The following is a 55778-nucleotide window of genomic DNA, read 5'->3' as shown; positions in this document are numbered from 1 at the left end:
TCGAAGGTCGTGTCGCCCACCATCACGGTCGCCTCCGGCGCGCAACCGGCCTCGCTGATCGCCTGCCGCAGCATGGTCGGGTCCGGCTTGGACGGCGCGTCGTCGGCGCTCTGGGTCGTGGCGAACCACTCCGCCCAGCCGTGATGCGCGATAAGCCGGTCGACGCCGCGCCGCGACTTCCCCGTCGCGAGGCCGATCAGCACATCCCCACGGTCATGGAGCCGGGTCAGCAGGTCGGCCATCCCGGGGAACAGCGGTTCCTCATGGGCCGGATCGAGCCGCAGGCGGTTGTAGGCCTGCTTGTAGCTCTCCGAGAGTTCCGCAACGGGGCCGTCCTCGCCGACCAGACGCCGGAAGGCCTGCGGCAGTGACAGGCCCACCACGGACAACGCCTCGCGCCGCCCCGGGGCCGGCAGGCCATTCTCCGCGAAGGCCACCTCCTGGGCCGCCACGATCAGGTGCTGGCTGTCGACGAGGGTGCCGTCGACGTCGAAGACGACGAGCCTCATCGCCGACGACGCGCCAAAGGCGGCCCCGACGGCGCGGATGGGCGGATGTCGGACTCGGTCACGGCTTCCGGCCCGGCTGTGCCGGCGCGGCCGCGGCGGGCTGACCGCCGGGAACCCGGGTCCGCTCGTAGCCGAGCCGGCAGCGGATCAGGAAACGCCGGCGCTTGCCGCCGCGCAGGCCGCGCTGGTGCGAGGCGCGATTGCAGGCCGCATAGGAACGCCGGCGGCGCTCCGCGCGGGAGTTCGGGGCCGGGCGCTGCGCGGCCTGCGTGGGCGCCGCATTCGCGGCGGGAGCGGCGGGCGGATGCGGCGACGCCGCCTCGGCCGGATGGGCGCCGTTCGCGGTCGGCGCCGCCTTGGCTGCCTCGCCTGGTGCGGCGTGCGCGATCGGCCCGGTGAGGCACAGGGCGGCGAGGCAGGCCAGCATCGCGAGCTTCATATGTCAGGGTCTCGAACCGCCGGAAACTGGCCCCGCAGCGGATCGGCGGGACGCGGGCAGCATATGAGGCGGCACGGCCGATTGCCAAGGCATGCGCGGCACGGCCCGCCCCGATGACGGTCCACTTTCACCGGGGATACCGCAGCGCACATCTCCCGCGACAATGATTTGGGGATGGAAGGGGGATCCGGCGATCAGGCTCCTGCGGCTGCCCGCTTTGATGCGCGAAACCGACCTCTCACCGGAGACCGAGACGGCCTCACGCGCTTCTCTGAGCGGGGATCCCGCCATCCGGCGCGTCGCGTCGCCGCAGTGGCACCTGGGCGATCGTTTGAACCGAGCGCAGGCGCCCATCTTCGTTGCCCCTTGCGTGCCGGCACGGCGGCGCAGGCGCGACGGACCTCCGGAGCCATCACCCCTATCCACCAGCGAAGCTTGCAGGAGCCTCGACCGGACGGGCGATCGTCCCGCCGATGCATCCGGGCCGGGTCGAGGATACCGCCCTCGGGACGCGCATTCGGCCGAAGGGCGACGGGCACGGCGAAGCGGTTCTCCTGCCCGACCCGGGTCGTGGCCGCAGCCCAGGAGGTCCGGCGCGGACTCGACCAGACGCGGGACCGTCGCGACGGCATACCGGGCGCGGCCCCGACGGCGATCGGCGGGTCGCGCCGCAGGGCGGCGGCCGGAAGTCCCGGACGCCCTGACGGACCCGGCCGTGCCCTGGCTGCCCGCTCAGGCTTCCGGGGCCTCGACGATCGGGTCGTAGCGGGTGGCGTCGAAGCCCAGCAGGTTCCAGCTCTGCGCCATGTGGGGCGGTAGCGGCGCGCTCACGTCCACGGGCTTGCCGGTGCGCGGATGCGGGATGACGATCCGGCGGGCGAGCAGGTGCAGGCGGTTCTGGATGCCCCCCGGCAGCTCCCAATTCTCCACGGAGAAGTATTTCGGGTCGCCGACGATCGGGTGGCCGATATGGGCCGCGTGGGCGCGCAGCTGGTGCGTCCGTCCGGTCACCGGCTTGAACGACAGCCAGGACAGCTTCTGGGCGGCCTGATCGACCATCGCGTAGTAGGTCAGCGCGTGGCTCGCCCCCTCGTCGCCGTGCTTGGCGACGCGCATCCGCGCGTCGGCGTCGGTGGGCTCCTCCTTGGCGAGGTAGGTCGAGACACGCCCCTGCCGGACCCGCGGCACGCCCGCGGTCAGCGCCCAGTAGATCTTCCGCGCGGCCCGGGAGCGGAAGCTCTTGGCGAGCGTCGCGGCGGCGAGCCGGGTCTTGGCGACGATCAGGCAGCCGGCCGTATCCTTGTCGAGCCGGTGGACGAGGCGCGGCTTCTGGCCATCCGGGCCGGTGAGGGCGGCGAGCAGGCCGTCCACGTGCCGGACCGTCCCCGAACCACCCTGGACCGCGAGGCCGAAGGGCTTGTTGAGGATCATCATGTCGGCATCCTCGTAGAGGATGAGCGACCGGATGAATTCGGCATCGTCCTGCTCGCGGGCGGCGTTGCGCGGGCGCTCGGAGGGCTGGTCGAGGCGCAGCGGCGGCACGCGCACGCTCATGCCCGGCTCCAGCCGGTCGTTCGGCTTGGCGCGCTTGCCGTCGACGCGCAGTTCGCCCTTGCGGACGATGGTCTGCACGCGGGTGAAGGGCAGGAGCGGAAAACGCGCGGTGAGGAAGCGGTCGATCCGCATGCCGGCCTCGTCCGGCTCGACCATCAGGGTCTGCACCCCGGAGGCGAGGGTCGCGGAGGCGGCCGCGCGCTGCTCGCGGCGGGTCGGACCGGGTGTCGGCGCGGGGGAAGGGGCCGGGGCAGGCGCAGGGGCCTCCGAGCGCTTGGAAACGGGCCGGCTGCCGGGCTTCGCCGCCAGCGGACCGCGCGGCGCGGCGGCGTCGCGCCGCGGCTTCGCGGGCCGGGCCGGGGCTGCGGCTGCGGCGCCCTGCGCACCCCAGGGATCGCGCGCACCCGCATCGTCGCCGCGATTGCGGGCCGCGCGCTCTGCAGCGTCGCGGGCGCTGGTGCGCGGGCCCGTACGGGCACGGCCGTCGGCCTGGAACTTGCCGGGCTTGAACTTGCCCGCATCGAACTTGCCGGCCTGAGGCTTGCGCCCCTTCGGCCCGCCGCTTTTGGGAGGTCGTGTCGTCATGCTTCCGCCGGCACCCGTCTCCGCTTCGGACGGAGCGTCCGGGCGCATGGGCCGCGGCGTCGCGGACGTCCGGACCGATGGGATTGCACGGCTGTAGCATCGCCCGCGCGCAGCGGCAAAGGCGGCAGCGCGATCGCGCCCGTCAGGGCTCCGCGTCCCACGCCGCGCGGAGCAAGGCCTTCAGCCCGGCCGGGAAGAGTTCCGGCCCGCCCGGGACGTCGAGCCCGTCGAGATCGCACCACCGCGCCACGCAGGCGGTGCCGCAATCCTCGTGGAAGACGAAGCGCTCCTGTCCGTCGAACCGGCCGGGCGGCAGGGCGACCGGGAACAGGAACAGCACCTCGTGCCCGACCTGCCCCTCGTGCAGGAAGATGTTCTCCACGACGCGCGGGCCGCCGAGCACCGTGACGGTGACGCCGAGCTCCTCTTCGAACTCCCGGATCAGCGCGTCCTCGGCCCTCTCACCGAACGCAACGCTGCCACCGAGGGGCCGGACACCTGTCAGCCGTCCGTCATCCGCATGGATCTCCGCCACCAGCAGGCTATCGCCGCGCCGGGGGAGCCCCAAGGCCTTCACGCGGATCTCCGCAGGGGGACGCCAGACCGTCATGCCGAACCGGCTAAATCGTTCCCGACGGCGCCGCAACGAACCGGCGGGCCGCCGCGTCGATCCACGACAACTCCCGGACGTGCGGTTGACGCCCGGACGCACGACGGCCAAGCTGTTCCTCGACGGTTCCCCTCGGGGATCAAAAGGGAACGCGATGAGGGGTCCGCCCCGAAGCCGCGGCTGCCCCCGCAACTGTAAGCGGCGAGCCCTTCACCACCACGTCACTGGGTCACCCCGGGAAGACGGTGCGAGGGCGGCGACCCGCGAGCCAGGAGACCTGCCGTCAGCCGTGGTCACACGCGAAACGCGCCGGGCGGGGTGTCCTGGCGGGTGTCGAGGCGCCGTCAATCCCGAGGGGAGGCGGCCGCCGAGGCCTCGTTCGCGGTGACGTGCCACAGCAAGCGCGCCCGCGACGCCGTTCCCATGTCCGTCTCCACCGTTTCGCGACCTGCGATCCCTGTTCCGGGAGGCCTCCGCGCACCCGCTCAGGCTCAGGTTTCCAGGCGGTCAAAGCATTGTAATGTTATTACAATGCTTATAGGACGAAGGGGCCGGCGCGCGCCGTGCACGGACCGCTTCCCCCATGCTTCTCTCGATCCATCGCGCCCGCTCCGGCGGGCCGGCTCCCCTCTGCGGCGTTCTCCTCGCGCTCCTCGCCAGTCCGAGCGCCGCCCAGGAGGCCGTCACCCTGGATGAACTCTCCGTGGCCGGCGCGGGCGGAGACCCGAACCGCGCTGCGCCGACCGGCCTCAATCTGCGCACCCCCGACCGGACCGCGAGCCGCCTCGGTCTGACGCCGCTGGAGACGCCGGCGAGCCTCGACATCGTGTCGGGTGAGACCGCGCGGCTGCGCGGTCAGGACACGATCGCCGAGGCCGTGACCCAGGACGCCACCGGCATCACCACGATCGCGGCACCCGGCAACGGCAACGGCGCCTTCACGTCCCGGGGCTTCGCCGGCCCGAACTCGATCCAGCAGCTCTACGACGGCACGCGCTTCTACGTCGGCGCCAACACGGTGACCTTCCCGTTCGACACGTGGAACGTCGAGCGGATCGAGGTGCTCCGCGGCCCGTCTTCGGTGCTGTACGGCGACGGCGCCATCGGCGGCGTGATCAACGTGGTGCCGAAGAAGCCGGTCTTCGTGCCGATCAACGTCGCCCGCGCCGTTGTCGGCACGGATGGCGTTGCGCGCCTTGCGTTCGATTCGGGCGGTGGAATCGGTCAAGCGGAGTTCGGCGACACCTTCGCGTATCGCCTCAACGTCAGCGGCAATCGCGCCGACGGCTGGATCCGGCCGGAGGGCGATTTCCGCAACCTCGCGGTCTCGGCCGCCCTGCTGTTCCGACCGAGCGCCGATCTGGCGTTCACCCTGAGCCACGATCTCGGCTACCAGGAGCCCGCCCGCTACTGGGGCACGCCGCTCGTCGAGGGACGGATCCCGGACCTCATCCGGTTCAACAACTACAACGTCCGGGACGCGAAGATCACCTGGGCCGACAACTGGACCCAGCTCAAGACCGAATGGTCGCCCTCGGCCGACATCACGATCCGCAACACCGCCTACCGGCTCACAAGCCGGCGCCACTGGCTCGACGTCGAGCAATATTCCTACAACCGCGGCACCGGGCTGGTGGACCGGGGCGACTATCTGGAAATCTACCACAGCCAGGAGCAGGTCGGTGACCGGCTCGACGCGACGTTCCGGGGCAGCCTGTTCGGCTTGCCCAACCAGTTCGTGGCCGGGTTCGACGTGAACCACATCGACTTCCGGCACACCAATAACTTCTACTTCGACCAGACCACCAGCGTGCCGCTCGTCGGCTACGATCCGGGCCTCTTCCCGCAGAACGGGCGAGCCCGTCCGGCCTACGCCACGCAGACGAGCCAAGCCTCGGTCTTCGCGGAGGACCGTCTGATCCTGTCGGACAAGCTCTCGTTCCTCACCGGCGTGCGCCTCGACGTGCCAACGCTGAATCGGGAGGACCTGCAGACGGGATCGCGGTTCGAGAAGACCTACCGGGCGCTGGGCTACCGGTTCGGCCTCGTCTACAACCCGACGCCGGACAGCGCGCTCTACGCCCAGTACAGCTTCGCCACCGACCCGGTGAACAGCCTGATCACGCTGAACCAGTCGCTGGCGGGCTTCAAGCTCGCCACAGGCGATCAAGTCGAGATCGGCGCCAAGGGTCTTGCCTTCGACGGTGCCGTGGAATGGACCATCGCGGGCTACCGGATCGTCAAGGACAACCTGATCTCGGCAATCCCCGGCCAGCCGACGCTGTCCACGCAGGTGGGGAGCCAGTCCTCGCAGGGATTCGAGCTGGCCTTGGGCTGGCGCTTTGCTCCGGGCTGGCGGCTGGACGGCAACCTCGCGCTGCTGCACGCGCAGTACGACCGGTTCGACCAGACGGTGAACGGCGCCACCGTGTCGTATGCCGGCAACCAGCCCATCGACGTGCCGGAGCGGGTGGCCAACCTCTGGCTGACCTGGGACGTCTACCGCGACTGGACCGCGCGGGTCGGGCTTCAGAACGTGGGGCAGGTCTACAGCGACTTCGGCAATACGGCGCGGCGCCCGGCCTACAACCTCGTCAACGTGGTCCTCGACCATCAGGTCACGGCGGAGTCGCGCCTGTCCGTGCGGGTCTACAACCTGTTCGACAAGGTCTACGCGATCAGCGGCAATGCCGTGAACGGGGTCGGGACCAACTGGCTGCTCGGGCGGCCGCGCTCGGTCGAGGTCGCCTACACGGTGACGTGGTGAGCCTGCCGCGGCGGCTCGGCAAGGCGGGACGGCGCTGGCTGCTGCTGTTCCACCGCTGGGCCGGGATCGCCGCGGGGCTGTTCTTCGCCCTGTGGATCGGCTCCGGACTGGTGATGCTCTACGTGCCGTTCCCGGCGCTCACCGGGGCCGAGCGCCTGGACCGACTCGCACCGATCGCCTGGGAGCGCGTCGCGGTGGCGCCCGACGACGCGCTGCGGGCCGGCGGTCTTGCCGGCGTGCCGGCGGCCTTCGCCCTGGAGATGCGCGGTGCGGAACCGGTCTACCGGATCGCCGACCGCGAGGGGCGCCGGGCCACGGTCTCGGCGCGGACCGGGGAGCGGCTCGGCCCGCTGAGGCCCGAGGATGCGTTGCGTCTCGCGGCCGAGGGGATTCCGGGCGCACATGTCGATCCGGTCGAGCGGGACCAGTGGACCGTCACGGCCCGGTACGACCCGCTCCGGCCATTCCTGAAGGTCGTCCTCGACGATGCGGCCGGGACCGAGCTCTACGTGTCTCAGGTCACCGGCGAGGTCGCCCTCGACACGACCCGCTTCGAGCGCGGCTGGAACTGGGCCGGCGCCGTGGCGCACTGGATCTACCTGACGCCGCTGCGCGCCCGGGCCGATCTGTGGCGGACGGTCCTGCTTTGGCTGTCCGGCTTCGCCGCCCTCGGGGCGCTGAGCGGCCTCGCGATCGGGATCTGGCGCCTGCGCCTCCGCCGCCGCTACGCGGGCGGGGCCGTCACGCCCTATCGCGGTCTCGCACGCTGGCACCACCTGTTCGGCCTCGCGGGCGGAATCGGACTCAGCACCTTCATCCTCAGCGGCTGGATTTCGATGAACCCGAACCGCTGGTTCTCGTCGAACGCTGCGCCCGCCAAGATCCGCGCCGCCTATGCCGGACAGCCCGCCCCCCTCGGCCTCGACGCCGGAGCCCTGCGGGGCTTCGCAGAGGCCGGAACCCGCGCGCTGCGCTTCGCCGCCATCGGCGGGTCCTGGTGGATCGTCGCCGACACACCGGCGGGAGCCCGGAGCCGCAGGGCGGATGACGGCACGCTCCTCGATGCCGCCGCGCTCGCGCGGGCCGCCGGTCCGGCCCTGCCCGGCGGATTACGGACGGCAGAGACCCTGACCGCCTACGACCTGTACTGGTATCCGCACGGGATCGACCCACGGCCGCTTCCGGTGCTGCGCCTGCGCTTCGCTGATCCGGACGCCACGTGGCTCCACGTCGATCCCCGGGACGGGACCATCCTCCAGCGCCTGGATCGCTCCGGCCGCATCAACCGCTGGCTGTTCGACGCCGCGCACCGCCTCGATCTGCCGGGGCTCAGCGGCAACCGCTCGCTCCACGATGCCGCCCAATGGGTCCTGAACCTCCTGGCGGCGGGGATCGCGGTCACCGGTCTGGTCGCGGGCTGGCGCCGCCTGCGCCGCGTTCTGTCGGCCTAAGAGGCCGGCCGAGGCTCCCGGTGCCCGACGCGGCCGATCACGCCCGCTTGGTCGTCACGCCGAAAGCGCAGTGACCCGGTGCCCGCCGACAACGCGACGTCCGGCGCAGCCCTGGATGGCTTCGCCGCTCGCGCAAGGACGGCGCCGTGGCGGCCGCAGCGTTCAGAACCGCGCCGTCAGGAACAGCCGCACGTTCCGCCCCGGCAGCAGGATCTCGTCCTTCTTGAACGAGGTCGAGTTGCGGATGTCGTCGTTCAGGAGGTTGCGGCCCTGGACGCCGAGGGTGATCGCGCTCGCCCCGTAGACCGCGGGATCGACCGCCTTGGTGTAGCTCAGCTCGGCCCGCAGGTCGTCGTAGCCGGGCGTGGGCGTCTCGTAGACCGCCGTGGCGTCGTGGCTGAAGGCGTGGATGAGGTTCACCCGCGCGAACCATCCGTCGGCCCGCAGGTAGACGCCGCCGCCGAGCCGGTAGGGTGGGATGCGCGGCACGTTGGTGCCGTTGTCGAACTGAGCGCGGACGAAATCGAACTGCCCCTCGATGCCGGCGAAGCCGTTGCCCACCGGCAGGAGGTCGTACTGGCCGATGATCTCGGCGCCGTAGAAGGTCGCGTTCTGCTGCTGATAGACGATCTGCCGGTTGTCGGTGCCGACACCGCAGGAGGCGAAGTCGTCGTCGCAGGTCAGCCCCGTGTAGTTGCGGTAGATGAAGCCGGTATAGCGCGTGAAGTAGCCGGTGGCGTCGAGGCGGAAGGGTCCCTCGGCCCGCCGGATGCTGGCCTCGACGGTCCGGGCGCGCTCCTTCTTGAGGTTCGGGTTGCCGATCTCGAAGGTCGCGGTGGCGTCGTGGGGCCCCTGCGAGAACAGCTCGTAGCCGGTGGGTCCGCGCTCGACATAGGAGCCGGTGAGGCTCGCCACGAAGCCGTAGGGCAGATCCTGCAGGGCGCCGATACTGGCGCTCTTCGGCGCGAAGCGGCGGGTCCGGGCGTACTGGAACGGCTCCTGCCCGTCGACGGGCACGTAATCGCTGGGGAACTGCGCGGCCGTACTCGACAGCCGATCGACCTCGTAGCGCCCGGCCGCCTGCAGACGCGTGCCCGGACGCAGCTCCAGCTCCTCGAACAGGTAGACCGCGTTGGCACGGGACTCGGTCTTGGGCAGGAACGATTCGAGCTGCGTGTTGATCACACGCCGGTCCGACTGGAAGCCGAGCGCGCCGGTGAGCTTGCCGAGATCCGTGAAGACCGGGACGTGCTGGAGTTCCAGGCGCCCTTCGGCCTCCCGGTTCTTGAAGATCGCCTGGACGCCCTCGATCCCGTCCTCGCCGATGCCGACCTCGTTGTGGCGGTAGACCGAGTAGCCCGCCCAGTAGCGGATCACCTCGAACGGACCGTCGAGGGGCCGGTACTCGCCCCGCGACAGGACGCGGTCCTGGTTCGGGGTCAGCCGGGTCCGGTCCTGCTCCGCCACGCCGCCGGGGATCGCATAGATGGCGTCGTAGTGGCTGAAGGAGATGCCGACGAAGCCGCGGTCGCCGATCGCCGAGATGCCGACCGCGCCGCCCTGCGACTCGTTGTAGGAATTGCGCTGGATCCCGCCGGGGATCGCGTAGCTGTCGTTGGCCGTCTTGAAGCCGTCGGCGTGGACCGCGATGCCATCGCCGCCGGCATCCACCGTGGCGGCCCCGAGACGGCCGTTGTCCACGCTGGAGAAGCCGGTGGTCACCTGCCCCTGCACCCCGTTCGCCGGAATGAAAGTCGGCACCCGGTTGTTGTCCGCCGAGACTACGCCGCCGATGGCGCCGGAGCCGTAGCGCAAGGTCGCGGGGCCGCGGATCACCTCGATCCGGTCGGCCACCAGCGGATTCACCGGCACGGCGTGGTCCTCGCCGAGGTCGGACACGCCGCCGTTGACGATGCCGTTCTCCTGGATGCGCACCCGGGCATTGTCGAGACCGCGGATGATCGGCCGTGAGGCCGCGCCCGGGGCGTAGGACGTGCCGGAGATGCCCGGCCTGTCGAACAGGGCGTCGCCCAGGGTCCGGGGCTGATCGCGCGCGATCTGCTCCTGGGTGACCACGGTGACGGGGGAGAAGGTGTTGGTCGCCACCGGCAGAACGCCGATCGGGACCGCCGCGTCGGCGATCGGCGCGGTGCGCGGGGCCTGGATCGGGCTCGGACTGGTGACGCTGATCTCGTCGAGGGTGACGGCCTGCTGGGCCCGGGCAACCGACGGAGCCAGCATGCCGGTGCAGACGGTCGAGGACAGCATTGTGCCGGCAAGGAAGCGGAGGCGACGCAGGCGGGACATGGAGACTCACATAGTGTTATACTGTTTCAGTGTCGCGGACCTCGGGTCCGGTGCAAGGTGTAATCCCGCGCCATCCCGACACGCTTGAGAAACGTTACATCGTTGCAACAGCTTCGCCGGGTCCCGCCGCTGCGGAGCGTTTCACCGCCTTGACTTTGAAATGTTATAACATTTTGATTGCGGCATGACACAGCCCGATCGCCGCCTGCCCGTCACCGTCCTGTCCGGCTTTCTCGGAGCCGGCAAAACGACGCTGCTCAATCATGTTCTGAACAACCGCGACGGCCGCCGGGTGGCGGTGATCGTGAACGACATGAGCGAGGTCAACATCGATGCCGACCTCGTCCGCGCGGGCGGAGCCGACCTGTCCCGGACGGACGAGACCCTCGTCGAGATGACCAACGGCTGCATCTGCTGCACCCTGCGCGACGATCTGCTCGCCGAGGTCCGCCGCCTGTCGGAGACCGGGCGGTTCGATTACCTGCTGATCGAGGGCACCGGCATCGCCGAACCGCTCCCGATCGCGTCGACCTTCTCGTTCCGGGACGAGGCGGGCCGCTCCCTGTCGGATCTGGCCCGGCTCGACACGATGGTGACCGTGGTCGACGCGGTGAACCTGTTGAAGGATTACGGCTCGGCCGCGTTCCTGCGTGAGCGCGGCGAGACCGCGGGCGCCGAGGATACGCGCACGCTCGTGGACCTGCTCGTGGAGCAGATCGAGTTCGCCGATGTGGTGGTGATCAACAAGGCGCACGACGTCTCACCCGAGCATCTCGCGCTGGTCCGCTCGGTGGTGCGCGGCCTGAACGCCGACGCCCGCATCCTCGAGACCGAACACGGACGTGCGCCGCTCGCGGAAATCCTCGACACCGGCCTGTTCGACGAGGAGAAGGCGCAGCAGCACCCGCTCTGGTTCAAGGAACTCTACGGCGCCCACGCGCACGTACCGGAGACCGAGGAATACGGCATCGCCTCCTTCGTCTACCGGGCCCGGCGCCCCTTCGACCCCGAGCGCTTCAACGCCTTCGTCAACGCCACCTGGCCGGGCCTGATCCGGGCGAAGGGCCATTTCTGGCTGGCGACGCGGCCGGATTGGGTCGGCGAGTTCTCCCTGGCGGGGGCCGTGGCCAGGGTCTCCGCGATGGGGTTCTGGTGGTCGGCGGTGCCGCGGCGGCGCTGGCCGGAGGCGCCCGAGTTCCGGGAGCGCCTGCATACGGTCTGGAGCGAGGTCTGGGGCGACCGGCGCCAGGAAATGGTCTTCATCGGATCCGGGATGGACCGCGCCGCGCTCATCGCCGCGCTCGATGCCTGCCTCGTGGACACCGGCCCGGATCGCGCACCTTTCGATCCCGCGCCCTACCGCGAACTGCCGGATCCGTTCCCGGCTTGGCGCCGGGCTGCGGCCTGAGCCCCGCCGGTCAGGCCGGCAGGCCCTCCGTCTCGTCCTCGGCCTCGATCTCGGCATCGGCCTCCGTCACCTGACCGGAGGCACCGGCTGCCTCGGCGAGGCCGCGGGCGGCCTTGCGCAGGAGCTTGCGCAGGCGCCGGCGGTCGGTCTTGTCGAGGTGGTCGAGCAACTCGGCCTCGACCTCTTCCTGGATCCGCTCGATCGCCTCGGCCTTGGCCATGCCGGCTTCCGTGAGCTGAACCCGGACCACGCGGCCATCGCCCGACTCGGCCCGGCGCTCGACGATGCCGAGGGCCGCGAGCCGCGTCACGGTCTTGGACGCGGTGGGCGGCCGCACTCGCAGCAGCGCCGCGAGATCACCCATGGTCATGGTGCCGGCCGCGGCCAGCGCCTGCACCACCTGCTCCTGGCCGGCGAAAAGCCCCAGCTTGGCCAGCCGGTCGCCGGTGCGGGCGCGGTGCAGGCGCGCCGCCTGCACCAGCGCCCAACCGACGCTGCGGACGCCGGGCGGCCGCATCTTCTTGGACGTGTGGCCGAGCACGGCCGCAGCTTCGTCCTGATGATCGCGCTTCTGCTTGTCGCCCACCGGAGCGTCCGAATTAATGCCGGCGGCCGCCGGACGATCCTGAAACTGCACCGTCCACCCCCGTCACGCGGCCGCTCCGGTCCGTGTGGCGCTGGCCGGTGACGGTGCGATGACGGGGCCGACGTGAAGGTCGGATCAGCAGTGCATGAGGCGCTGAAGACGGTCCAGGATATCCTCGCCGGTGCAGGGCCGGGCGATGAACTCGGCATGCTCGGGCATGCGGGCCGGATCCGGGGCCGCGCGCCCGGAGACGATCAGGATCGGCAGTTGCGGCCGCGCCTCGGCCACGGAACTCGCCAGATCGAACCCGTCGGTCTTTCCCGACAGCTGCACGTCCGTGACCAGGCCGCAGATGTCCGGGCGCGCCTGCAGGATGCTCAGCGCGCGCTCGGCCGAGGCGCACTGAACGGTGTCGTAGCCGCCTTCCTCCAGCACGTCCCCGAGGTCCATGATCGTCAGCGCCTCGTCCTCGACGAGGAGGATTACCGGCCGATCGCCGCTCGAACCCGTCTGCTCGCTCGCCACTGTGTACTCCCTTTGGCAGCGTCCGGCCGCGCGGGCCGCCGCACGCATCTCCAGCCGTAGGCCCAACGGCAGAAACGGTCACGGGTTGCAGGCGCCCGCGGAGACGGCTCACGGGAATGTGGAACGCCCGGTCGTCATGCCGATCCGGGCGCCAGCTCGGTCACCACCGCGGCGACCGCCTCGATCAGCCGGTCGAGATCCGCTGCATCGATCGTGAGGGCGGGGGTGAGATAGACGATGTCGCCGAACGGCCGGACCCAGACGCCGCGGGCGAGCAATCGCGCCTTGAGGACGGCCAAGTCGGGCGCACGGGCGAACTGCACCGCTCCGATGGCACCGAGTACCCGGACATCCGCCACGCCGCGCACCCGCCGCAGGGGTTCCAGCCCCTCGGCGAGACGGGCCGCGATGGCGCGGGCCTGGATCAGCCGTGGCTCCGCCTCGAACAGATCGAGGCTGGCATTGGCCGCTGCGCAGGCCAGGGGATTGGCCATGAAGGTCGGGCCGTGCATCAGCGCGGCCGCGGGGTCTTCGGACCAGAACGCCGCGAACACCTCCGTGCGGGCGACCGTGGCGGCGAGCGCCATCGTGCCGCCCGTAAGGGCCTTCGACAGGCAGACGATGTCGGGCACGATTCCCACCTGCTCGCAGGCGAACAGGCTGCCGGTGCGCCCGAAGCCGGTGAAGATCTCGTCGGCGATGAGCGGCAATCCGTGCCGGCGCGCCAGCCCGGCGATCGTCGCGACCACCTCAGGCGGGTGCATCCGCATCCCGCCCGCACCCTGGACCAGCGGCTCGACGATCACCGCCGCAAGGGTATCGCGATGAGACGCGAGGGCCGCGTCGAGCGCCGCGGTCTCGGCCGCGCTTCGCGGCAGGTCGCAGAAGATCTGGCTCGGCAGGTAGGCACCGAAGCGGCGATGCATGCCCTCCTCGGGGTCGCAGACCGACATCGCCCCCATCGTGTCGCCGTGATAGCCGCCCCGGAACGCCAGGACCTTCGTCCGGCCGCCCACCCCGCGGTTGATCCACATCTGTGCCGCCATCTTGAGCGCGACCTCCACGGCGACCGAGCCCGAATCGCTGAGGAAGACGTGGTCGAGATCGCCCGGCAGCAAGGCGGCGAGCCGGCGCGCCAGCGTCTCCGCCGGCGCATGGGTGAGGCCGCCGAACATCACGTGGGGCATGCGCGCGAGCTGGTCGGCGACAGCGCCCGCTATGTGCGGGTGATTGTAGCCATGCACCGCGGTCCACCAGGAGGCGATGCCGTCCACGAGTTCGCGGCCGTCGGCGAGGCGGATGCGGGTGCCATGCGTCGCGACCGCCTCCAGCGGCGGCGGGGCGAGGCGCATCTGCGTGTAGGGCCGCCAGAGATGGCCTGCGGGCGTTTCGAGGGTCATGCGTCCGGCATGGAAGCCCCTCGGACGGGGGTCAAGAGTCCGGCACCCGCCGCTTGACTTTGCCGCCGCGGCATCGCCCATCCCCATCCCCATGGACAGCCTCGACGCCTTCGCCACCGGGAAACTCGAAGCCCTCGAGGCCGGTCGCCTGCGCCGCACGCTGGTTCCGACGGAGCGCGGCTCCGGCGCCGCGGCGGCACGACGGGGCCGGACGCTCGTCTCCTTTTCCTGCAACGATTACCTCGGCCTCTCGCATCACCCGCGGGTGATCGCGGCGGCTCAGGCGGCCGTCGCGAGCCACGGTGCGGGGTCGGGCGGGTCGCGGCTCGTGACCGGCGACCATCCGTATCTCGGCGCGCTGGAGGACGGCCTCGCGCGCCACAAGGGCACGGAGGCCGCCCTGGTCTTCGGCAGCGGCTATCTCGCCAATCTCGGCATTACCCCGGCGCTGGCCGGGCGGGGCGACCTCGTCCTGCTGGACGCGCTGTCCCATGCCTGCATGTGGGCCGGCGCGCGGCTGACGGGCGCGCGGGTCCTGACGTTCCGCCACAACGATCCCGGCGACCTCGCGGCCCAGCTCGCGGAGCACCGCCCCCATTACGGGCGCGCCCTGGTGCTCACCGAGCGGGTCTTCAGCATGGATGGCGACCGGGCGCCGCTCGGCGACATCCTGGGCATCGCGGAGACCTTCGACGCCTGGACGCTGGTGGACGACGCCCACGGCATCGGCGTGGTCGAGGACGGGCCGCGGGCGCCGCTGGAAATGGGCACCCTGTCGAAGGCGCTCGGCTCGTATGGCGGCTATCTCTGCGCCTCGCGCCCGGTCATCGACCTGATGACGAGCCGCGCCCGCAGCTTCGTCTACACCACCGGCCTGCCTCCGGCCTCGGCCGCCGCCGCCCTGGAGGCGCTGACGATCCTGGAGGCGGAGCCCGACCGGCGTGCCCGACCGCTGACCCTCGCCCGGCGCTTCACCGCCCGTCTGGGCCTGCCGGAGGCCGAGAGCGCCGTCGTGCCGGTCCTGGTCGGCGAGGCGCAGGCGGCGCTCGACATCTCGGCCGCGCTGGAGGCCTCGGGATTCCTGGTGGTGGCGATCCGCCCTCCGACCGTGCCGGCCGGGACCGCGCGGCTGCGGGTGGCCTTCTCGGCCGCCCACGACGAGGCCCAGGTCGACGCCCTCGCGGAAGCAGTGGCCGTCCTCACCGGGCGCGCCTGAGAACCGCTTCCCGTCCGCGTGGCGCGCACCTATACCGGGCGCCTGACGGAGCCGGAACGCTCCGGCCGGCCCGCCGCCGAGAAGCGGGTCAGATCCGGAATTGAGAGGACGACGCCATGGACGCCACCACGCTGCGAGCCCTCCAGGCTCCGATCAAGGACAAGTACCGCACCGCACCGGACGCGGCGGTCATCACACTGAAGGCCAGGGGCACGCTGGACGACACCAAGATCGCCTGCAAGGTCGAGACGGGCCGCGCCATCGCGGAGGCCGGGCTCCATCCGGCGACGGGCGGTTCGGGGGCGGAGCTGTGCTCGGGCGACATGCTGCTGGAGGCGCTGGTCGCCTGCGCGGGGGTGACGCTCAAGGCCGTGGCCACAGCCCTGGAGATCCCGCTGCGCGCCGGCACGGTCAGCGCCGAGGGCGACCTCGATTTCCGCGGCACCCTCGGGGTCGACAAGGAGGCGCCGGTGGGCTTCCGCAGCATCCGCCTGTTCTTCGAACTCGATACCGACGCGCCGGAGGACAAGCTGGCGCAGCTCCTGAAGCTGACCGAGCGCTACTGCGTGGTGTTCCAGACCCTGAACCACAAGCCCGAGCTGTCCGTGGCCACGACCACGGTCTGACGGAGGGAGCATGGCGGGCGGCATCACCCAGACCGAATACTGGAACGGCGAGGTCGGCACGCGCTGGGCGCGCAATCAGGCCGTCCTCGACGCGATGTTCCTCCCGCTGACGGAGGCGCTGTTCGCCCGCACGCCCCTCGCTCCCGGCGACACGGTGCTCGATATCGGCTGCGGTGCGGGGGCCACGACCCTGGAGGCCGCCCGCAGGGTCGGGCCCGGCGGCGGCGTCACGGGGGCCGACATCTCGGCGCCGCTGCTCGCCGTGGCGCGGGACCGCGCCGCCGCGGAGGTTGCACGCACCGCCCCGATCCGGTTCGTGGAGGCGGATGTCGGGACGGCCGATCTCGGTCCTTTCGACGGGATCCTGTCGCGCTTCGGCGTGATGTTCTTCCCGGATTCCGCCGGCGCTTTCGCCAACATTCGCCGGATGCTCAAGCCGGGCGGCCGGCTGACCTTCCTGTGCTGGCGGACCTTGCCCGAGAATCACTGGGTGAGCGTGCCGCGCGACGCGGTGCTTCCGCTCCTGCCGGAGCCCCCGCCTCCGCCGCAGCCCGACACGCCGGGGCCCTTCCGCTTCTCCGACCCCGACCCGCTGGTCGCGCTCCTGCGCGCCGCCGGGTTCGCCGGCGTGACCTGCGACGCGCTCGACCGGGACATCGTCGTCGGTCAGGGCGAGACCGACACGGCGGCGACCGCGGCGGCCACCCACGTCTCCCTGAACCTCGGCCCCAGCTCCCACCTCGTCCGCGAGGCCGCACCGGATCTCCGGGCGCGGGCCGAGGCGGCCGTGGCGGCGGCCCTCGCGCGGCACGCGGCGGGTGGCGCCGTGCGCCTGCGCGCCGCCTGCTGGCTCGTTCAGGCGGGCTGAGCCGGCATCCCGCGCCGCCGGGCGGGCGGCGCGTTCTCTCAGAGTCCCAGGGCGCCGCCGTCCGAGCGCGGGTCGTGGGTCGCCTCGATCCGACCGTTCCGGGGATGGCGGACCAGCATGCCCGCGTGCCCGAGCGAGTCGATGTAGGGTCCGCCCAGTTCCTCGATCTCGTGGCCGAGTCGGCCGAGGGCCGCGATGCAGGCCGAATCGAACCGGTCCTCCACCTTCACGCTGAGCGAGGGCGCCCCCCAGGTGCGCCCGTAGAGCAGGCGCGGCGCGTCGACGGCATCGGCCACCGACATCCCGTAATCGGCGTAGCGGGTGAAGATCTGGGCCTGGAATTGCGGCTGCCCGTCGCCGCCCATGCTGCCGTAGCTCATCACACGGCCGTCGTCGAAGGCGGCGAGCGCCGGGATCAGCGTGTGGAAGGGGCGGCGACCGGGCTCCAGGGGATTCACGGCCTTCGGGTCGAGGGAGAACGACATGCCCCGGTTCTGCCAGCAGATGCCGGTGGCGGGCAGCACCGTGCCGGAGCCGTACTCCCAGTAGACCGACTGGATGTAGGAGACGGCAAGCCCGTCCTTGTCGATCGCGCCCATCCAGACCGTGTCGCCGTGACCCGGATCGGGCAGGGGCACCCGGGCTGCGCGACCCATGTCGATCAGCGCGGCCTCGCGGGCCAGCCGTTCCGGGGTCAGGAAGGCGGCGGGGTCGTGCCGCAGGCGGGCGAAATCGGTGACCACCCGGTCGCGGATCGCGAAGGCCCGCTTCGTCGCCTCGATCAGCCCGTGATAATGGGCCGTGCGTTCGGGCTCGGAGACATTCAGCCGGTCGAAGATCCCGAGGATCAGCAGGGCGGCGAGCCCCTGGGTCGGCGGCGGGAAGTTGTAGAGCGTCGCGTCGCGGCGCCGGATCGACAGGGGCGCCCGCTCCACCGCCGCGAAGGCCTCCAGATCCGCCCGGGTGACCGGCGCACCGAGGCGCTCCAGGTCGGCGGCGATCTCCCGGCCGATATCGCCGCGATAGAAGTCGCCGAGCCCCGCATGAGCGAGCTGCTCCAGGGTATCGGCGAGGCGGGGCAGCGCGCGGGTCTCTCCGGCGGGATAGGGCTTGCCGTCCTTCAAGAAGGTTGCCGCAAAGTTTGGCGCGTCGTGGAGCGTGTCGAGTTCCTGTGGCACGTAGCGTGCCTCCGAGGGCGAGACCGCGACGCCGGCTCGGGCCTGACCGATCGCGTCGGCGAAGAGCGTCTCCAGGGGCAGGCGGCCGCCGAGCGCCCGCGCCAGCTCCAGGGCGAGGCGCCAGCCGCCCACCGCGCCCGCCACCGTGACCATGGCGTCGGGTCCCCGCGCGGGGATCGCGTCGTAGCCCTTCTCGCGGTAGCGGGGGATCGTGGCGAGACGCCCGGCCGGGCCGCAGGCCTCGATGCCCCGCACCCGGCCGCCCCGCTCGCGCACCAGCCAGAACCCGTCGCCGCCGATGCCGTTCATGTGCGGATAGACCACCGCGATGGAGGCGGCCATCGCCACCATCGCCTCGATGGCGTTGCCCCCCTGGGCGAGGACGGTCTGGCCGGCCTGGGCGGCGAGGCTGTGGGGTGCGGCGACGGCGGCGGACGTGAAGACGGGGGTCTCGGGCATCGACGGTCCTGTGGTGTACCGGCCGCAGGGTTAGGCGAGGCGACGCCTCCTGCAAAGACCAAGCGCATACGGGCGGCGGGCCATGCTATGCTGCGCGTGTGCTGTCGCCCAGAAGCGGCCGATGTCCTGCAAACTCATGTCCTGGCTGGCCCTCGGCCTGTCGACCCTTCCCGCTGCGGCCCAGACGCGGACCGTGTACGAGGGCGCGGGCGCCGATCCGCGCATCTCGGTCTCGCAGCCGGAGACCACCAGCCAGGCCTCGGGCGGCTATGTCCGCTCGGTGGAGCCCTCTCTCGGCCCGCTCGGCGACCCGCTCGGGATCCGCCCGGTCCTGAAGGAACGGGGCATCGCGTACAGCCTGACCTACATCGCCGACGTGCTCGGCAATCCGGTTGGCGGCCTTAGACAGGGTGCGATCGTCGAGGATCGCCTCAACCTGCGCCTCAACCTCGACCTCGACCGGCTGGCGGGCTGGCAAGGCGCCACGATCCATGCCAACGCCTACTTCATCCACGGCACCGGCCTGTCGCGCTACTATGTCGGCAACCTGCTGACCACGAGCGTCATCGAGGCGCTGCCGTCCACGCGGCTCTACGTGCTCTGGTTCGACCAGAGCCTGATGGACGGCCAGCTCGGGATCCGGATCGGGCAGCAGGCTGCCGACACCGAGTTCTTCGTCAGCCAGACCGCGACGCTGTTCGTGAACTCGACCTTCGGCTGGCCGGTCATCACCGGGCTCGACCTGCCGAGCGGCGGGCCGGCCTACCCGCTCGCAGCCCCGGCGATCCGGGCCAAATACGTGCCGGGCAACGGCTTTTCCCTGCAGGTCGGGCTCTACGACGGTGATCCGGCCGGTGCGAACCGTCCGGGTGACGATCCGGAGGCGCAGCGCCTCGACCGGACGGGCACCAATTTCCGCCTGCGCGATCCGGCCCTGATCATCGCCGAGGCCACCTACGCGTACAACATCGCGCCCGGTTCCCGGGGCCTGCCCGGCGACATCACCCTGGGCGGCTGGCAGCATTTCGGCCGGTTCGACAGCCTGCGCTTCGACATCACCGGCGTGCCGCTCGCCGACCCGAACGCCACCGGGATCGGCCGGCCGGTGCGCGGCAATGCCGGCCTCTACGCGATCTACGACCAGACCCTCTACCGGGAATCCGGCAAGGACGACGAGGGCCTCGGCTTCTTCGTGCGTGCCGCGTGGTCGCCCACCCGCTCCAGCCTGATCGATGCCTACGTGGATACCGGGCTGGCCTACAAGGGCCTGTTCGACGGGCGCGACGACGACACGATCGGCCTCAGCGTCGCCTACGCGCGCATCAGCAACGAGGCCCAGCGGGCCGACCGGGACACGATCCTCTACTCGGGCATGCCGATGCCCCGCCGCCGCGCCGAGGCGGTGATCGAGGCGACCTATCAGGCCGTGGTCGTGCCGGGCTTCACGGTTCAGCCCGACGCGCAATACGTCATCCGGCCGGGCGCCGGCATCGCCGGTCCGGACGGCCGCCGGCTGCGCAACGCGGCGGTGCTTGGGGTACGCGCCACCGTGCAGTACTGAGCCGGCCTGCGACCGTGGGCCCCGGAACGGTCCCGGGGCTCCGCCTCTTTCAGCAGCATGTTAGTCTTCGAGTGGGTCGTCGGCGTCCTGTTCGGCGCCGTCCTCCTGGCCGGTGTCGCACGTCGGCTCGGGGCGCCATATCCGGCCTTCCTGGCGCTGGGCGGTGTCGGCCTCGCCTTCGTCCCCGGCGTCCCGAACCTGCGGCTCGATCCCGAACTGGCGCTCGCGCTGTTCCTGGCTCCGGTCCTGCTCGATGCCGGCTTCGACGCCTCCGTGCGGGATCTGAAGGAGAACTGGCGCGCGGTGGCCGGGCTCGCGGTCGGGGCGGTGGCGGTGACCACGCTCGCCGTCGCGGTCGTGGCGCGGCTCGTCGTCCCGGACATGCCGCTCTCCGCCTGCATCGTGCTCGGTGCCGTGGTCGCGCCGCCCGACGCCGTGGCGGCACTGGCGGTGCTCAAGCACGCGCCGATGCCGCACCGGCTCGCCACGATCCTGCGTGGCGAGAGCCTGCTCAACGACGCGGCCTCGCTGCTGATCTACCGGCTCGGCGTGACGGCCGCGATGGCCGGCACCTTCCACCCGGCGGAGGTGGCGCCGGCGTTCCTCCTGGGCGTCGTCGCGAGCCTCGTCGTCGGCCCCTGCCTCGGCCTGCTGTTCGTGGCCGTGACCCGGCGCGTGACCGACCCGGCGAGCGCGATCGTGATGCAATTCGTCGCCGCCTTCGGGATCTGGCTCGCCGCGGAGCGGCTCGAGCTGTCGGGGGTCCTGACCATCGTGACCTTCGCGGTGACGGTCGCCCGCCGGGCCCCCGGCGTCACCGCGCCCCGGGCCCGGGTGATCTCCTACGCCGTCTGGGATACGGCGGTGTTCGTGCTCAACGTCCTGGCCTTCGTGCTGATCGGCATCCAGATCGACCCGATCCAGGAGCGGCTGAGCGGCGCGGATGCGTGGCAGGCCCTGATCCTCGCGGGCGCGACCTTCGCCACCGTGGTGGTGACCCGCCTCGCCTGGGTCCTGCCGACCACTGGGATCCGCGAATTCGGCCTCCGCCAAGCCGGAGTTCCGGCGCGGCTGGGGCCGGGCATCGCCCTGTCCTGGGCGGGCATGCGCGGGATCGTCACCGTGGCGGCCGCCCTGGCGCTGCCTGCCCAGTTCCCGCACCGGGATCTCGTGGTCGTCGCCGCCTTCGTCACGGTGCTCGGAACCCTGATCGTTCAGGGCCTGACCCTGCGGCCGCTGCTCGCCCATCTGCGGCTCGAGGACGACGACCCCGTGGGGCGTGAGACGGGCCGGGCCCGGGCGGCGGCCTACAAGGCCGCCCTCGACAGCCTCGCGGATGCGGAGGACGCGCCGGCGACCGACGCGCTGCGCGCCGAGTTCCGCGCAGCCCTCGCGGAGGCGGAGGCGCACGACGAGGGCCTGGCGCCGGAGAGCCTGCCGGCGGACGCCGCCCGGCGCCAAGCCGTCGAGGCCGCCCGCGACGCGGTGCTCGCCCTGCGCCGCCAGGGCCGGATCGGCGACGACGCCTATTTCCTGCTGGAGGAGGAGTTCGACTGGGCCGAACTCAGCGCGACGCCGCGCGCGGAGACCTGAGACCGCGCGCCGTCACACGCCCTTGCGTGCCGCGATCCGGGCCTCGATCGCATCCCAGACGGCGACGGACAGGTCGGGGCCCCCGAGCCGCTGTATCGCCCGGATGCCGGTGGGCGAGGTGACGTTGATCTCGGTGAGGTGCCCGTCGATCACGTCGATCCCCACCAGGATCAGGCCCCGCCGCGCCAGCTCGGGCCCGATCGTGGCGCAGATCTCGCGCTCGCGGTCGGTCAGCTCGGAGGCGGAGGCGGCCCCGCCGCGGACCATGTTGGAGCGGATGTCGTTGGCCGCCGGGACGCGGTTGACCGCGCCCATGGGGACGCCGTCGACCAGGATGATGCGCTTGTCGCCCTCCGTGACCCGGTCGAGGTAACGCTGCACCACCCAGGCCTCCCGGAAGGTCGTGGCGAACAGGTCGAACATCGAGCCGAAATTCGGATCCTTCTCGGTGACCTTGAACACGGCCGCGCCGCCATGCCCGTGCAGCGGCTTCATCGCCACCGTCCCGTGCTCCAGCCGGAAGGCCTCGATCTCCGCCTTGTCGCGGCTGATCAGGGTCGGCGGCATCAACTCGGGAAAATCGAGGACGAACAGCTTCTCGGGCGCGTTGCGCACCTCGAAGGGATCGTTGACCACGAGGGTCTCCGGATGGATCCGCTCGAGCATGTGGGTGGCCGTGATGTAGGCCATGTCGAAGGGCGGATCCTGGCGCATCAGCACCACGTCCGCCTCGGCCAGGTCGAGCCGCTCCGGTGGCGCCAGAGTGTAATGCGCGCCTTCGACGTCCTGTACGGTCAGACGTTCGACCCGCGCGGTGACGCGCCGGCCCTGCATCGAGAGCCGGTCCGGCGTGTAGTAGACGAGCGTATGCCCCCGCCGCTGGGCCTCCAGCAGCAGGGCAAAGGTCGTGTCACCCGCGATCCGGATATTCTGGATCGGGTCCATCTGAACCGCGACGGTCAGGCTCATACCAAACGCCCCTCGCCAACGGCGGACATCACAACCGGATGCGGCAATCTCAATCGTCGGACAGAGACTTGCTGCCCGTGCGCTTGTCGTAGTCGCCGATCGCCGACCGGCATTCGGGAGACAGGCGCTTGCGGTTGCGCATCATGCAGCGATCCGCGTCCTGGCTGTTCGGGTCGACGCCCGCGCAGAGGCGGAAATAGTCGTTCGCGCAGCCAAGCTGCAGGCCTTGGTCCTCGCGCTGGGCATAGGCGGGGCCAGCCGTCAGCGCGAACAGCGCCAGCGCCGCAGTAGCCAACCCGCGGCGGCGGGCGGCGCGCAGGGATCGTTCCGGAACCAGTCGCATTCAGCGGTGTCCTCAATCTCGCTCGGGCGGAGAACCGACGCGGCGGTCCCGCAATCGCCCGCGTCCGGCATATCGGTCGGGCCGGGCGGTAGGCAAGCGTTGGAGGTCCCGAGGGGTTCCGCGCAGGAACGTCGCGACCACGCTTCGCCGCGGTGTGGCTCGCGGGTCGCACGGCGGCGGCGTCCGACAAGACACGACGGTCCACATAAGAAGGCCCCGTCCGGGATCGGACGGGGCCTCAAGTCGAAGGGAGGAAACGCCCGCCATGGGCACGGAAGGCCACGCAAGTCGCGCGCCAACTCCCATCAGAGCGCTCTTCGGGCGCCGATGCCTGGAAAGACTCCGTTAACCACGTCGTGCTGGATTGTTTCGGTAGCCCTTGCCGACGCCCTCCGAAGGGCCCGGGCCAGATGCTCGGACCGCCGACAGGAGCCGGAGACCATGACCCTTTTCAAGCCGCAGGAGACCGGCGAAATCCGCTCGTCGAAGTCGGCCGCCGATCTGTCCCGCAGAGTTGCGCCGGCCGCGTCCGCGGACCTGATTCCCTTTCCGGGCGCAGAGGCGCGTCGGAGTTCCCGCATTCCGCGCTCCGGCGAGCGGCGCGGCGAGATCCTCCTGTTCCTCGGCGTGCGCTACGAGCGCCTCGCGTCCTGAGGACGTCGCGGTCCATGTCACATCGGCCGCACGCCGCCACAGACGGTTCTCCCATGTCAGCCCCGGATCGCCGGCCGTTCGGCCGCGCCCGCCGAGCGATGCGCCTCGGCCCCGTCGGCGCTGCACTGGCCGTGCTCGCAGCCTGCACCCAGAGCGGCGATTTCGGCCGACCGCGTACGGGGGTCTGGAACGGGCTCATCGATACGACAGGCAGCTTCAGCACCCGAGACCGCGGGCGCCTGCTGCTCGAATCCGGCCTCACCGACGACGAGCAGGCCCTGCGCGACCGCGCATGGCGATTCGTCCAGCCCGCCAGCAGCTTCACCGCCTTTCAGGACGCGGTGCTCGGCCTCGCCAGCGCCCACGTGCTCCCGCCGACCTGGCGCTACGAGGAAGTCGGTTCCTATTACGAGGCCCTCACGGCGGAGCCGTCCCGCTCCCCGGTCTCCCGCTACCGGAAGCTCGGCGACGACGCCACGGCCGATGCCCGGCTGATCCCGATCTTCGTGGCGCTGGCCGCCCGCGTCATCGACGCCGATGCCGCGCGTCTGCGCAGCCTGCCCTTCGCCAAGACCCTCGACAACGCCGACGTGCTGGAGGCCGCCCAGCGGGTCGCCGAGAATCGCTGCCTGATCGCCTGGGTGCGCTTCGAGGCCGGCCTACGGCTCGCGCGCTACCGCTTCGCCCTGGAACACCTGTTCGCCGCGGCGCCGGCACCGGAATCGGTCTCGGCCGAGCGGTCCATCATGATGCTGGCCGCCCGCCGCAACTTGCTCGACCCGCTCCTCCCGCCGGATGCCGCGGCCCGCTGCGGCCTCGGACCGGCTCCGCTGCCGCCCCCGGTGCCGGTCGCGCAGGCGGAGCCGCTGGTGGTCAAGTATTGAACGACCGAGACTGCGGTCGCGCCCCATCCTGACGACGACAGCGCCCGTGCCGCCGCGACATCGGCCGCGTGGCCGACGTGCAGGCCCGCGCGTGTCCGGATCGTGGGTCAGGGAGAGGGGCAGGTCCATCCGGCCGATCGCCTAGTGCTGGAGACGCGGACGATCCGCGGATCTTCGAACGGACGAAGGTGGCTGAGGGCCGCCGCACGTCGATCGACGCAGCCAGCCCGTTCGACGGTCCCGCTAGCGTCCCGTCCCCTTGCCGGGCCCATCCTTGCCGGGCGCGTCCTTGCCGGGCGCGTCCTTGCCCGTCGGCGCATCGTCCGTCGACGTGTCGGTGGTGCAGGAGACGGCCTGGACCGCGGCATTCGCGGCGGGACGCTGGCTCGGGAGACCGGCGATCACCCGCACCACCACGAAGCCGCGCGTGTCGGGCGCCACGATGCGCACGTCGCGGCTCGGATCGTTCTCGTCGTCGTCCGCAAGCGCCTCGTCGTACTGAGCGCGGGTCAGGATGACGAGGTCGAGGGCGCCACGGACCGCGGCCTGGTCGGTCACCGCGTAGAAGGCCCCGCGGCGGGCATGCGCGGCGAGCGACAGGGACAGGGGACCGGTGCGGGCGGAGACGCGCATGGGCCCGTCCGCGAGGTTGTAGGCGCAGACGCCCACCGCCACCGCCGGATCCGGGATCGGCAGCCATGCCTCGGGCGGGGAGGGGTCGTCACCGGTGGCAACTGTGTAGATCGACTGCGGATGGTCCAGGTTCTCGCTGGTGCGGGCGCGCGAGACGGCGTCGGCTTCCGAGAGGGCAGGGATCGCCAGGACCGCCGCGATGTGGACGATCCCGGCGAGCACGAGGCCGATCAGCGTGGCGTAGACGAAGCGCAGGCTCACGAGGCGCATCCGAGGCGAGTGACGGCCGGCACGGAACTCCGGTCGAGGGACCCGACGCTGGCGGCCACCGGCGTATCGTAGAGGCGCAGCGCCAGCCGGACCGGACCGGTCGCCCGCGGGCTCGGGAGCCAGTTCCCGGGCTGCACATCCGGCGCGAGCACGATCGAGAACCACCCGTCGGGCGCGCGCAGCACTTCGGTGGAGGTGAAGCCCTCGCGCAGGGGCGCACGGCCGGGATCGCGCGGGCCGCGGCCGGCCACCGTGATCGTCCAGGCGCGGGCGGGCGGCGTCGCGCCGCCGATCCGGTAGGTGCAGGTGGCGTCGAGCGCCTGTCCGGCATCGTCGACCGCCGCCGTCAGGAGCAGGCCCTCACCGACCGCCAGAGGGATCTCTCCCCGGCGGGCATTGACGGCGCGGGTGTAAGGATCCGCATTCGCCGCGCCGGCCCGCGGCCAAGCGGTCCAGGCACCGACCTGAACGCCCCCGAACGGATAGCCGCCGCTCGTCGCCCAGTCGGCGCTGGCGAGGCCCAGGAGGGCGCCCAGCGCCAGGGCGTAGACGGCAAGGCCGGCGATCGAAGTCTTGCGCCACAGCCGTCGGACGAACCGGACCGCGCGGCTGCGCGGGGCGCCGGCGGACATGGAGACGCGGCCGAACGCGTCGGGAATCGTGAGCTTCATGCGCTCACCGAACCTCGGTGAAGCCGCCGACCGGGCGGCTGCCCTCGGCAAGTTCGCGCAGCTGGCCGGACGGCGGCACCGCGGCCCGGTCGCCGGGCTTCCTGCCGGTCTTCCGCGCGTCTCCGGTTCCGGAGGGTGCGTCCGGAGCCGGTTCTGCGGGGGCGCGCTCGACCGTGCGGAACAGGCCGTTCAGGCCGCTGATCACCTCGAAGGAGCGGCGCGAGAGCTTGCCGTAGGCGCTGGCATTGGGGTCGATCGGGGCGGTCGGGCCCCCGGAAGCCTGCTGCTGGGCGGCGCGCGGGCTGTCCTTCAGGCCGGGCAGACCCTTGATCTCGATGCCCTGATGGGCCGGCTCCATGATGTCGTGCCAGGTCTGCGCCGGGAGCGAGCCGCCGGTCAGCTTGTTGGTGGAGGTGTGATCGTCGTTCCCGAACCAGACGGCGCCGACGTAATTGCCCGTGTAGCCGACGAACCACGCGTCCCGGTAGGCGTTCGTGGTGCCCGACTTGCCGGCCACCTTCACGCCCTCGAGCTGCGCCCGCTTGCCTGTGCCCTCCTCGACCACCTTGTTCAGCATGAAGTTCATATCGGCCACGACCTGCGGCGAGAGCACCCGCTCGGGCGCCTCGTCGGCGTGGCGGTAGATCACCTCGCCGGACGAGTTCTTCACCTCGATGGCCGCGTAGGGCTTGGCGCGGAAACCGCCGTTGGCGAAGACCGCATAGCCCGCCGCTTGGTCGATCACCGTCACCTCGTCCGAGCCGATCGGCATCGACACCGTGTCGATCAGGTTCGAGGTGATGCCCATCTTGTGGGCAAGTTCGGTGATCTTTGCGCGGCCCGCCTTGGCGGCCCGGGCCTCGTGACTGATGCCCATGGCCTTGCCGAGGGAAATCGAGATCTTGATCGGGATCGTGTTGATCGACTTCGCCACCGCGAGCCACATCGGCACCCGGCCGGCATAGGAGCGGCCGTAATTCTGCGGGCACCAGTTGCCGATGCAGACGGGACTGTCGACCACCGTCGTGTCGGGCTTGAACAGGCCGGAGGCGAGCGCGGCCGAATAGACGTAGGGCTTGAACGACGAGCCGGGCTGGCGCAGGGCGTCGGTGGCGCGGTTGAACTGGCTCTCGCCGTAATCGGCGCCCCCCACCATGGCGCGCAGCGCCCCGTCCGGGTCGAGGATCACCATCGCGGCCTCGTCGACGTCGTAGGCGTCGCCGGACTTGCGCAGGATGTCGGCCACGACCTCGTCGGCCCGCTTCTGGATGGCAAGGTCGAGGGGCGTCTTCACGGTCAGCACACGATCGCTGCGCAGCTTGCCCGCGTCGGCCATGGCCTTGATCTCGCCGAAGGCCCAATCGAGGTAATAGTCGGCGGTGATGTCGCGGGTGCGGGTCACCGGGGTCGCCGGGTTGCGGAGCGCCGTCTGGATCTGGCCCTCGGTGACGAAGCCCGCCTCCACCATATTGTGCAGCACGTCCGCCGCCCGGGCGCGCGCCGCCGGCAGGTTGACGTGCGGGGCGTACTTGGTGGGCGCCTTGAACAGGCCCGCCAGCATGGCGGCCTCGGCGAGGCTGATGTCCTTGAGCGGCTTGCCGAAATAATAGTCCGCCGCCGCCACGGCGCCGAAGGTGCCGCCGCCCATATAGGCGCGATCGAGGTAGAGCTTCAGGATCTCGTTCTTGGTGAGGTGGCTCTCCAGCCACAGGGCCAGGAACGCCTCGTTGATCTTGCGCTCCAGGGAGCGCTCGTTCGTCAGGAACAGGTTCTTGGCGAGCTGCTGGGTGATCGAGGAGCCGCCCTGCGTGCCGCCGCCGCCGCGCGAGTTGTTGACCAGCGCCCGGAGGGTGCCGATCGGGTCGATGCCCCAATGCTCGTAGAAGCGCCGGTCCTCCGTGGAGACCAGCGCCTTGATCATGATGTCGGGAAAGTCATCGAGCTTGAGCGAATCGTCATGCTTGATGCCGCGGCGGCCGACCTCGGTGCCGTAGCGGTCGAGGAAGGTGACGGCGAGGTCCTGCTGCTTGAGCCAGTTCTCGCTCGTCAGCTGGAAGGCGGGCTGAGCCAGGGCGAGCATCAGGACAGCGCCCCCGGTCCCGATGGTGACGCCCTCGCTCGTCAGGTCGAGGGCGACGCGCTTCCAGCCGCGCACGGCGAACCGGCTCATGACGCGCTGGAAGCGCTCGTAGGCTTCGCCCGTGGACTGGCCGCCATCGTACAGGCTGGCATTGACCCAGGCATCGAAGGCGAGCGCGGCGCGTTCCAGGCGGACCTTGATCTCGGTGAGCGTCGGCAGGCGCACGATGTCGAACCCGGCTTGTCGAGCGCCTCTGCGGCGGATCCTGGCGGCGGATGGTCGAGGGCCCGCGCCGCGGACACGAACCCTGCGCCTGCGCCACCGCACGGCATCCGAGGTCCATAGCAGGATCCGGAACCGTCGGCGAGGCTCTGCGCAGTCTCGCGAATCGCCGCGGACGAGCTTGGGCGTAACGCACGACGGTGCGATCCGGTCGCATGGAGGTCGTCGGCGGCCACGCTTGCAGCGGTGCCCGGGCTCGGGCAGAGAGGCGGCTTCCCATCCGAGAGACTTTCCCGATGCCCAAGCCCGAGGCGCCGCGCCGCGGGGCGGTCGAGCCGTTCTGGCGGACCAAGACGCTCGAAGCCATGACCCCGTCCGAGTGGGAGAGCCTGTGCGACGGCTGCGGCCGGTGCTGCCTGATGAAGCTCGAGGACGAGGATACCGGCGAGGTCCATCACACCGATATCGGCTGCACGTTGCTCGACGGCCTCACCTGCCGGTGCCGCGACTACGCGCGGCGCCAGAAGCGGGTGCCCGACTGCGTGCGCCTGACGCCGGAAGCGGTGCGGTCGATCGCCTGGCTGCCGCCGACCTGCGCGTACCGGCTCGTGCGCGACGGGCAGCCGCTCTACCCGTGGCATCCCCTGATCTCCGGCCGGGCCGCGAGCGTGCACGAGGCGGGCATCTCGGTCCGCGGCCGGCTCGCCGGCAACGAGGAGGAATTCTCCGAGGACGAGTTGCCGGACCGGATCGTGGACTGGCCGGGCCTCGATCCCAGCGCCGCCTGAGGCCAGCGCGCCGGACGCCGGCGCCCGCAGACCGGCTCACGCCGCATGGTCGCGGCCCGGCGCCTCGACCGGTACGCCCTAGCCGGCCCCGGAGTGCCGGCCGAGCAGCCGGCCGCCCGCCAGGCCGTTCGCCGCGATGACGATGGTCACCGCCGCCGCGTGGAACAGGAGATCCGTGGCGGTGGCGTCGTGCGGATGGACGGGCATGAGCAGCGCCGCCGCCGCCGCCGCCACCGCCAGCCCCCCGAGGGCGGCGGTGAGGTTCGGCCGCAGCGGGCAGGCGCGCCGCAGCATCACGACGATCAGCACCGACAAGGGCACCGAGACGCAGATCAGGAAGCTGAAGCAGCCCGTGATCGTGTGCTCGCCGGGCACGTCGGCCCCCGGCGCGATCCAGTCGCGCAGGCAGCCCAGCCCGCTCGCGCCGACCCAGAGGGCGAGGGGCGGAAGCGGCAAAAGCGCCCAGCGGCTGGACCGTCCCGGCACGCTCGTGGCGAAGGCCGCGAAGGCGGCCGTGATCGCCGTCAGCACGGCGCCGACCGCCGCGAGGGCCAGATCCGGCACATGCATGCGCAGCATGAAGCCGCCGGTTCCGATCCAGGCCGCGAGGACGACGCCGACCACCAGCGTCACGCCGAGCCAGAGCGCCGCGCGGGCCTCCGGGGTCGGCAGCGGTCGCACGGGTTCGAGGCCGCCTGCGAGTTCCTCGACGAGTCGGTCGTAACGGGACAGGTCCCCGCCGGCCCGATTGCTCCCCTCTCCGGGCATCACTCCCGCTCCTGCGTCAGACTGGCCCGGAGCGCCTTCAGCGCCCGGTGCAGGTTCACCTTGAGGGCTCCCTTGCTGCGACCGGTGAGGGCCGCGGTCTCGTCGAGCGACAGCTCGCGCAGGCCCAGGTGCTCCACGGCCTGCCGCTGGCCGTCGGGCAGGGCGGCCACCGCCCTGGCCAGGGCGGCCGCCCGATCCCGCGCCTCCAGCCCATGGCCGGGGATCGGGCCCGGATCGACCTCGGCCTCGTAGGCCAGGGGGTCGTTGACCTCCCGCGGGCGCCGCCCGGCGCGGCGCAGCCGGTCGATCGCCCGCCGCTGGGTGATGGCGCGCAGCCAGGGCAGGAAGGGACGGGCCGGATCGTAGCTCGCCCGGGCCCGGTGGACGGTCATCAGCGCGTCCTGCACGACATCGTCCACCGCCTCGCCGCGCACGCCCTGTGCCCGGGCGATCGCCGAGACCACGGGCAGACACGCCTTCAACAGCGAGCGGTAGGCGGCCGCGTCGCCGCCCTGCGCCGCCGCCATCAGGGTCGCCAGTTCCTCTTCGAGCGCCATCCGGGCTCCGCCGTCGTTCCGCCCCCCGGCCCGCGTCGTGTCTACCCCGCGGTGGGATCCCGACGCCAGCGCCCAACCGCGCGCGGGCATCCCGCCCGAAACGGCGAGCATCATCGTACGGCCTCCCGTCCCGTCCCGGCGGGGGCCGCGGCGAGTCGCGCCGCGCCGAGGATGCGCCCGTCATCGGTCTGAAGCAGCAGGGCCGCCGTCTCGCCCTCCGGGCGGGTCGCCGTGAAGGTCGCGGCGGTACCGGACCAGCGCCCGAGATCCTGCAGCGAGCGGACGACGTTGGCCTGCTCGAGGGTCCGCCCGGCATTCTCGCCGCGCAGCACCCGCGTGGTGTGGCTCGGATCGTATCCGATCAGCAGGACGCGGCCGGAGGCCCCTCCGGCGTCGGGCGCGGGCCCGATCTGCGCGACGACGCGCCCGCCGTCGCGGGCCAGGGTCGCCGGGATGCCGGGGCCGGCCTCCCGGGCGCGGGCGATGGCAGCGCGCAGCCCGACCTCGTCGGAGCCGACGAGCCCGGTCTGTCCGTCGATCACGGCCTGCGGCGTGTAGGCGGGTCCGCCGAGGCGGGCCGCGTAGGATTCCTGGCGTGCGGTGGCGGCCGGCAGGGCGTAGGGGTCGCGCCAGTTCAGGTGGTTCCAATAGGTGACGTGGAACGCGAGCGGCAGGACGTCGCCCTGCGCACCCGCCGGCTCATGGGCGAGGCGGCCGATCAGCGCCTCCGCGGGCGGGCAGGAGGAGCAGCTCTGCGAGGTGAACAATTCGACGACGACGGGGCGCGCCGCCGCCTCGGCCGAAGGGAGGACGGCACACGACAGGACGGCGGCGATCAAGAGGGCAGGGCGCATGGCCGGAACTCCCGCACGCCGGCGGTTCGGACCCGGCGTACCGGCTCCTTCGGCGCTGCCGCGGCGGCGGTTACACGTCCGGGTCGAGTTCGAAAGCGTCGACGTCGCGCAGGAGGGCGAGGAAGGCCCGGGCGCCGTAGTCCAGCGCCGCACGACCCGCCTCGGCGGTTCCAAGACGCGCATCGCCCATGGCGCCCGAAGGATGGAGGTCGCCGGCCTTCCACGCGAAGGCGGCGGGGCGGCCGGCACGCAGGTGAGTGAAGTCGCGGACCATCGCCCGCGTCCGCGGCGGGAAGTCGGCGATCCGGTCGGCCCGGACGAGGTCAGGCCGCAGGGCCAGCATCAGCGCCGTCTCGATCCCACCGGCATGGATGCCGTGGGCGATCTCGTCGGCGGGGAACAGGCCCTCGGGATAGCCGAGTCGCGCCCAGGACGTCGTGACCGCCACCATGCGGAACCGGGCGCGCAACTCGCCCGCCACGAGATCGATGAGCCCGCTGTTGCCGCCGTGACTCGTGACAAACACCAGCTTTCGGCAGCCGGCGCGGTGGACGGCCGCGCCGATTCCCGTCCAGGCGGCGAGCGCCGTCCCGGTGTCCAGGGAGAGCGTACCCGGGAAGGAATCGTGCTCGTCCGACTTCCCCACCGGCTGGACTGGCAGCAGCAGCACGTCGAGATCGGGCGGCGCGTGGTCGCGCACCCGGGCGAGGTAGCCCTCGGCGATGAGGGTGTCGGTGGCGAGCGGCAGGTGCGGGCCGTGTTGCTCGATGGCGGCCACCGGCAGCACCGCGATCGCCCGCCCCATATCGCGACGCGCCAAGTCTTCGGTGGTCAATTCGGACCAGAACCGCGCCGTCATTCCTGCCGAGGCCTCTTTCCGGCGCCGCCGGGCGGCGGCGGGTTCGGGAGGCGATCTAACCGGCAGGCCGCCGCCGAGTCGACTATCGGGCCGGCGGTCGACGCCTCGCCGGCAAGGTTCGCCTCAGGCGAACAGCGCGTCGATGTCGTCCTGGGAGGGCGTGGCGTCCACAGCCTGCGGACCGTTCAGCAAGAGATCCTCCGCCCGGGCCCGCCGGGCGCGCTCGGCGGGATCCATGGAGGACGCGTCGCGGGCCTTCACGGCCCCCACGAACCGCGCCAGGCGCTGCTCGAACAGGCGCAGCGATTCGACCACCTTGGCGATCCGCTGGCCGGTGATGTCCTGGAACGCGCACGCTTCGAAGATCGTGTTGATGCGCTCCTCGACGGCCTCGCGGTAACCCGGTCCGTCGGGCAGGCCGAGCATCGCCTCGGCGGCCTCCATGATCGTGTTGGTGGCGCCTGCCGTCGCCGCGACAACGCTGCCGAGTTCCTCGTGCGCCATGGGGATGCGGTCACGGCTCATCTCGTTCGCGCGCAGCGCCCCGATCTCCTCACGGAGATGGGCGATGTAATCCGCGATCTCGATCAGCTCGGCGATCACGGTCTGCGGTTCACGAAACCGCAGATCGGCCTGCCGTGAGGCGGCTGACGACATGCTCTTCTCCTCGGATCTGTGGCCGTCCTGACCGGCCACGCCACGTCTCGGCGCCCGGCGGCGCAGGAGCGAACCGCCCGGACGGCGAGGGGACGAAGAAGGGGAGCCGGTCAGCTTCCGCAGACCGCCTCGATCTTCGACTTCAGCGTGGCCGCGTTGAAGGGCTTGACGATGTAATTGTTCACGCCGGCCTTCTTGGCCGCGATCACGTTCTCGGTCTTCGATTCGGCCGTCACCATGATGAACGGCGTCGTCCGAAGATTTTCGTCGGCGCGCACGTGCCGCAGCAGCTCGTAGCCCGTCATCGGCTCCATGTTCCAGTCGGAGATGACGAGCCCGTACTTGCGGCCCTTCAGTCGCGCCAGCGCCTCGGTCCCATCGGACGCGTCATCAACCTCTTCGAAGCCGAGCTGCTTCAGTAGATTGCGAATAATGCGGACCATCGTCTGGTAATCGTCGACAACGAGGATCGGCATGCTCAGGTCGAGAGCCATCGAACAACTGCTCCGTATTGCCCGGCGGGAAGCCGCGGCGGCTCCCGGATAGATTAACGCTTCGCTAACGCTGCGTTTTAGCTGCGCTGCACAGCATTGAAAATAGGGCACGCGCATTGCGAAGCGGTTAATCGGGACGGCCGGGGCGAGGCCGCGCGCCCCGAGGGCAGCCCGGCGCCCTCGGAATGCCTCGCTTGACCCTCCGGGCGCCTTTGGGCAGGGTCCGGCCGCGTCGGGCCCCTCGCGGACATGTCAGGCGATCCCATCCGACCCTTCCGAGCATTCGACCCCGAACCGATGGCCCCAGGCGACGACACGGCCGCGCGGCCCTTCACGATCTGCCGCGCCGATGCGCCCGTCCCACCCGCCCTGGCCGGGGCCGTGGCGGCGATCGGCAATTTCGATGGCGTCCATCTCGGTCATCGGGTGCTCGTCGAGGGCGTGCGCGCCGAGGCCCGTGCGGCCGGCCGACCGGCCGTGATCCTGACCTTCGAGCCGCATCCGCGGGCCTATTTCACGCCCGATGCGCCGATGTTCCGGCTGACCGGCCTCGCCGCCAAGGAGATCGTGTTCGCGCATCTGGGCCTCGACGGCCTGATCGTGCGCCGCTTCGACGGGGCTCTGGCTGCCACGGGCGCCCGTGCCTTCGTGCTCGACTTCCTGAAGGGGGCGCTCGGCCTGTCCGGCGTTGTCGTCGGGCACGATTTCCATTTCGGCCGCGGCCGCGAGGGTACCCCCGCGATCCTCGCCGAACTCTGCCGTGAGGCCGGGATGCGCTGCCGGATCGTGGCGCCGGTCGCCCTCGGCGGCGAGACCGAGCCGGTCTCGTCGAGCGCGATCCGCGCCGCCCTCGCGGCCGGCGACATCGTCCGCGCCAACGCGCTTCTCGGCTATCGCTGGTTCGTCCTCGGCGCGGTGCGCCACGGCGACAAGCGCGGGCGGCAGCTCGGCTTTCCCACCGCCAACATGATGCTGCCCGATTGCGGGCTGGCACACGGCATCTACGCGGTGCGGGTCCGCCTGGCGTCGGGGGACTTCCGCGACGGCGTGGCGAGCTACGGGCGCCGTCCGACCTTCGATGACGGCGCGCCGCTGCTGGAGACTTATCTCTTCAATTTCTCCGACGATCTCTACGGGCAGGACATCGCCGTGGAGTTCGTCGGACACATTCGCGGCGAGGAGCGGTTCGCCAGCGCCGACGCGCTGGTCGAACGCATGCATGTCGATGCGGCGATGGCGCGGGCCCTGCTGGCGCGCGATGAAACCCCGTCGATGCTGACCTGAACCTCGCGGGCATCGCGGGGCGTGCAGATCGTGTAGAAGGCGCCATCGAGCAGGAGGCGGACGTGCTGGGTCGTTACGAGCGCGCGAACAACGGCGAAGCGGTCGTCGAATACGGCGACGGCACCATGCGGGTGGTCAAGCCCGGCAGCTTCGTGCGCTGCGCGGTGACCGGCGAGCCGATCCCGCTCGACGGGCTGCGCTACTGGAGCGCCGCCCGCCAGGAGGCCTATGCCTCCCCCGAGGCGATTCTGCAGCGGCTCAAGGAAACCGGCCGTCCCTGAGGGTCACGGCGCGCGGAGCGCGTCGCGGATCTGCCGGCGCAGGGCGTCCGCGTCGTCGAGCACGAGGCGGACGCGCAGGACGCGCACGTCTGCCGAGAAGGCCGGCGGCAGGCGCACGGCGTCCTTCTCGGTGGTAACGAGGTCTGCGCCGAGGCGCCGGGCCGACTCGGCCAGGGCAGCCAGTTCTCCCGGCCGGTAGGGATGATGATCCGGGAACGGACGCGTCCCGGCGATCACCGCGCCCGCCGTCGCCAGGGTCGCGAAGAACTTTTCGGGGCGGCCGATGCCCGCGAAGGCGAGGCAGCGCCGGCCCGCCAGATCATCCGCCTCCCGCACGAGTCGCGCCCGGTGGACGGGCAGGCCGCGCCGCTCGGCCGCCCGGGCGACCGCGTCGCCCCCGGCACCGTCACCGATCACGATCAGCCCGCCGACATGCGGCCATTGCCGGGCGAGGGGCGCGCGCAGCGGCCCCGCCGGGAACGGCAATCCGTTGCCGAGGCCGGCGGGGCCGTCGACCACCGCGAAGCTGAGATCCTTGACGAGGCTCGGATTCTGCAGGCCGTCATCCATGACGATGACGTCGGCGCCAAGCTGCCGGCAGAGGGCGGCGCCCGCCGGCCGGTCCCGGGAGACGATCGCGGGCGCCCTGCGGGCGAGGAGCAGCGGCTCGTCGCCGACCTCCGCGGCGGCGTGGCGGTCGGGATCGACCCGTACCGGGCCCGCGTTCCGGCCCCCGTAGCCGCGGGACAGGAAGGCCGGCCTGCGGCCGAGCTCGGCGAGGAGGGCCGCGACCGCCAGGGCGGCCGGCGTCTTGCCGGCACCGCCGAGGGTGAAATTGCCCAGGCACAGGACCGGGCAGCCGGCCGGCGCGCCGGGACGATCCATACGCCGGGCCACCAATGCCCCGTAGAGCGCCGCGAACGGGGCGAGGCCGCGCGCGGCCGGGTGATCCGGCCCCGCCGTCCAGAAGGCCGGGGGCCGCATCAGGCCCGCACGAGCGGTCGCGCGCGGCTACCCCGGTCGAGGCGCTGGAGCTTCATCTGCGCCACGAAGGGATCGAGCACGGCGAGCGTGCGCGCCACCGCCCCCTCGAAGGGCTCCAGGGCACGCTGCCCCTCACGGGCCATGTCGGCGAGCCGGCTCCGATCGCCGAGGAGCTCCGCGGCGATCGCCGCCAGTTCGACGCCGTCGCGCACGGGCAGGGCGCCCCCGGCCCGGTCGAGGGCCTGATAGACCACGCTGAAATTCTCGATGTGGGGCCCGTGCAGCACCGCAGAGCCGAGGCGCAGCGGCTCGATCGGGTTCTGTCCGCCCCGCGGCACCAGGGAACCGCCGAGAAACACCAGGGGACTCAGGCGGTAGAACAGGCCCAGCTCACCGATCGTATCCGCGACGTAGACCTCGATGGACGGGTGAGGCCGCCCGCCGGTGGAGCGCCGGGCGCTGCGCAGGCCGACGGCGTCGGCGCACGCCACCACCTCGCCCCCCCGGGCCGGATGGCGCGGGGCGATGATGGTCAGGAGCTGGGGGAACTGCACCTTCAGCATCGCGTGCGCATAGGCGACCATGGTCTCCTCGCCGGCATGCGTGCTCGCGGCGACCCAAACCGGCCGGCCGGCCATCATGGCCCCGAGATAGGCAAGCTGCTGCGCGTCGGCCGGGGGCACCGACGCGTCGAACTTCAGATTCCCCGCGATGCTCACCCGCGGCGCCCCGAGCTTGGCGAAGCGCTCGCCGTCCTCCTGGGTCTGCGCGAGGCAGATCGCGATCCGCGTCAGCAGAGCCTTGGCGGTGCGCGGGCAGCGCCCCCAGCCTCGGAACGAGCGCTCCGACATGCGGCCGTTGACCAGGATCAGCGGGATCTCGCGCTCATCCAGCGCCAGGATCGTGTTCGGCCAGATCTCCGATTCGGCGATGACCGCGAGGTCCGGCTGCCAATGCTCCAGGAACCGTCCGATCCAGCGGGGCGCGTCGAGCGGCATGTACTGATGCACCGCGCCGGGCGGCAGCCGGACGCCGACGAGTTCGGCCGCCGCGCGTGTGCCCGTGGTCACGAGCACCGAGAAGCCGCGGGCGATCATGCCCTCGACGAGCCCGATCAGCGACAGGGCTTCGCCGACGCTCGCGCCGTGCATCCAGGCCAGCGGCCCGACCGGCCGGGCCCGCCCCGGCAGACCGCGCCGCTCCGGAAGCCGACGCGGATCCTCCTTGCCGCGCTGCGCACGCCACGCGAGCAGGCCGGTCAGCGCCGGCTCGCCGATGCGCAGGCCGGCCCGGTAGGCCTGCAGCGGCAGGGTGACGGAGGGACGCCTCACGCGAGGTCTCCCACCGGCGCGTCTCGGAGCTCGGGAAGCGGGTCGCGGTAGAGCGCCGCCCGGTCGGCGCGCCCGACGAGCGCGTAGGCGCGGGCATGCACCCGATTCATCTCGGCCTCGACGAAGCGGCGCAGCGTCTCGAACGCCTCGCCGTCGCTGTCCCGCGGAACATAGATCGGGTCGCCCAGCACGATCGCGCCGCGGCCGAAGGGCAGGCCCAGGCAGGCCCGGTCCCACGAGTTGAAGCGCAGATGCCGGCTCGTCACCACGGCCGCCGGGACGATCGGCCGCCCGGAGAAGCGCGCCAGGGTCAGGATCCCGGCATCGCACCGGCGCGAGACCTTGGGAACGTCGGCGCTGAAGGCTACCGATTCGCCGCCCTTCAGGGCCCGCAGCATGGCCCGCAATCCTTCGGCTCCGCCCTTGGCGCGCAGATCGGTGGCGCGGCTGCGGCCGCGGGCGCCGGAGGCCCGCATCACACGGACGCCGAAGCGTTCCAGCGCGATGGTGTTGATGTTCCCATCCGGATTCCGCGAGATGATCGTGGCCACGCGGTCGCCCGGGCGACGCATGAGCGGCATCATGATGTGCTGGCCGTGCCACATGCCGATGATCAGCGGCTTGCGCGCGTCGATCCAGCCGTCCGCGGCCCCCGGGGACCCATCGCCCGCATGGATCTCGAAGCGGTTGGTGAGTCGCACGAGCCGCAGATAGCCGGCCGCGAAACGGCCGAGGAGGCCCTGCACGGACGGATGGCGGATGAAACGCTTGCCGAGGTTCATGTCACGCGTGGGGCGGCTGGACGGCCGCCCGATCAGTTCCGGATCGAATTCGACCGGGCATGGTCTAGCCCCCGCCCCCGAGACGAGACAATCGGCCCCGCCCACAACCACACGTTTGAGCCACCGGTGTCGACCGGCCTGCCGGCGTCGCGGATGCTCCCGCGGAGCGGCGAAAACACGGCAAGCACCCTTGTTTGGATTAATTCCAGACTGTAGATTGGAATTGATCCAAACAAGGAGATTCGCATGGCCGCCGCCCTCGAAAGTGCCGTCGCATTGGACGCGGAAGCGCGCCGCGCCTTCGTTTTGCGCTACGTGCAGCCCGGCCTTGCGGGCCTGATCGACGGCTCGGTCTCGACCCTCGCGCCGATCTTCGCGGCGGCTTTCGCCACGGGGCATAACGGCGCGACCTTCCTGGTGGGGCTCGCGGCGTCGGTCGGGGCCGGCATCAGCATGGGCTTCACCGAGGCGCTCTCGGACGACGGCCAGGTCACGGGCCGCGGCGACCCCTGGCTGCGCGGCTTGGTCTGCGGCGCCATGACCACGCTGGGCGGCCTCGGCCACACGCTGCCCTACGCGATTCCCGACACGCTCCCGCCCGGCTGGCCGAACCCGTTCGTGCTCGCCACGAGCCTCGCCGTCCTGGTCGTGGTGGTGGAACTCGCGGTCATCGCGGCGATCCGCACGCGCTTCATGGCGACGCCCTTCTGGCGCGCGGCCCTGCAGGTCATGCTCGGCGGGGCGCTGGTGCTGGTGGTCGGGATGCTGATCGGAAGCGCTTGACGCGAGGCGCCGCGCCCGCGATGCGGGGCGCCTTCCGTCCCCGTGTCGAGGGTGACCACCGGCGTTGACCTTCCGCCTCGCCCATCTCAGCGATCCGCATGTCGGCCCCCTCGGCCGGGTGCGTCTCCACCAGCTCATCGGCAAGCGCGCCACCGGCTACGCCAATTGGCGACGCGGGCGCTCGCGCAGCCACGACATGACCGTGCTGGAGGCGCTGGTCACCGATCTGAAGGCGCAGGGCGCCGGACACATCGCCTGTACGGGCGACCTGTGCAACATCGGCCTGCCGAGCGAATGGGAGACGGCCCGCACCTTCCTGGAGGCACTGGGCTCGCCCGAAGCGGTCAGCTTCGTGCCGGGCAACCACGATGCCTATGTCCGCGGCTCCCTCGAAGGCCTGCTCGCCGCCTGCGGCCGTTACACGGGCGACGATTCCGGCTCGTGGGGCCGCTTTCCCTACCTGCGGCGGCGTGGGCCCCTGGCGCTGGTCGGCCTGTCCAGCGCGATTCCGACCAAACCCTTCGTGGCGACGGGCCGCCTCGGTGCGCCGCAGCTGGCCGCGGCCGAAGCCCTGCTCCGCGCCCTGGCCACGGAGCCGGGGCGCCCGTTCCGCGTGGTGATGATCCACCATCCGCCGCAGCCCGGGGGCGCCTCGCCCGGCCGCGAGCTGAAGGATGCCGCAGCGTTCACCGCGATGATCGCACGGGCCGGGGCGGACCTGATCCTGCACGGTCACAATCACGTCACCAGCGCCGCCCGGATCCCGGGGCCGGACGGCCGGGCCGTCCCGGTGGTGGGTGCCCCCTCCGCATCGGCGCGCCCGCACGGACACGGGGCGATGGCGTCGCGCCGGGCCTCCTACCTGCTGTTCGAGATCGACCGGTCGGACCAGAGAGTCTCGGTCACGGCCCGGCGACGGGGCCTCGATGCGTCAGGCGCCATCAGCGATCTCGGCGCCCTGGACCTCGACGGGTCGGACCTCGACGCGTCAAACCTCGCCTGACGAGCCGGGCCGGCCGGCCCGTGAGGGGGGCGCCGGCCCGGGATCGGGATGCGGGTCAGATGCCGACGACTGCCAAGTCGGTGCGCTGCTGTCGGCTGAGGCTCGCTTCGTAGCGCTCGGCCTGGAGGCGGGTAAGACCGCAGATCAACGCGAGTGTCCCGCGATACACAGTGTAGGTGCCGTCGTGTGTCGGCCTGACGCGAATCACCTCTGCCATGGAAGCCTGCCTTCTGCTGGAGGTTGCCTGCCCTCGTCTAAGAAAGTCGTTCCTTCTCGCTGAATTGGCCGGTCGAACGCGCGAACGGGGGGGAGGTTATCAGTCGTTCCAAAGGTAGCAAGAGCCGCCTACGTCGGAATGCTTAGGTCTTTTCTGCTGCATTGCGGCAAAGCCTTGCCGGCGTTGGCGATCCACGGAAGCGGAAAAAAGCGGCCGTCGGCTTGCATATTGAATATGCTGCGCGGGCCGGCCGGGAGCCGCTCGGGCGGTGCGAATCGTAGGATGGACCCCGCCCGTCCGGGCGCGCGAAAGGAACCCCCATGCAGCTCTGGCGTCTGACGGCGACCGACCTCGCGGCCCTGATCCGCACCGGCCAAGTTTCGGCCCGGGAGGTCGCGCGGGACGCCCTCGACCGGCTCGAGACGGTCAATGGGCGGATCAACGCCGTGGTCGAGCACCGCCCGGAGGATGTGCTGGCGCAGGCCGACACGGTGGACGCCGCCCGGGCTCGGGGTGAGGCGCCCGGCCCGCTCGCGGGTGTCCCGGTCACCATCAAGGTCAACGCCGACCAGCAGGGCTTCGCGACGACGAACGGGCTGCGTCTCCAGCGCGACCTCGTGGCGACGGACGACAATCCCGTGGTCGCCAATTTTCGCCGGGCCGGCGCGGTGCTGCTCGGTCGGACCAACACGCCCGCCTTCTCGCTGCGCTGGTTCACCACCAACCAGCTCCACGGCGACACCAAGAATCCGCGCGATCCGGCTCTGACGCCCGGCGGCTCGTCCGGAGGCGCGGGCGCGGCTGTGGCGGCCGGGATCGGCGCGATCGCCCACGGCACCGACATTGCCGGATCGGTGCGCTATCCAGCCTATGCCTGCGGCGTGCACGGGCTGCGTCCGAGCCTGGGCCGGATCCCCGCCTGGAATCCGTCCTCGCCCGAGCGCGGGATCGGTCCCCAACTCATGGCGGTCTCGGGGCCGCTCGCCCGCAGCATCGCGGATCTTCGCCTCGGCCTCGAAGTCATGGCGGCCCCGGATCCGCGCGATCCATGGTGGGTGCCGGCGCCGCTGGAAGGGCCGTCCGTGCCACGCCAGGTCGCCCTGTGCGTGCGGCCTGGGGGCCTCGCCACTGCCCCGGAGGTCGAAGCCGCCCTGCGCGAGGCCGCGCGCCGCCTGGCCGAGGCCGGATGGACGGTCACGGAGATTGCCGACACCCCGCCGATCCGGGAAGCCAGCGAACTCCAGCTCCAGCTCTGGCTCGGTGACGGCTACGCGGCGGTCCGGGCTGCGGCGGAGCGGGAAGGGGATCCGGCGGCCATCGGGCTCCTGGAGAGCTTCCGGTCGCGGGCCGAGGCGATGGCGCCCGACGCCATCGCCCGGGCGCTCACCCGGCGCGCGACGCTGGCACGGGAATGGTCGCTGTTCCTTGCCGAGAACCCTGTGCTTCTGGTCCCGGTCTCGGGCGAGCTGCCCTTCCCCGACGGGCTCGACCGCACCGGGGATGCCGGCGTCGCCCGGGCCTTCGAGGCGAACCTGCTGCAGGTGGGACTGGCACCGATCGGGGTCCCGGCGCTCACCGTGACGACCGGCCTCGTCGGACGGACCCCTGTCGGGGTGCAACTGGTCGCCGCCCGCTTCCGGGAAGACCTATGCCTCGCGGCCGGCGCGGCGATCGAGGCCGGAGGCGTGCCGGAGATGCCGGTCGACCCGGTCTGACGCCGGGCCGCCCCTGTCCGGACCCGAAAAGTGGCAGGCCTGCCGGTCCGACGATCGGCTGCAGGAGTCGCGACGGGTCGCGGATCGCCACAGGCGGGTGCGTGTGAAGCCCCTGACCGGTCTGCCGACCGCGCCGTCAGGTCCGCTCCTCGCCCTGGCGGGCTTCGTCCGCGGCGGCACGGCGGGGGGCCTGCCGGGGGTGCCGTCGCGATCGCGGCACTCGGCCGGGTCCGCGCCTGACATCACGCCGGCCGGGCTCAGGCCCGGCCTGCGGCTCCGAGGTTTGCCAGCAGGGCCGCGAACAGCCGCGCCCGCTGCGGCAGGGTCTCGATCAGCACGTGCTCCTCCAGGGTGTGGTAGCCTTGGCCCAGCGGCCCGAGCCCGTCGAGGGTCGGGATACCGTTGGCGCCGGTGAAGTTGCCGTCCGAGCCGCCGCCGGCACTGCGATGGGGCAGGGGCTGGCCGAGCGCCTCGCTCAGGGCACGCGCCTGCTCGTAGAGCGCCATGCAGCCCGCATCCGGCTCCCAGACCGGCCGGGTCACGCCCCGGGTCACGGTGAAGCGGACGCCGTCCTCCTCCCCCGACAGCGCCAGCATCCGCTCGACGCCGCGGTCGAGGTCGGCCTGGCGCTTGGCCATGCTGAGCGCCTGCCCGCGGCAGACGGTCGGGACGCAGTTCACCCACTGCCCGCCCGACACGATCCCGGTGGAGACGGTGCAGTCGGCGTCCGAGAGCCCATCGATCGCGAGGATCTTGCGCGCCATCGCGCGGATCGCCGAGCGCCCCTCGTGGGGCGAGGCGCCGGCATGGCTCGGACGGCCCAGGGCCTCGAGGTCGAAGCGGGCGATGGCGTAGCGACCGGTGACCACGCCGTTGTCGGGCTGCCCGGGTTCGGGCACCAGCACGACGGCGTGGCGGGCCGCCTCAGCCTCGATCAGGTCGCGGGTCGAGGGGCTGCCGACCTCCTCGTCGCCGGTGAACAGGACGGTCACCGGCAGCGGCGTCTCGATCCCGGCCGCCGCCAGGGCGCGGATCGCCGCCAGGGCGATGACGTTGCCCCCCTTCATGTCGAGGATGCCCGGGCCGTAGGCGCGGTCGCCCTCGATCCGCCAGGGCAGGCTTCCGAGGGTGCCGACCGGATGCACCGTGTCGAGATGGCCGAGCACCAGAATGCCGGGCCGGTCGCGGTCCCGGTGCGGGAACCGCGCGCGGACGCAGTCGCTCAGGCCCATGCGGCCCGGGATCGTCTCGACGGTCGCCCCGAGGAGCGCGAGATCGCGGGCGGCGACGCTCATCATCCGATTGACCGCCGCCGCGTCGTGGGTGGGACTCTCGCACAGGACCCAGGGCTGCAGGGTCGCGAGGATGTCCTGAGCGTCGAAGCGCAGATCCGGAATCATCGGGCTTTCTCCTCGGCGAACGGATCGGCGACCCGCGGCCAGTAGAGGCCCGACCGCTTGGTGTAGGGGATCGCGCCGTAATCCGGCGGAACGGCGCCGGGCGCCGCGACGTAGCGGACCTCGCTCGCGATCGGCGCGAAGGCGGCGTAGAAATGCTGCATCGACTTCACCACAACCATCCGCTTGTCGTCGAGGGTGAGGCCGAGACCCGTGAACGCGTCGGGCGCGAAGGCCTGCTGGCGCTTGTGGGTCAGCACCACGTGGATCCCGTCCGCCTCGACCCAGGCCGCGGGGCCGAGATGGGCGTGGCCGCCGCTGAGGCCGGTCTGGCTGTGGTTGTCGGACAGGCCGCGCACCGTGACGCGCAGGTCCACCGGGTTCCCGGAGGTCACGCCGCACTTGCCGCCGATCCGCAGGGTGAAAGACGCCCCGAGCCCGGCCTCGTGGCAGATGCCGACCGCCCCGGGATCCCAGATCAGGCCGAGGGCCACGTCCTTGACGCCCCGCTCTGCGAGGCGGGCGAGGATCGCGGTGTTGTCCGAAGGCGCGCCCGCGCCGGCATTGTCGGCGAAGTCGGCGAGGACCATCGGGCGCGGGTCGGCGGAGGCGAGGGCGAAATCGATGGCCGCGTCGATCGTATCGCAGCGGCTCGCGGCCTCCTCCCGCATCGCCCAGACCGCGCCGGCCAGCTCATCGGCCAGCGCCTGCGCCTTGCCGGCATCACCGTCGGCGACGACCAGCATCTTGGCACCGACATCCGCCACGTCGCCCCAGGGGAAGCCGTGCCCGAAGGAGACCGACAGGATGCCGTCGCGCCCCTCCAGGGACTCCATCCGGCGCACGAAGCCCGCGACCGGCTCGCGGCTGGTGCGCCACATGTTGACGATCCGGCAGTCGGCGTACGCCATCACCGGCCGGATGTCCTTCGACACCGTCTTGACGACCAACGGATACAGGTCGCGGGCGCGGTCGACGATGTCGGTGTGCGGGTATTCCTTGTAGATCACGATGACGTCGGCGTTGGTCCGCATCGTCTCGGTGAGATGGCAGTGGAGGTCGAGCTCGACGCCGATCGTGGCGTCCGGCCCGACGATGGCGCGGACCCGCTCCAGGATGTCGCCCTCGCAGTCGTCATAGCCCTCCGCCACCATGGCGCCGTGCATGAACAGCAGCACCGCGTCCACCGGCATCGCCGCCTTCAGGTCCTCCAGCAGGGTGTCGCGCAGCGCCTCGTAGACGGCCCGCAGGGTGATGCCGCCGGGCTGCGCGAAGGTCGAGAGGCTCTCGACCACCGCATGCCCGTCCGCCTCGGCCAGCGTGCGCCAGGCCTTGAGGCCGATATTGCTGAGGCTCGGCGGGTTCCGGCTGCCGTCGCGGCGGGCGTAGTCGGCGTGAAACGCCGCTTGTCCGGTGGGCAAGGGCGCGAAGGTGTTGGTCTCTGTGGCGAGACCCGCGATGAAGATCTTCAAGGTCCTGTCCCAATCCGTCCCGGCCGCCGGGTCAGGCGGGGCTCGGGGTCAGCGTGATCACCGTCTCGGTGGCCGCGTCCACGGCCGCGCGGCCGTAGAGCATCGGCACATAGTCCTGGCGCCCCCAGACCGGGGCCAGATCGGCGTAGTGCGGGCTTGCGGGGTCTCCAGACTGGCCCGGCACGTTGATGAAGACCGAACGGTCCCAGTCCCCCACATCCACGACCATGCGGAACGAGGCGCCGTGGGTGAGCCGGAACGTGTCGGTCCGGTACTCCGCGTGCATGACCGATGCCGCGGCTCCGCCCACGGGCAGCGGACCGATATCCCAGCGGCAATCGGGCCTCAGGGCGGTCAGCGGATGCGCGAACAGCGCGTGGTGCAGGCGGCCCCAGGACCAGCCCGCCGGATCGGCGCCCATCCGCTCCCGGCAGGTGCGGTAGGCGGCGGCGAGGGCGTCGGTGAGCAGCGCCGCGCACGCCGTCGGGTCGAGACCGGTCTCCAGCCGCTCGATCAGGCTCTGCGTGTCGCCGGGCGGCAGCAGGCGCCGCGTCCCCGGATCGGGCACCAGCGCCGCGAGCAGGGCCGGGCGGAGGTGCCGGACCCAGACCACCTCGATCAGGGCCGCCGCCGCGGAGCCGTGGTGCAGGGCGCCGTCGAACGACGCCAGCACGGCCTGGGCCGCGGCGACATCGGGATCGCCCGCCGCCGGCAGGGCCCGCACCAGATCGGCCAGCCGCCGGGCCGGCTCGGAGACGACATCCCCCTGGAGCGCCTGCGAGTCGGCGAGGCTGTGCCGGTCCTGCTCGCCGAGCACCGCGCGGATACGGCGGGCGCGCCAGGGCTCAGCCCATTCGAACCCGACCTTCCGATCTTCCGCGGGGTAGTCCGGCGGCAGGTTCATCTCGTTGGCGGTGGCGAGCCAGCCCGAGGCCGGATCGACGCTCCGGGGCAGGGCGCCGGGATCGTGGAATCCGGCCCAATCGTAGCGGCCGTCGCCCGGCACCGGCAGCAATCCGTCATGGCCGAGCCGGACCGGCGCCTTGCCGGCCATGAACCACGCGATGTGCCCCGCGGTGTCGGCGTAGAGCTGGTTCACCGAGGGCGCCGACCAATGGCGCAGGGCCTCGCCGAAGGCCTCGGGCGTCGTGGCGCCGAGATAGGCGAGGCTGCCGAGATAGGCGGCAGCGCCGGGCTCCGACCAGACGGTCCGCAGCGCGAAGGCGCGGCCGCGGTCCTCGCGAAGCACAGGCCCGTGCCGGGTGAAGCCGAGGATGACGGTCTCGTCCGGTCCGCCGCGCACCGGGATCCGCTCCGTGATGCGCATGATCGGCGCCCAACCGTCGCCGGAGCGGTAGCGATCGGGATCGGCCGGGTCGGTCTCGCAGACGAAGAGATCCTCCTGGTCCATCGGCGCGATGGTGAGGCTGAAGGCGGCCTGGCCGTTATGGCCGATGGAGATGCCGGGCAGGGCCGGCTCGCCGGCCCCGATCACGTCGAGCCCCGGGGCGGTCAGGTGCACGGCGTAGCGCAGCGAGGGCTGCAGGTAGACCCGGTGCGGATCGCTCGCTAGGATCGGCCGTCCGGTGGCAGTGCGGGACGGCGCCACCGCCCAGTTGTTCGAGCCCTCGGCCGGCTCCTTCGGCACGCTGCGGGGGCCGCGCGTGACGGCTCCGTGCGCGTCGACTTTGGACCAGTCCCAGGCCTCCGCGCGGGTCGCCGCCATCCGGTCCGGGCTGAACCCCACCGTCGCCGTGGCCAGTCGGAAGTCGTCGAGGAGATCGTCCGGCCAATCGACGGCGCCGAAACCGTCCGGGACGATGGGTTCGTGGGGCGGGCTGATCCGCTTGCGCAGGTCGTCCGCGTCGAGCCCGTCTGCCCGGCTCTCCGCACGGGCGAGCACCCGTGCGCGGGCGACCTCGGACAGGACGTTGCGGATCAGCCCGTGGCTGCGGATGCGCACCACGTCCTCCGGCTGCCACAGGGCCGGGCGCGTGTCCGTCACGGCGAATTCCGGCGGGCGCAGCTCGGGACGCGCCTCGGTCAGGGCGACGTAGGCGTTGATCCCCGCCACGAATGCCGCGACGATCGCCCGCGTGTCCTGCGGCCCGTAGGCCGCCCACTCGGCCGCCATGTCACCGCGGTAGAGGAACAGCCGGGCCGCGCGATCCTGGGCGAGGTAGCCGGGCCCGAAATCCGCCGCCAGCAGGCCGAGGCCGCGCTTGCGCCAGAGGTCGAGCTGCCAGAGCCGGTCCCGGGCCGCGTTGAACCCCTGCGCCCGAAAGGCGTCGAGCGCCGTGCCGGCGCGGATATGCGCCAGCCCCCAGCGGTCGAGGCGGATCTCCACCGACGCGTCGAGGCCGGGGAGGGGATAGGTCGCGCCGCTCACAGAGCCACTTCGATGAGGTGCGGACCCGGATTGGCCAGCGCGTGCTCGAACGCCGCGATGAAGTCGGGCAGGGTCTCGACCCGCCGCCCCGCGACCCCGAATCCTCGGGCGAGGCTCACCCAATCCACCGCCGGATCGTCGAGGCTCAGCATGCCGAGCGCCTTCGGGCCGGGATTGAGCGCGCCGACATTGGCGAGCTCCGCCCGCAGGATCGCGTAGGAGCGGTTCGACCAGACGAGCGTCACCACGTCGAGGCGCTCGCGGGCCTGGGTCCAGAGCGCCTGCACCGTGTAGAGACCGCTGCCGTCCGCCTGCAGGTTGATGACCTTGCGATCGGGGCAGGCCACGGCCGCGCCGGTCGCCATCGGGATGCCGAGGCCGATCGACCCGCCGCTGAGCTGGAGCCAGGTATGGGGCGCGGCATCCCGGGTCAGGGCGAAGAAGTTGCGCCCCGTCGTGATCGACTCGTCGCAGATCACCGCGCCCTCGGGGATCAGCGCGCCGAGCACCTGCCCGATCGTGTCCTGGTCCAGCGGACCTGAGGTCGGGAGCTTCGGCCGCGGGCCGACGGCGACCGGTTCGGCGGGCGGGGCCGCGACGGCCTCGGCGAGCCGCTCGAGGGCGTCGATCTGGTCCTCCTCGGGCGTCGCCAGCGTGATCGTGGTGCTGCCCTCCGGCGCCAGCAGGCTCGGCTTGCCCGGGTAGGCGAAGAAGCCCACCGGCGGGGTCGCGCCGATCAGGATGATGTGGCAGAAGTCCTTCAGGGCCGCGATGCCCTGGTCGATCGGGTAGGGCAGGCGCTCGATCGGCACGGTGCCGGCGCCGCGGTCGATCCGGGCATTCGACGTCATGGCCATCAGCTGCGCGCCGGTCTTGCGGGCGATCCGGTCGGCGATCACCCGGCCCTCGTTCCGGACTGCCCGGTCGCCGAGATGCAGGAGCACCGGCTCGCCGCTCAGGAGCGCCTCCACGGCCGCCGCGATCGCGTCGTCGCTCGCCCGCGCACGCTCGGGGATCGGCGGCACGGGCGCGGGTCCGGTGCCGGGATCCCAGGCGGTGTTGGCCGGCAGGATCAGCGTCGCGACCTGACCCGGGGCGGTACGGGCGGCCGCGATGGCGGCGGCGCCGTCGGAGCCGATCTCGGTCGCGCTCATCCCGGTCCGCACCCAGGACGACATCGGATGGGCCAGCCCCTCGATGTCGGAGGTGAGCGGCGCGTTGTATTCCCGATGGTAGGTCGCGTGCTCGCCGACGATGTTGACGACGGGGGTGCGTGCCTTCTTGGCGTTGTGGAGGTTGGCCAATCCGTTGGCGAGGCCCGGCCCGAGATGGAGCAGGGTCGAGGCCGGCTTGTCGGCCATGCGGGCGTAGCCGTCGGCGGCACCCGTCGCCCCGCCCTCGAACAGGAACAGGACGCAGCGCATCCCCTCGACCCGGTCGAGGGCGGCGACGAAATGCATCTCGGACGTGCCGGGATTGGTGAAGCACACCTCGACCCCGCCCTCGACAAGGGTCCGGACCAAGCTCTCGGCCCCGTTGATGGCGCGCGGCGTCTCGTCGGTCACGGGTGTCTCCCTCGCGGTGCCGCCGAGTTGGCCGGCGAATCGCATTTTTTATTATCGTGACGCGGCTGACGCCACGCGCAAGAGGCGAAGTCCGGCATCTTCTGTTCGCCGAACGCAGGACCTAAACTTGAGCGTGGCGCGGGAATTGCGCTTGGCGCGCCGCAACTACGACGATTGGGATCCGGATGACATTTCGCCGCCTGATTGCCGCCGCCCTGGCGGGTTCCGTGGCCCTGACGGGATCGGCCAGCGCCGAGAGCGTCCTGCGCATCGCCATGACGGCGAGCGACATCCCCACCACGACGGGCATGCCCAACAACGGCTTCGAGGGGATGCGCTTCCTCGGCTACCCGATCTTCGAGGGGCTGGTGCAGTGGGATCTCAAGAGCACCACCAAGCTCGCCGGGCTCATCCCGGCTTTGGCCGAGCGCTGGGAGCAGGATCCGAACGACAAGGCGGTCTGGACCTTCCACCTGCGCCAGGGCGTGAAGTTCCATGACGGGACGCCGTTCAACGCCGACGCGGTGATCTGGAATCTCGACCGCTACTTCAAGAACGACAGCCCGCAATTCGAGGCCCAGGGCGCCGGCATCACACGGGCGCGGGCGCCGCTCGTCGGGAGCTACAGGAAGATCGACGATTCGACCGTGCAGATCACCACCACGCAGGTCGCCTCGTACTTCCCCTACATGGTGGTCTACGTGCTCTTCACCTCGCCCACCTCCTTCGAGAAGGCGGGGCGCGACTGGAGCAAGGTCGCGGCGCTGCCGGCAGCCGGCACGGGCCCGTTCAGGATCACCCGCGTGGCCCCGCGGGAGGCGGTCGATCTCGCCAAGTTCGACGGCTACTGGGACCCGGACCGGATGGCCAAGGTCGACAAGGTCCGGCTGCTGCCGATCCCGGAGGCGAATGCCCGGGTCGCGGCCCTCCGGGCCGGCCAGGTCGACTGGATCGAGGTACCGGCGCCCGACGCGATCCCGTCGCTGAAACAGGCGGGCTTCACGATCACCACGGGCTCATACCCGCATGTCTGGCCCTACCTCTTCAACATCGGCGCCAAGGACAGCCCGCTGAAGGATGTGCGCGTCCGGCAGGGCCTGAACTACTGCATCGACCGGGCGGGCATCGTCGAACTCCTCAACGGGACCGCCGAGCCGGCGACGGGGTGGCTGAACGACAAGGACCCGAATTTCGGCAACCCGAAGAACCGCTACACCTTCGACGCCGCCAAGGGGAAGGCGCTGCTGGCCGAGGCCGGCTTCACCGACAAGAAGCCGCTCAGCCTCAAGGTGATGATCTCCTCCTCCGGCTCGGGGCAGATGCTGCCGATGCCGATGAACGAGTACCTGCAGGAGAACCTGAAGCAGGCCTGCAACGTCGATCTGACCTTCAACGTCGTCGAATGGCAGGTGCTGCTGAACGCCGCCCGGGCGCTCCCCGACGCGCCGAACCTTCAGGGGGCGATGGCGCTCAATGTCTCCTCGCCCTCGTCGGATCCCGCCGTCATGGCCCGCTACTTCGCGGGCGACCGGTTCCCGCCCAACGGCTTCAACTTCCCCAACTGGAAGGATGACCCGTTCGACACGGCCCTGAAGGCGCTTGCCGAGACCACCGACGCCAAGGTGATCGACGCGCAGACCAAGACCGCCCACGAGCGCCTGGTGGACAACCCGCCCTGGCTGTTCGTCGTCCACGACCTCAATCCCCGCGGGATGTCCAAGAAGATCCACGGTTTCGTCTCGCCGCAATCCTGGTTCGTCGATCTCACCCTCGTCAGCGTGCAGTAGAACCCATGTCCGACATCGATCCCATACACGCCTCCGCGGCCGAACTCGCCCGGGCGATCCAGGGGCGGACGCTCTCGCCGGTCGAGGCCGTCGATGCCCTTCTCGGACGGATCGACCGGCTGGAGCCCAAGCTCCAGGCCTTCACGGAGGTCTTCGCCGCCGATGCCCGCCTCGCCGCCGAGGGCGCCGACCGGGCGATCCGGTCGGGCCATGCCGTGGGGCCGCTCCATGGCGTCCCCGTCGTGCTCAAGGACCTGATCGACCTGGAGGGCCGGATCACCATGGGCGGCTCGGCCGCCCACCGGGCCCGGCGGGCGGAGCGCACCGCGACGATCGCCAAGCGCCTCATCGGCCAGGGCATGATCGTGCTCGGCAAGACCCACACGGTGGAGTTCGCCTATGGCGGCTGGGGCACGAACCAGCATCTCGGCACACCGTGGAATCCCTGGGACACCGAGACGCCGCGCACCCCCGGCGGCTCGAGCAGCGGCACCGGCGTTTCGGTGGCGGCCCGGATGGCCCCCTGGGGCATAGGCACCGACACCGGCGGATCGGTGCGCCTGCCGGCCGCCTTCTGCGGGCTGACGGGGCTCAAGGTGACGGTCGGGCGCGTCTCGACCTGGGGGATCGTGCCGCTGTCTATGACCCTCGATACGCCCGGACCGCTGGCCCGCACCGTGGAGGATGCCGCGCTTCTCTACGAGGCGATCTCCGGCCCCGATCCCCGCGATCCGACCACCCGCGGGATCCAGCCGGAGGCCCCCTGGTCCACGCTCAACCGCGGCGTCCGCGGTCTGCGCCTCGGCCGGATGCCGGCCTCGGAACGGGACGGGGTCGCCCCCGACATGCTGGCCGCCTACGACGCGGCCCTGGACCTCCTGGCCGGGCAGGGGGCGGAGATCGTGGATGTCGCTCTGCCGTTCCGGTTCAGCGACTGCATGGCGCTGACCGAGATCACCAACGCGGAGGCCTACTTCGTCAATGGGAGCCTGGCGGAGGATCCGTCCGCGCAACTCGGCGACGCCGTGCGGGGGCGGATCCTGGCCGGCGCGACGGTCTCGGCCCAGGCGTACCTCGGCACACTTCACCGGCGGGCCGCGATGAAAGAGCAATACGCTGCCGTCCTCGAGGGGATCGACGCCCTGCTGACGCCGACCACCGAGAGCGCAGCCGTGACCCTCGCCGCCGTCGACGAGGCGCACCTGCCGTCGCGCTTCACCCGCTTCGGCAACCTGCTCGACCTCTGTGCCCTGGCTCTGCCGAACGGCTTCACCGGCTCCGGCCTGCCGCTCTCGCTGCAGATCGTCTGCCGGGGATACGAAGAGGCAACGGCTTTGCGGATCGGACAGGCCTACCAGCGGGCGACCGACTGGCACCTGCGCCGGCCGCCGATGTGAGGGGCGTTCGGACGCGTGCCGCCGGCTCCATTACCGGCTCACGGGACGGCGCGGCGAAAGGAACACGTCCGCCGCTCCGCCCTGCACCGGGCATCAGCGGGCGAAGAGAGTCCAGATCCAGACGCCGAGTGCCCAGAACGCCTTCAGGTTCAAGATCAGCGCTCTGAACCAGACCGACAGAAAGCTGAGAAAGACGACGGCACAGAGGAACGCGCTCATCCAGGCGGAATCCTCGGTGACGAGACCGAGCCGCCAGATGGCCCAGGAGCAAGCGAGTCCGAGGAGGCAAAGACCGAAGGCGATGACCACCGGGTGCGCCAGCCCCCGGTGCGCGGCGCTTCCGCCGTCTTGAGACGAAGCGTCCATGCGCGCGGCCCGTCGCGGAGATCGCCATGAGCCTACGCGGCCACGGCTTACGATCGCCTTAGCGCCGAAGACCAATCAGCCGGACCGGCCTGCCGCCGAGCCGCCAGCTCAGACAGCCGGTGCCTGGCCCGAGACCACGACGCCGAGGGTATCGAGCAGCGACGACCGGGCCCGGCTCACCCGGCTCTTGACGGTCCCGACCTGACAGCCGAGCTTCAGGGCGGCCTCCTCGTAGGTGTGACCCTCCGCCCCCACCAGCAGCAGCGCCTGCCGCTGCGCCGAGGGCAGGTCGCCGAGACGCTCCCAGACGACCTTGAGGGTGCTGGCATCCTCCTGGTCGGAGGGGCTGCTCATCTGACCCGCATGCGTCCCGTCCACATCCTCCACCTCCCGCCGCGTCTTGCGCAGGTCCGTGTAGAACTGGTTGCGCAGGATGGTGAACAGCCAAGCGGTGAAGTTCGTGCCCGGCCGGAACTTCTGCTGGTTCGCCCAGGCCTTCACGAAGGTCTCCTGCACCAGATCGTCGGCGCGGCTCACATCGCCGACGAGCGACAGCGCGAAGGTGCGCAGAGCCGGCAAGGCCTTGATGATGTCGCCGCGGAAGTCGAAGGGCACCGTGTCGCCATGCGCCTTGATCGCCACCTCGAACCGGGTAACCAAGGCGGCGAGCTGCGCCGGCAGCGGCTCCTGCTCGACGACCCGGAAATACTCGCGGATCGGCAGGACGAGGTGCTGGCCGATGGCTGCGGCGTAGCTGTCATCCCGGGCACGTACGACGGCGTCGGGCAGGTCCGCAGCAGCATCAGTCATGAATCTTTCCGCCTCCAACACCGATTTACTGGAATCGCTCTAACGTCGGTAGCGGTAAAATTCTGAACCTATGCCAAACGCTCCCGAACGTGACAGGGAATTTAGGCAGAGCGCCCGGCAAGACGGACGAATCGGATCCGCGCAGCCGGACTGGCGCCGCCCCCTCGGGGGATGCACACTGCGCGCAGCCAGGAGAGCGGGATGAGCCACGATCACGCCGATCATGAGCATGATCACCACGATCATCAGCACGATCATCACCATGGCAGCGCCTTGTCGCCGGTGGAGGCCCGGGTGCGCGCCCTCGAATCCCTGCTCACCGAGAAGGGCTATGTCGACCCGGCGGCCCTCGATGCCCTGGTCGAACTCTACGAGACCAAGGTCGGCCCGCATGCGGGCGCCCGGGTCGTGGCACGGGCCTGGACCGATCCCGCATACCGAGCGCGACTCCTGGCCGACGCCACGCCGGCCATCGCCGAACTGGGGATCGGCGGCCGCGGCGGCGAACACATGGTGGTGGTCGAGAACACGCCGGAGACGCACAACCTCGTCGTCTGCACCCTGTGCTCCTGCTACCCGTGGCCGGTGCTCGGCCTGCCCCCGGTCTGGTACAAGGCGCCGCCCTACCGGGCCCGGGCGGTGATCGACCCGCGCGGCGTTCTCGCCGAGTTCGGGGTGACGCTGCCGGAAACCACCCGCATCACCGTCTGGGACTCGACGGCCGAGACCCGCTACATGGTCCTGCCCATGCGGCCTGCCGAGACGGAGGGCTTTTCCGAGGAGTCGCTGGCCGCCCTCGTGACCCGCGATTCCATGATCGGCACGGGCCTGCCCAAGGGCATACCGGCCTCGCCCGTGGAGATGCCGGTATGAACGGCGCCCAGGATCTCGGCGGCTGCCACGGCTTCGGGCCGGTGACGCCGGAGCCGGAGGAGCCGGTCTTCCACGCCCCTTGGGAGCGCCGCGTCTTCGCGATGGCGATGGCCATGGGCTACACGGGTGCGTGGAACCTCGACGGCAGCCGCGCCAATCGGGAATCCTTGCCGCCCGCGGAGTACCTTGCGGCGAGCTACTACGAGATCTGGCTGAAGGCCCTGGAGAAGCAGGTCGCCGCCACCGGATTGGCGACGCAGGCCGAGATCGAGGCCGGCAAGTCCGCGGCCCCGGCCGAGCCTGTCGCGCGCGTCCTGCACCGCGAGGGACTGGAAGAGCGCTTCCGGGCCGGCTTCCCGAGCAGCCGCACCGCCGCTACCGCGGCCCGTTTCGCGGTGGGCGACGCGATCCGGGCGCGCAATGATCACCCAACCGGCCATACGCGGCTGCCGCGCTACGTCCGGGGCAGGCACGGCCGGATCGTGCGCGTCGACGGTGTCTTCGTCTTCCCCGACACCAACGCCTACGGGGCGGGCGAGAACCCGACATGGCTCTACACGGTGGCCTTCACCGCGCAGGAGTTGTGGGGCGAGAGCGGCGATCCGGGCGGCATCGTCACGGTGGCGGCCTTCGAACCCTATCTGGAGCCCGCGTGACCAATCCGTCGCCGAACGCCTTCGCGGCGCCCTGGGAGGCGCAGGTCTTCGCCCTGGTGGTCGCCCTGCGGGAAGTCGGAGTGTTCACGTGGTCGGAATGGGCCGCGCGCCTCGGGCGGGAGATCCGCCCGGCGGGCGCGCCGGAGCAGGCAGCCGATTACGGCGCGTGGCTCGCGACGCTGGAGGCGCTCCTGGCCGAGCGCGGCGTGGCCGGACCCGAGACCGTCGCGGCGCGGACCGCGGCCTTCCTGCGGGCCGCGGAGGCCACGCCCCACGGCCAGCCGATCCGCCTGGAGAACGATCCGCTCTACCGGCCCTGAGGCCGGAGCCCGTCGAGCGGCACCGGAGCCGCGTGAGACCGGCCGCTCATCAGCTGGTCGAGCAAGGCCAGGACCTCAGGCCGCCCGCAATTGCGCGCGGGCTCGAACGGCGTCCAGGTCTGGACGAAGTCGAGTCGCTCGAACACGTCGCGGTAGCGGCGCAGTTCGCTCGGCGTGAGCGGTACCCCGCGGACGAAGGCCTTGTGGGCCGAGATCGTCGTGGCGCGGCGAAAATCGTCTGGGTCGAGTTCGAATTTCAGCGCGTCGCCGCAGAAGCAGATCTTCCGCGACCGGTCGTACAGGACCGCGTGGCCGTCGAAATGGCCGGCGGTCCGGTGCAGTTCCAAGCCGGGCAGGGGCTCGAGGAAATCGTCGTAGGGCCAGCTCACCTGGAGCGCGGCGCTCCAGGTGAAGTCGGCCGCCGGCAGGCACAGCTCCGGGTCGAACCGGTCCTGGAGCTGCGGCAGCGCCCCGTAGGAATGCGGGTGCGAGGCCGAGAGGACCGCCATGCCGCCGAGCCGGGCGATCTGGTCGAGGGCGGCCTCGCTGAAGACCGGGCAGCCCTCGAAACCCATATTCCCGTGCTCGGTCTGGATCAGGTAGGCGGAGGGCCCGATGCCGGAGACCGGCTCGTTCCAGAAGCGCCAGACGCCCGGCTCCAGCTCCTGCCAGTGACAGGGGAACGCCTCCTGCGCCTCGCGGGCGGTGCGGAAGCGCCAGCCGTCCTGCGGCACCACGTGGCGGGCGTCGAGGCACATCGGGCAGGCCGCCGGCGTCTCGAAGTGCCGCTGCCAGAAGCCGCAATTGTCGCAGGTATAGGCGGGCAGCTTCAGGGCGCCCGCGAAGGGCAGGTAGCCGGGCATCGTGGTGGACCTTCCTCGAGGCGGATCGTGTAACAGGCGGCGCGCTCGGACGCAGCCGTCAGGTCCTCTGAGGCAGCCGGCGCGCCGAACGGGCGGCATGGACGGTGCCGGCGAGCCCGACCAGCGCCAGCCCGGCGAGGCCGGCGACCAGGAGATCG

52 protein-coding genes, 1 pseudogene and 1 riboswitch (2 of these 54 running past the window's edge) are annotated in these 55778 nt (G+C 71.5%); of the genes and pseudogenes, 21 read left to right on the top strand and 32 right to left on the bottom strand.

Annotated elements, in window-relative coordinates; all coding sequences use genetic code 11:
* The 4 genes from A3862_RS26805 to A3862_RS26790 all read right to left on the bottom strand — a co-directional run.
* On the bottom strand, positions 1 to 509 hold the 5' portion of the coding sequence (locus A3862_RS26805; protein ID WP_043352067.1) for an HAD-IA family hydrolase. 157 nt of this gene lie to the left of the window's left edge; 509 of the gene's 666 nt are visible here — the first part of the coding sequence; the start codon lies at positions 507 to 509; its stop codon lies beyond the left edge, outside the window.
* A 58-nt stretch (positions 510 to 567) separates the two neighbouring features.
* Positions 568 to 948: a hypothetical protein gene (locus A3862_RS26800; protein ID WP_053610928.1), complete on the bottom strand. Its 381-nt coding sequence runs from the start codon at positions 946 to 948 to the stop codon at positions 568 to 570.
* A 732-nt stretch (positions 949 to 1680) separates the two neighbouring features.
* Entirely contained in the window at positions 1681 to 3087 is a 1407-nt protein-coding gene (locus A3862_RS26795) for an RluA family pseudouridine synthase (protein WP_111474116.1), read from the bottom strand.
* A gap of 142 nt (positions 3088 to 3229) precedes the next feature.
* A complete protein-coding gene (locus tag A3862_RS26790) occupies positions 3230 to 3664 on the bottom strand; it encodes an NUDIX hydrolase (protein ID WP_442919048.1) in 435 nt (144 codons plus the stop codon).
* 139 nt (positions 3665 to 3803) lie between these two features.
* Positions 3804 to 3996, top strand: a riboswitch (cobalamin riboswitch).
* A 284-nt stretch (positions 3997 to 4280) separates the two neighbouring features.
* Here A3862_RS26790 and A3862_RS26785 point away from each other — a divergent pair.
* Positions 4281 to 6464: a TonB-dependent receptor gene (locus A3862_RS26785; protein WP_043755967.1), complete on the top strand. Its 2184-nt coding sequence runs from the start codon at positions 4281 to 4283 to the stop codon at positions 6462 to 6464.
* A complete protein-coding gene (locus A3862_RS26780) occupies positions 6458 to 7915 on the top strand; it encodes a PepSY domain-containing protein (RefSeq protein ID WP_052083550.1) in 1458 nt (485 codons plus the stop codon). Before A3862_RS26785 ends, A3862_RS26780 begins: the two co-directional genes overlap by 7 nt.
* 162 nt (positions 7916 to 8077) lie before the next feature.
* Here A3862_RS26780 and A3862_RS26775 read toward each other — a convergent pair whose 3' ends face one another.
* On the bottom strand, positions 8078 to 10156 hold the full coding sequence (locus A3862_RS26775; protein ID WP_403091208.1) for a TonB-dependent receptor: 2079 nt from the start codon (positions 10154 to 10156) through the stop codon (positions 8078 to 8080).
* 250 nt (positions 10157 to 10406) lie between these two features.
* On the opposite strand from A3862_RS26775, the gene zigA reads away from it, so the two are divergent.
* Complete coding sequence (gene zigA, locus A3862_RS26770) at positions 10407 to 11630, top strand: zinc metallochaperone GTPase ZigA (RefSeq protein WP_043755970.1); 1224 nt, start codon at positions 10407 to 10409, stop codon at positions 11628 to 11630.
* A gap of 10 nt (positions 11631 to 11640) precedes the next feature.
* Here zigA and A3862_RS26765 read toward each other — a convergent pair whose 3' ends face one another.
* The 3 genes from A3862_RS26765 to A3862_RS26755 form a co-directional block, all read right to left on the bottom strand.
* Positions 11641 to 12216: a MarR family winged helix-turn-helix transcriptional regulator gene (locus tag A3862_RS26765; protein ID WP_052083832.1), complete on the bottom strand. Its 576-nt coding sequence runs from the start codon at positions 12214 to 12216 to the stop codon at positions 11641 to 11643.
* A gap of 135 nt (positions 12217 to 12351) precedes the next feature.
* Positions 12352 to 12741 (bottom strand): response regulator, encoded by a 390-nt coding sequence (locus A3862_RS26760; RefSeq protein ID WP_020093672.1) that lies wholly within the window; start codon positions 12739 to 12741, stop codon positions 12352 to 12354.
* A gap of 134 nt (positions 12742 to 12875) precedes the next feature.
* Entirely contained in the window at positions 12876 to 14141 is a 1266-nt protein-coding gene (locus A3862_RS26755) for an adenosylmethionine--8-amino-7-oxononanoate transaminase (protein WP_043755977.1), read from the bottom strand.
* A gap of 91 nt (positions 14142 to 14232) precedes the next feature.
* Here A3862_RS26755 and A3862_RS26750 point away from each other — a divergent pair, with 91 nt between their 5' ends.
* The 3 genes from A3862_RS26750 (at position 14233) to A3862_RS26740 (ending at position 16851) form a co-directional block, all read left to right on the top strand.
* Positions 14233 to 15357, top strand: coding sequence for an aminotransferase class I/II-fold pyridoxal phosphate-dependent enzyme (locus A3862_RS26750; RefSeq protein ID WP_043755979.1), 1125 nt, complete (start codon positions 14233 to 14235; stop codon positions 15355 to 15357).
* 116 nt (positions 15358 to 15473) lie between these two features.
* Positions 15474 to 15983 (top strand): OsmC family protein, encoded by a 510-nt coding sequence (locus A3862_RS26745; protein ID WP_043349744.1) that lies wholly within the window; start codon positions 15474 to 15476, stop codon positions 15981 to 15983.
* 10 nt (positions 15984 to 15993) lie between these two features.
* Positions 15994 to 16851 (top strand): class I SAM-dependent methyltransferase, encoded by an 858-nt coding sequence (locus A3862_RS26740; RefSeq protein WP_043755981.1) that lies wholly within the window; start codon positions 15994 to 15996, stop codon positions 16849 to 16851.
* Between the two features lie 38 nt (positions 16852 to 16889).
* Here A3862_RS26740 and A3862_RS26735 read toward each other — a convergent pair whose 3' ends face one another.
* Positions 16890 to 18488, bottom strand: coding sequence for a gamma-glutamyltransferase family protein (locus A3862_RS26735; RefSeq protein ID WP_043755983.1), 1599 nt, complete (start codon positions 18486 to 18488; stop codon positions 16890 to 16892).
* Positions 18489 to 18609: 121 nt separating this feature from the next.
* Between A3862_RS26735 and A3862_RS26730 the strand changes: the two genes are divergently transcribed.
* Both A3862_RS26730 and A3862_RS26725 read left to right on the top strand, forming a co-directional pair.
* Positions 18610 to 20049, top strand: a complete 1440-nt coding sequence (locus A3862_RS26730; protein ID WP_043755985.1) for a carbohydrate porin — start codon at positions 18610 to 18612, stop codon at positions 20047 to 20049.
* Between the two features lie 57 nt (positions 20050 to 20106).
* The gene (locus A3862_RS26725; RefSeq protein WP_043755987.1) at positions 20107 to 21642 is read left to right on the top strand and encodes a cation:proton antiporter; all 1536 of its coding nucleotides are present in this window, start codon (positions 20107 to 20109) and stop codon (positions 21640 to 21642) included.
* Between the two features lie 12 nt (positions 21643 to 21654).
* Here A3862_RS26725 and gshB read toward each other — a convergent pair whose 3' ends face one another.
* Positions 21655 to 22611 carry a glutathione synthase gene (gene gshB, locus A3862_RS26720; protein ID WP_043349733.1) on the bottom strand — a complete coding sequence of 319 codons (957 nt, stop codon included), beginning with the start codon at positions 22609 to 22611 and terminating at the stop codon, positions 21655 to 21657.
* A gap of 49 nt (positions 22612 to 22660) precedes the next feature.
* Positions 22661 to 22954 (bottom strand): hypothetical protein, encoded by a 294-nt coding sequence (locus tag A3862_RS26715; protein ID WP_043349730.1) that lies wholly within the window; start codon positions 22952 to 22954, stop codon positions 22661 to 22663.
* Between the two features lie 441 nt (positions 22955 to 23395).
* Between A3862_RS26715 and A3862_RS26710 the strand changes: the two genes are divergently transcribed.
* Both A3862_RS26710 and A3862_RS26705 read left to right on the top strand, forming a co-directional pair.
* A complete protein-coding gene (locus A3862_RS26710; protein WP_043349728.1) occupies positions 23396 to 23608 on the top strand; it encodes a hypothetical protein in 213 nt (70 codons plus the stop codon).
* A gap of 53 nt (positions 23609 to 23661) precedes the next feature.
* On the top strand, positions 23662 to 24492 hold the full coding sequence (locus tag A3862_RS26705) for a hypothetical protein (RefSeq protein ID WP_236961549.1): 831 nt from the start codon (positions 23662 to 23664) through the stop codon (positions 24490 to 24492).
* 243 nt (positions 24493 to 24735) lie between these two features.
* Here the strand turns inward: A3862_RS26705 and A3862_RS26700 are convergent, their stop codons facing one another.
* The 3 genes from A3862_RS26700 to A3862_RS26690 are packed head-to-tail and all read right to left on the bottom strand — an operon-like array spanning position 24736 to position 28371.
* Positions 24736 to 25395, bottom strand: a complete 660-nt coding sequence (locus A3862_RS26700) for a DUF1254 domain-containing protein (protein WP_043388791.1) — start codon at positions 25393 to 25395, stop codon at positions 24736 to 24738.
* Positions 25383 to 26066, bottom strand: coding sequence for a DUF1214 domain-containing protein (locus A3862_RS26695; RefSeq protein WP_043388792.1), 684 nt, complete (start codon positions 26064 to 26066; stop codon positions 25383 to 25385). The genes A3862_RS26700 and A3862_RS26695 overlap by 13 nt, the downstream gene beginning before the upstream one ends.
* Before the next feature lie 4 nt (positions 26067 to 26070).
* A complete protein-coding gene (locus A3862_RS26690) occupies positions 26071 to 28371 on the bottom strand; it encodes a transglycosylase domain-containing protein (protein WP_043755990.1) in 2301 nt (766 codons plus the stop codon).
* A 293-nt stretch (positions 28372 to 28664) separates the two neighbouring features.
* On the opposite strand from A3862_RS26690, the gene A3862_RS26685 reads away from it, so the two are divergent.
* A complete protein-coding gene (locus tag A3862_RS26685) occupies positions 28665 to 29156 on the top strand; it encodes a YcgN family cysteine cluster protein (protein WP_043388797.1) in 492 nt (163 codons plus the stop codon).
* Between the two features lie 78 nt (positions 29157 to 29234).
* Here A3862_RS26685 and A3862_RS26680 read toward each other — a convergent pair whose 3' ends face one another.
* From A3862_RS26680 to A3862_RS26655, 6 genes are all read right to left on the bottom strand, one after another.
* Complete coding sequence (locus tag A3862_RS26680; RefSeq protein ID WP_052083551.1) at positions 29235 to 29924, bottom strand: NrsF family protein; 690 nt, start codon at positions 29922 to 29924, stop codon at positions 29235 to 29237.
* A complete protein-coding gene (locus A3862_RS26675) occupies positions 29924 to 30481 on the bottom strand; it encodes a sigma-70 family RNA polymerase sigma factor (RefSeq protein ID WP_043349707.1) in 558 nt (185 codons plus the stop codon). Before A3862_RS26675 ends, A3862_RS26680 begins: the two co-directional genes overlap by 1 nt.
* A gap of 110 nt (positions 30482 to 30591) precedes the next feature.
* The gene (locus A3862_RS26670) at positions 30592 to 31335 is read right to left on the bottom strand and encodes a DUF1223 domain-containing protein (RefSeq protein WP_043755992.1); all 744 of its coding nucleotides are present in this window, start codon (positions 31333 to 31335) and stop codon (positions 30592 to 30594) included.
* Between the two features lie 70 nt (positions 31336 to 31405).
* Positions 31406 to 32194 carry a creatininase family protein gene (locus tag A3862_RS26665; RefSeq protein WP_043755993.1) on the bottom strand — a complete coding sequence of 263 codons (789 nt, stop codon included), beginning with the start codon at positions 32192 to 32194 and terminating at the stop codon, positions 31406 to 31408.
* Between the two features lie 123 nt (positions 32195 to 32317).
* Positions 32318 to 32851, bottom strand: a complete 534-nt coding sequence (locus A3862_RS26660; RefSeq protein ID WP_051044744.1) for a protein phosphatase CheZ — start codon at positions 32849 to 32851, stop codon at positions 32318 to 32320.
* Between the two features lie 110 nt (positions 32852 to 32961).
* On the bottom strand, positions 32962 to 33345 hold the full coding sequence (locus A3862_RS26655; protein WP_012317888.1) for a response regulator: 384 nt from the start codon (positions 33343 to 33345) through the stop codon (positions 32962 to 32964).
* Positions 33346 to 33642: 297 nt separating this feature from the next.
* Between A3862_RS26655 and A3862_RS26650 the strand changes: the two genes are divergently transcribed.
* Positions 33643 to 34629, top strand: coding sequence for a bifunctional riboflavin kinase/FAD synthetase (locus tag A3862_RS26650; protein WP_043755995.1), 987 nt, complete (start codon positions 33643 to 33645; stop codon positions 34627 to 34629).
* A gap of 62 nt (positions 34630 to 34691) precedes the next feature.
* Positions 34692 to 34910, top strand: a complete 219-nt coding sequence (locus A3862_RS26645) for a DUF2093 domain-containing protein (protein WP_043349698.1) — start codon at positions 34692 to 34694, stop codon at positions 34908 to 34910.
* Between the two features lie 3 nt (positions 34911 to 34913).
* Here A3862_RS26645 and lpxK read toward each other — a convergent pair whose 3' ends face one another.
* From lpxK to A3862_RS26630, 3 genes are read right to left on the bottom strand one after another with little or no spacing between them, the layout of a single operon-like run.
* A complete protein-coding gene (lpxK, locus tag A3862_RS26640; RefSeq protein ID WP_043755998.1) occupies positions 34914 to 35894 on the bottom strand; it encodes a tetraacyldisaccharide 4'-kinase in 981 nt (326 codons plus the stop codon).
* Complete coding sequence (locus tag A3862_RS26635; protein WP_043756001.1) at positions 35894 to 37225, bottom strand: 3-deoxy-D-manno-octulosonic acid transferase; 1332 nt, start codon at positions 37223 to 37225, stop codon at positions 35894 to 35896. The genes lpxK and A3862_RS26635 overlap by 1 nt, the downstream gene beginning before the upstream one ends.
* Positions 37222 to 38007, bottom strand: a complete 786-nt coding sequence (locus A3862_RS26630) for a lysophospholipid acyltransferase family protein (protein WP_043349693.1) — start codon at positions 38005 to 38007, stop codon at positions 37222 to 37224. Before A3862_RS26630 ends, A3862_RS26635 begins: the two co-directional genes overlap by 4 nt.
* 279 nt (positions 38008 to 38286) lie before the next feature.
* Here A3862_RS26630 and A3862_RS26625 point away from each other — a divergent pair.
* A pseudogene (locus tag A3862_RS26625) lies at positions 38287 to 38790 on the top strand (VIT1/CCC1 transporter family protein); the annotation flags it as partial.
* A gap of 64 nt (positions 38791 to 38854) precedes the next feature.
* On the top strand, positions 38855 to 39793 hold the full coding sequence (locus A3862_RS26620) for a metallophosphoesterase family protein (RefSeq protein ID WP_043388809.1): 939 nt from the start codon (positions 38855 to 38857) through the stop codon (positions 39791 to 39793).
* Positions 39794 to 39848: 55 nt separating this feature from the next.
* Here A3862_RS26620 and A3862_RS31690 read toward each other — a convergent pair whose 3' ends face one another.
* Positions 39849 to 40010, bottom strand: a complete 162-nt coding sequence (locus tag A3862_RS31690; protein ID WP_164706402.1) for a hypothetical protein — start codon at positions 40008 to 40010, stop codon at positions 39849 to 39851.
* A 320-nt stretch (positions 40011 to 40330) separates the two neighbouring features.
* Here A3862_RS31690 and A3862_RS26615 point away from each other — a divergent pair, with 320 nt between their 5' ends.
* Positions 40331 to 41725 (top strand): amidase family protein, encoded by a 1395-nt coding sequence (locus A3862_RS26615; RefSeq protein WP_043756004.1) that lies wholly within the window; start codon positions 40331 to 40333, stop codon positions 41723 to 41725.
* A 257-nt stretch (positions 41726 to 41982) separates the two neighbouring features.
* Here the strand turns inward: A3862_RS26615 and A3862_RS26605 are convergent, their stop codons facing one another.
* The 4 genes from A3862_RS26605 to A3862_RS26590 are packed head-to-tail and all read right to left on the bottom strand — an operon-like array spanning position 41983 to position 48524.
* On the bottom strand, positions 41983 to 43125 hold the full coding sequence (locus A3862_RS26605; protein WP_043756007.1) for a M20/M25/M40 family metallo-hydrolase: 1143 nt from the start codon (positions 43123 to 43125) through the stop codon (positions 41983 to 41985).
* The gene (locus A3862_RS26600) at positions 43122 to 44594 is read right to left on the bottom strand and encodes a M81 family metallopeptidase (RefSeq protein WP_043756009.1); all 1473 of its coding nucleotides are present in this window, start codon (positions 44592 to 44594) and stop codon (positions 43122 to 43124) included. The genes A3862_RS26605 and A3862_RS26600 overlap by 4 nt, the downstream gene beginning before the upstream one ends.
* A gap of 31 nt (positions 44595 to 44625) precedes the next feature.
* Positions 44626 to 46983, bottom strand: a complete 2358-nt coding sequence (locus tag A3862_RS26595; RefSeq protein WP_043756010.1) for a penicillin acylase family protein — start codon at positions 46981 to 46983, stop codon at positions 44626 to 44628.
* Positions 46980 to 48524, bottom strand: coding sequence for an acetolactate synthase large subunit (locus A3862_RS26590; protein ID WP_043760809.1), 1545 nt, complete (start codon positions 48522 to 48524; stop codon positions 46980 to 46982). The genes A3862_RS26595 and A3862_RS26590 overlap by 4 nt, the downstream gene beginning before the upstream one ends.
* Positions 48525 to 48733: 209 nt before the next feature.
* Here A3862_RS26590 and A3862_RS26585 point away from each other — a divergent pair, with 209 nt between their 5' ends.
* On the top strand, positions 48734 to 50335 hold the full coding sequence (locus A3862_RS26585) for an ABC transporter substrate-binding protein (protein ID WP_052083552.1): 1602 nt from the start codon (positions 48734 to 48736) through the stop codon (positions 50333 to 50335).
* Between the two features lie 5 nt (positions 50336 to 50340).
* Positions 50341 to 51732, top strand: coding sequence for an amidase (locus A3862_RS26580; protein WP_043756014.1), 1392 nt, complete (start codon positions 50341 to 50343; stop codon positions 51730 to 51732).
* A 93-nt stretch (positions 51733 to 51825) separates the two neighbouring features.
* Here A3862_RS26580 and A3862_RS26575 read toward each other — a convergent pair whose 3' ends face one another.
* Together A3862_RS26575 and A3862_RS26570 are read right to left on the bottom strand one after the other, a co-directional pair.
* On the bottom strand, positions 51826 to 52098 hold the full coding sequence (locus A3862_RS26575; RefSeq protein WP_124263020.1) for a hypothetical protein: 273 nt from the start codon (positions 52096 to 52098) through the stop codon (positions 51826 to 51828).
* Positions 52099 to 52206: 108 nt separating this feature from the next.
* A complete protein-coding gene (locus A3862_RS26570; RefSeq protein ID WP_043358038.1) occupies positions 52207 to 52908 on the bottom strand; it encodes a sigma-70 family RNA polymerase sigma factor in 702 nt (233 codons plus the stop codon).
* A 201-nt stretch (positions 52909 to 53109) separates the two neighbouring features.
* Here A3862_RS26570 and nthA point away from each other — a divergent pair, with 201 nt between their 5' ends.
* From nthA to A3862_RS26555, 3 genes are read left to right on the top strand one after another with little or no spacing between them, the layout of a single operon-like run.
* Entirely contained in the window at positions 53110 to 53781 is a 672-nt protein-coding gene (nthA, locus tag A3862_RS26565) for a nitrile hydratase subunit alpha (RefSeq protein WP_043388828.1), read from the top strand.
* Positions 53778 to 54437, top strand: coding sequence for a nitrile hydratase subunit beta (nthB, locus tag A3862_RS26560; protein ID WP_043756018.1), 660 nt, complete (start codon positions 53778 to 53780; stop codon positions 54435 to 54437). Before nthA ends, nthB begins: the two co-directional genes overlap by 4 nt.
* A complete protein-coding gene (locus A3862_RS26555; protein ID WP_043756021.1) occupies positions 54434 to 54757 on the top strand; it encodes a nitrile hydratase accessory protein in 324 nt (107 codons plus the stop codon). Before nthB ends, A3862_RS26555 begins: the two co-directional genes overlap by 4 nt.
* On the opposite strand, the gene A3862_RS26550 is transcribed toward A3862_RS26555, so the two are convergent.
* Complete coding sequence (locus A3862_RS26550; protein WP_043756023.1) at positions 54745 to 55620, bottom strand: MBL fold metallo-hydrolase; 876 nt, start codon at positions 55618 to 55620, stop codon at positions 54745 to 54747. The genes A3862_RS26555 and A3862_RS26550 overlap by 13 nt on opposite strands.
* 58 nt (positions 55621 to 55678) lie before the next feature.
* Positions 55679 to 55778: the 3' portion of an SDR family oxidoreductase gene (locus A3862_RS26545; RefSeq protein WP_043756025.1), read on the bottom strand. The gene runs 911 nt beyond the window's last position; 100 of the gene's 1011 nt are visible here — the last part of the coding sequence; the start codon falls outside the window, past its right edge; its stop codon occupies positions 55679 to 55681.

The organism is Methylobacterium sp. XJLW, assembly GCF_003254375.1.
GTDB classification, from domain to species: domain Bacteria; phylum Pseudomonadota; class Alphaproteobacteria; order Rhizobiales; family Beijerinckiaceae; genus Methylobacterium; species Methylobacterium fujisawaense.
Note: the sequence above shows the minus strand (reverse complement) of the source record. Positions and strands in the feature narration are given on the sequence as shown.

Excerpts from the sequence above, each read along its gene's own strand:
- A3862_RS26795 (WP_111474116.1), bottom strand. The coding sequence starts at position 3,087 with ATGACGACACGACCTCCCAAAAGCGGCGGGCCGAAGGGGCGCAAGCCT.
- A3862_RS31690 (WP_164706402.1), bottom strand. The coding sequence starts at position 40,010 with ATGGCAGAGGTGATTCGCGTCAGGCCGACACACGACGGCACCTACACT.
- A3862_RS26680 (WP_052083551.1), bottom strand. The coding sequence starts at position 29,924 with ATGCCCGGAGAGGGGAGCAATCGGGCCGGCGGGGACCTGTCCCGTTAC.
- A3862_RS26715 (WP_043349730.1), bottom strand. The coding sequence starts at position 22,954 with ATGCGACTGGTTCCGGAACGATCCCTGCGCGCCGCCCGCCGCCGCGGG.
- A3862_RS26725 (WP_043755987.1), top strand. The coding sequence starts at position 20,107 with ATGTTAGTCTTCGAGTGGGTCGTCGGCGTCCTGTTCGGCGCCGTCCTC.
- A3862_RS26585 (WP_052083552.1), top strand. The coding sequence starts at position 48,734 with ATGACATTTCGCCGCCTGATTGCCGCCGCCCTGGCGGGTTCCGTGGCC.
- A3862_RS26775 (WP_403091208.1), bottom strand. The coding sequence starts at position 10,156 with ATGCTGGCTCCGTCGGTTGCCCGGGCCCAGCAGGCCGTCACCCTCGAC.
- A3862_RS26735 (WP_043755983.1), bottom strand. The coding sequence starts at position 18,488 with ATGCCCGAGACCCCCGTCTTCACGTCCGCCGCCGTCGCCGCACCCCAC.
- zigA (WP_043755970.1), top strand. The coding sequence starts at position 10,407 with ATGACACAGCCCGATCGCCGCCTGCCCGTCACCGTCCTGTCCGGCTTT.
- A3862_RS26615 (WP_043756004.1), top strand. The coding sequence starts at position 40,331 with ATGCAGCTCTGGCGTCTGACGGCGACCGACCTCGCGGCCCTGATCCGC.
- A3862_RS26700 (WP_043388791.1), bottom strand. The coding sequence starts at position 25,395 with ATGCGCCTCGTGAGCCTGCGCTTCGTCTACGCCACGCTGATCGGCCTC.
- A3862_RS26695 (WP_043388792.1), bottom strand. The coding sequence starts at position 26,066 with ATGAAGCTCACGATTCCCGACGCGTTCGGCCGCGTCTCCATGTCCGCC.
- A3862_RS26750 (WP_043755979.1), top strand. The coding sequence starts at position 14,233 with ATGGACAGCCTCGACGCCTTCGCCACCGGGAAACTCGAAGCCCTCGAG.
- A3862_RS26745 (WP_043349744.1), top strand. The coding sequence starts at position 15,474 with ATGGACGCCACCACGCTGCGAGCCCTCCAGGCTCCGATCAAGGACAAG.
- A3862_RS26605 (WP_043756007.1), bottom strand. The coding sequence starts at position 43,125 with ATGATTCCGGATCTGCGCTTCGACGCTCAGGACATCCTCGCGACCCTG.
- lpxK (WP_043755998.1), bottom strand. The coding sequence starts at position 35,894 with ATGCGGCCCCCGGCCTTCTGGACGGCGGGGCCGGATCACCCGGCCGCG.
- A3862_RS26650 (WP_043755995.1), top strand. The coding sequence starts at position 33,643 with ATGGCCCCAGGCGACGACACGGCCGCGCGGCCCTTCACGATCTGCCGC.
- A3862_RS26580 (WP_043756014.1), top strand. The coding sequence starts at position 50,341 with ATGTCCGACATCGATCCCATACACGCCTCCGCGGCCGAACTCGCCCGG.
- A3862_RS26660 (WP_051044744.1), bottom strand. The coding sequence starts at position 32,851 with ATGTCGTCAGCCGCCTCACGGCAGGCCGATCTGCGGTTTCGTGAACCG.
- nthA (WP_043388828.1), top strand. The coding sequence starts at position 53,110 with ATGAGCCACGATCACGCCGATCATGAGCATGATCACCACGATCATCAG.
- A3862_RS26710 (WP_043349728.1), top strand. The coding sequence starts at position 23,396 with ATGACCCTTTTCAAGCCGCAGGAGACCGGCGAAATCCGCTCGTCGAAG.
- A3862_RS26665 (WP_043755993.1), bottom strand. The coding sequence starts at position 32,194 with ATGACGGCGCGGTTCTGGTCCGAATTGACCACCGAAGACTTGGCGCGT.
- A3862_RS26630 (WP_043349693.1), bottom strand. The coding sequence starts at position 38,007 with ATGAACCTCGGCAAGCGTTTCATCCGCCATCCGTCCGTGCAGGGCCTC.
- A3862_RS26655 (WP_012317888.1), bottom strand. The coding sequence starts at position 33,345 with ATGGCTCTCGACCTGAGCATGCCGATCCTCGTTGTCGACGATTACCAG.
- A3862_RS26675 (WP_043349707.1), bottom strand. The coding sequence starts at position 30,481 with ATGGCGCTCGAAGAGGAACTGGCGACCCTGATGGCGGCGGCGCAGGGC.
- A3862_RS26575 (WP_124263020.1), bottom strand. The coding sequence starts at position 52,098 with ATGGACGCTTCGTCTCAAGACGGCGGAAGCGCCGCGCACCGGGGGCTG.
- A3862_RS26755 (WP_043755977.1), bottom strand. The coding sequence starts at position 14,141 with ATGACCCTCGAAACGCCCGCAGGCCATCTCTGGCGGCCCTACACGCAG.
- A3862_RS26550 (WP_043756023.1), bottom strand. The coding sequence starts at position 55,620 with ATGCCCGGCTACCTGCCCTTCGCGGGCGCCCTGAAGCTGCCCGCCTAT.
- A3862_RS26705 (WP_236961549.1), top strand. The coding sequence starts at position 23,662 with ATGTCAGCCCCGGATCGCCGGCCGTTCGGCCGCGCCCGCCGAGCGATG.
- A3862_RS26670 (WP_043755992.1), bottom strand. The coding sequence starts at position 31,335 with ATGCGCCCTGCCCTCTTGATCGCCGCCGTCCTGTCGTGTGCCGTCCTC.
- A3862_RS26730 (WP_043755985.1), top strand. The coding sequence starts at position 18,610 with ATGTCCTGCAAACTCATGTCCTGGCTGGCCCTCGGCCTGTCGACCCTT.
- A3862_RS26570 (WP_043358038.1), bottom strand. The coding sequence starts at position 52,908 with ATGACTGATGCTGCTGCGGACCTGCCCGACGCCGTCGTACGTGCCCGG.
- gshB (WP_043349733.1), bottom strand. The coding sequence starts at position 22,611 with ATGAGCCTGACCGTCGCGGTTCAGATGGACCCGATCCAGAATATCCGG.
- A3862_RS26685 (WP_043388797.1), top strand. The coding sequence starts at position 28,665 with ATGCCCAAGCCCGAGGCGCCGCGCCGCGGGGCGGTCGAGCCGTTCTGG.
- A3862_RS26785 (WP_043755967.1), top strand. The coding sequence starts at position 4,281 with ATGCTTCTCTCGATCCATCGCGCCCGCTCCGGCGGGCCGGCTCCCCTC.
- A3862_RS26740 (WP_043755981.1), top strand. The coding sequence starts at position 15,994 with ATGGCGGGCGGCATCACCCAGACCGAATACTGGAACGGCGAGGTCGGC.
- nthB (WP_043756018.1), top strand. The coding sequence starts at position 53,778 with ATGAACGGCGCCCAGGATCTCGGCGGCTGCCACGGCTTCGGGCCGGTG.
- A3862_RS26800 (WP_053610928.1), bottom strand. The coding sequence starts at position 948 with ATGAAGCTCGCGATGCTGGCCTGCCTCGCCGCCCTGTGCCTCACCGGG.